Here is a 57,671-nt window from a genome sequence, read left to right as displayed (position 1 = left end):
AGACGTAAATGGTTGAGAATTTTTTGCTTTAACTCATCGCTCAGCTTAGTTTTCCGACCACATCGTGATCGCTTGTATTCGGCATCTGTTTGTGCTAATTCAGCCTGATAAGGTTGACATCGAGATAATTCATAAGAAATTGTTGACGGTGATCGGTTCAGCCGAACGCCCATTTGGATATTGGACAGCCCTAGTTCACAAAAGGTTTCGATTTTAATTCGTTCGGAATAGGTTATACTAGACAAAAGATCAGCTCCTAAAAGATGGGTTTGTGGTAAACACCATTTTAAAGGAAGCTGATCTTTTTTGCCCGAACAGCGTTCGGATTAATTTTACAATCTACCTATTAAATATACTTCTGACGAAAAATTTAGCATTACAGCTTATGATAATTTGCGATATTTAAAAAATGAGGACACGTTAGTTTTTCCTTCTTCAACACTGACCCAACGATTTACCCAAGTATGCAAATTAGCTAAAATTCCCCATAAAGCTAAGGTGGTAACCAAGCATAAATTATCGCCGGTTTTAAATGATGATAAAAGTTATTTTGACATGTTAAAGTCCAGTATTAAGGAAGCTCGTAAAGCCAATGGCAATCATTACTTTGTTGCCGATCATTATGGCACAGTTGAATTACGTAAGGCACCGTATTATCGGACTAAAATTATTTTAGGAGATAAATCCAGTGCTGAAAGCTTTACATTTGAGAAGTCGATTGATAATGCTTATAACGCCATCAAAGTGGTTAAAACTAGTAAGAAGGAAAAGGCTAAAGTAACGGCCACTAAAATTGTCCAAGCTGGTAAGCAGGGCAACACATTGCAACGTTGGGGAAAACTGCAAAAGATTGAAAAAGTAACTAAAGACAAAACTAATCTAGCTCAAATGAAAGTTCGGGCTAGTAATTTGTTGAAACTATATAATCGGCAAACCTATAAATTGAGTATTACTTGTACAGGTAATCAAGCATTAAGGGCTGGTAATTCAGTATATGTAAAACTATCCAGTTTAAAAGATATTGGTTTGGGAACCAAGCAATTGGTTATTACCAAATCAACCATCACATTTGACCCGAATTACACTGCTGATTTAGAAATCAAGGTGAGAATGTCATGACAGGTGATACATTATTAGACATGATTAATAGCCGTGGAGGAAATCCCAATGAGTATAGTGACATCGTTCCAGGAAAAGTGATTAGCATTTCACCATTAAGAATTCAATATTCATCAACGGCAATTTTAACCGAAGACTTTTTAACTTTAGGAGAACACGTGACTAAGCATACAGTTAAAATGACTTACCAAGATCGTTCAGAGAGCGGTGATATCAAACGAACAGAAACCGTTACAATTGATCAATCGTTAAAAGTTGGTGATGGCGTATTAATGTTGCGTGGTGATGGTGGTCAACGTTTTTTAGTTTTAGAAAAGTTAGGTGACACAAATTGAATGATGAATTAGATGAAGTTCAAGATTTAATAGATGATGCTAGCATTCCAGTGGTAACTGAAACGGAGGCAGACGATGATATCGATCAAAACCTTAACGATGATGGCAGTCCAACCACAGGTGAAACTGATGATGTGGAAGAAGAAACTTCCCCCACCTACACATACCAGGTTAAGGCTGGACGAATTATTCAGATGACAGATGGTAAAGACGCAATGCTACAGGCAATCGATAAATTACTACAAACGGTTCGATTTGCTTATCCAATCTATGATGAAGATTATGGTCATGATTTAGAAGATCTGTTAGGCAAAGAGTTACCGTATGCTCAAACAGAAGTCGAACGATTACTAACAGAGGCTTTAGAAGCAGATGACCGAGTTTTAGATGTGGAAGTACAAGATATTGTGCCTGACACTAAAGGTTTTCTGACTGTAACGGCATTGGTTACCACGATTTATGGAGAAATTAGTATTAGTCCGGAGGTGATGATTAATGAGTCCTAGTGAATTAGTTGCAGAAATTCGTAGTCATGATTTTGATTACTATCTAGATGAATTGATGGATAACGTTAGTGACGATGTGGATAAACGAGAGGGGTCCATTATTTATGATGCTTTGGCTCCTGCTGCAACGGTTTTGGCCGAAGAAGCAATTACTTTGGCTAACACGATTGAATTTATTTATACGCAAACTTCCACGGGTGAGTTTCTAGATTACCGTGCTGTTGAACGAGGAACCAGTCGAATCGCTGCCACCAAAACGCAAGTTAAAGCCACTGCTGTTGATCGAAATAATCTACCTGTTACAAATATTCAAATTGGTGATCGGTTCGCTTCGATTGGGGATGAACCGATTTTTTATACCGTCATTAAAGTAACCGATGATATTAAAACGCAGCTTAGTTCGTCACAGGCAATTGCTGACAAAGGCGGAGCAACTTTTTCAGCTATGGCTACTGATGTCACCGCACCCGTAATTATTTTAGAAGCAGAAGAGTTGGGCACGAGGCCCAATGGATACAAAGGCCAAATCTTACCAGTTTCCTATAACGATGCCTTAAGCTATGCCGAAATTACAGAAATAACGGTACCCGCTAGAGACAGTGAAAGTGACGATGATTTACGAACACGTTTATTGTCTCCGGACACTTACAATGCTTATGGTGGTAATATTGCAGACCACGTTGATATGTTGTCCCGAATTAAAGAAGTTGGTGCGGGACAAGTTTATCCAGCTTGGCAAGGTGGTGGAACTGTAAAACTAGTCATCGTGGATAATAATTTCTTACCTGCTTCAACTGAATTAATCGCTTCGGTTCAAAATGAAATTGACCCCGCTCCAGGAGGAAGTGGTTACGGATTAGCTCCTATTGACCACGTTGTTACGGTTACTGCACCAACTGAATTAAAAATAGATATTACCAGTACAATTACGTTTGCTACAGGCATTGATGAAACAACTGTAAAAAATAATATTAATCAAGCATTACAAACTTACTTTGGTAATTTAAGAAAAAATTGGGCAGTAATTGATGCAACCATTGGCCGTGGATACAACGTAACTGTTTATCGTTCACAGATCTTGGCGGAGGTTTTAAAAATTAATGGGGTAACCAATGCTACTTTGCCGACTTTAAATGGTCAGGACTCTGATTTGAAATTACAAGCGACTAATAAAATTTCGGAATTACCAATTTTAGGGACGGTGACATTGAATGACTAAATTAATGGATTACTTACCGGATTATTACCAAGGTGTTCGGGAAATGGACCGATTGCTGAATGGAGAGCAATTGACACTGGATGAACTAGAGACATTTGTACGTCAATTTTTAAGCAATCAATTTGTAACTACTGCAGATGAAGCTGGAATAAAGTTAATGGAGTCCGAGTTAAGTATTATTCCCAATAGTACTGATACGTTGCAACAGCGTAAGAATGTAATCTTGCTACGACTATTACCGCCCGCAGCCATTACATGGCCATACTTTAAGCAACTAATCCAGAACCTGAATATTCCGATTGATCTTCAACGAGATGTCATAAAGCAAACAGTTTCGGCGATGTTTTATAATAGGCTACCAACTTCAACAGAGATTAAACAGCTTCAATATATTTTTAATACATTGATTCCAGCAAATATGGTGACTAAATTATTTACACCAACTGAAACCCAAGTCAGCTTTAAGCAATACTATGGCATTGCTACGGTAATTCAGGTTGAAACAGTAGTAAATGCGAAAGGAGCAAATTAATGAGTGAGTATCATGATTCCCAACTAACCGCTTTCGGTGCTGATTTAGCTCAACGAGCCAGTAACGGTGATACTAAATTCACAATTACCAAAGCGACGTCTACAGCGGATGATTTAAGCCAAACGGATTTAAGCCAATTAATTACATTACCACATGAAAAGCAGACTGGTGAAATTGATCGAATTTTGCCTGATCCAAATGGTGGAACGAAAGTTAAAGGAACTAAAGTTAGTTTTGATAATTTAAACTTAACTGAAAACTATCCCATTCAGGCGATGGGATTGTATGCCAAAGAAGATGTCGATGGAGCTAAAGAGCAACTTTATGCAGTTACCACTGCGGCTGATCCAGAAACAATGCCCAAGTCTGATTCTGCCATTATGTTTACTTTTGCCGTTTCGATTTACGTTGTGGTTGGTAATGCCAAACAGGTTACGATTAACGTAAATCCTGATAGTTTTGCAACTAAGGAATATGTAGCTGATGCCATTGCTAACGTTAAGGTTGATACGTCTGATTTAGCGAAGTTAAACCAAGATAATTACTATACTGGTGATAATCAATTTAAGCATGATCCAGTCAATAAGAACGGTGATGCTTATGGATTAGCGAAAGACATTGATACTAAAGTAACTGACAATGGCGATGGATCCATCGTAGTAAACGGGAAGACCTTTGTACCGGCTGATGACAGTCAAGTTGTGCATACTTCCGGTGATGAGGAAGTCGGCGGTACCAAAACGTTTGACACCGCACCAGTCGACAAGACCACCGGTCATCCATATATCACCAAAGATGGTGTGCCAGCGGTACCATCAACTCTTGCAGATACCACTAAAATGGCCAACTTCACTGGTGGACTGCAGAAAGGAGGTATCGATGTCGCCACGGCGGCTGACTTAAAAAGCGTTGAAAATTCTGCTTGGCGTGTAAAACAAGGATCATCAGATCTTATGACGTCATACACTTGCCTTTATAGGATCAACTCCGATAAAAGGCGAATTGAGTTTGTTTTATGGGGATTATTGCCAGCCGGAGATCCAACAGGAAAAACAATTGTTGATTTTTCTGAAATCTCAAGCACCTTTAAGTCTATCGATGGGAATGCAACCCAGGGCTTAAATTCGGATTATGCTATGAAACGTATTATACAAGTTAATGGGTCTAAGATATCAATATCTGACAGTGGTACTTCCGGAAATCCAACTCGTCTTTTTATTGCTCATCATAGTCTTATTAACCCATCAGGGGATTATAGTGGAGACAATGAGCCTTGCTATTTGTACTATTAATTTTTAGTTTAATTTTTTTGCTAAAATTATGCTATAATATTTCACGTGGATAACAGCGCATTCACTGTTGTTATTCATACCCCTCAAGTGTATATTCCCCCAGAATATATACCTCTAGATATATTCATACTTTTTCATATATCCCCTAAAAGTATATGAAAATGCATCTATCTACGGATAGGTGCTTTTGTTTTGCTGAATACAGTTTTGAATCAGATAAGTTTTAGAAGCAATTGCTGCTGTAAACGAGTATTAGGTTAAATGCTTGACACAGTTTACACTTCGCAAATACACTGGGAGTACGCAATAATTCTTATATGGAAAAGGAGACTTATCAAATGGCTATTTTATCTGAAAGTATGAAAGAAATGATTGGTAAGCAATTACCATTTCTGGCAACTGCAGATGAGCATGGAGTGCCCAAGGTTGGCCCCAAGGGATCATTGCATGTACTGGACGATTCACATCTTTTGTATTTTGAGCATACCTTTCGACATGCCTATCACAACTTGCAGCAAAACAACTATGCGGCAGTAGCAGTGGCTGATAGAGAGGCTCAGAAGGGCTTTCGATTTGAAGGAACAGCTCGGATTTATGAAAATGATTCCGTATCTAAAAAGTATTTACCCCCGAAAATTTTTGACCGTTTTCCACGTGCAGCAGTGGTCATTATTGATGTGGAACACATCTTTAAGTTGGATAATACTTTAGAAGCGGGCACACAAATCAGTTAACATTATCAGCATAACAATATATACAAATTAGCTGTCTATGAAAATAGATGGCTTTTCTTTTGCACAGAAATAGAAGGGAAGTGAGACCGTTGCCATTAAGCGATGAGGATCATCAAATGTTACTGAAACATGGCAAAGAATTATCAGACCATGAAAGACGCATTACTGATCTCAACAATAAAATGACTGACACTTTAAAGAGTGTTGATGAAAGTAATAAGTATTTACGAGAACAGAATACTCGAATTTTAGAAGCTGTCATTCGTGGAAACGAAAAAAATGAAACTCATAAAAACGAGATGGAAGTTATCAATCGTCAAAACCTGTGGAAGGTGGTAACTATTGCGATTGGTTCAAGTTCCGTGATTTATTTGATTCTACAACAGTTAATGCACTTTATTCATTAGGAGGATGTTATGGATTTTATTCAACAATTAAATTTGGGAACGACTGCAGAAATGTCATTAATCTTTGCAGTCGTTTTTTGTATAACTCAGGCTTTAAAAACGACCGTGTTAAACAACAAGTGGCTGCCGTGGATATCTATGATTGTTGGTGTGTTCGCGGGATTATTGGCTGCCATCATCAATGCCGACAGTCATTATTTGTCAAGTGCTGTCCTGGGGTTGTTAATTGGTGGCTTTACCAGCGGGCTTTTTGACGGTTTTAAGGGATTCTCAACAAATAAGGAGGATAAAAACAATGGGTTATAAAATTAATCGCAATTACGCACTTTCAGCGGGACAAGGCGACAGTCGATTAGCGGCTAAAAAGTATATTATCGTCCACGATACGGGGAATGATAATAACAAGGGAGCTAATTCGGCTAAGAATGAAGCTTCTTATATGAAGCAACACTGGAATAATGCATACACCCATTTTATTGTGGATGACACAGCAATTTATCAGGTTGGTGAACCGGGTTATGTGGCTTGGGGTGCTTTGAACGCTAATCCATACAGTCCAATGCAAGTAGAATTAGCCCATGTTAATTCACAGTCACGATTCCGAGAGTCGTATACACGTTATATTTGGCTTATTCGATACTATGCAAACAAGTACAATATTCCACTCACTCTTGATGGTTCTGGTAATGGTATTAAATCACATCTGTGGGTTACTAATAATTTCGGTGGCGATCATGTGGATCCATACGGGTATTTATCTAAGTGGGGTGTTAGCAAAGCGCAGTTTGCTAAAGACTTAAAGAATGGGGTGGGGAGTACTTCTACACCAAAGAAAGCAAGTTACTTCACCTGGCGCCCACATTGGATTTATACCCAAGCAGCAGTTAAAGCCTATAAAGACATTAAAGATGTTGGAACTGGAAAAAATGTTTCCAAGACTTATCCACCAAAGACGCAGTTAAGCACTAAAGATTTAAAAAACAAGAGATTCCAATTAACAAATGGTCTGTGGGTTACCGCAAATAAAGACTTTGTAAACAATCTTTACTACACACCATCTGGCAAAGTCAAAACTGTGCAGTCTGTGCGTGGAACATACAGATACAAAGATTTAGCCTTTAAACAAAAGGTTGACGGATTTTCTAAAGGTACAAAGTTTGATGTTGTGAAAGTTGTTAAGTACGGCCACACATCACGGTTACAATTAGGAAATGGCATGTACATTTCTGGGAACAAACTTATCAATAAGTACGTAGAATAAACTTTTGCCTCACTCGATTAATTTCGGGTGGGGCTTTTTTTGTTATTTCTATATGTAAGTTGACATATATGTAGGATGTCATATAATGTATTTAAAAGGAGATGTAATATTGATAAACCAAAACATAAAGATGTTAATTGCTGATAAGTCCATTAGTGCCTACGAGATAGAAAAGAAAACTGGAGTTAGCTCATCCACAATTATAAATATTAGAAATGGTAAACGATCAATAAAAAACTTATCACAGGAAACTGGTGAAAAATTAAATCATTATTATTTGGAAATTCATAAACCGGAACAAGTATTTTGGGATGAAGAAGATAAAACCATGTTATTATCAGTCATTAATGACGATCCAAAACAGCATTGGGTAGTTTCCATACGGGAAGTAAGGACGCTAACAGATACTGGGGAAGTTGCTGATAGAGAATATCCCATTGAGATTAAGATTCCTTCATATAATTCTGTATTGAATCATTTGGTGAATAAATATTGGAATAAGTATGATACGTTGCAGAATCAAATATATGCAGACAAAAATTTTCCAATTCCAATACAACCGTTTTATGTGGATTATGCTCAAATGTCTTTTATCAATTCGGAGGAAATGCTGCCCATTATTGAAAAACTAAGAACATATTTAAAAGTACACAAAACAATTTACGGTGATAAACTTGAAGAAGATAATGAGACAGTGTTGCATCGCACGATGACAGCCTTTTTATATGCTAATACTTCTAATCCAGATTATTCAAATTGTCTTATTTTAACTCTTGAGCCAATTCCAGGCATAATGAGCCTAGCAAGCCATCAGTTATAAATAATGAAAAAGCGCCCACATTGGACGCCTTTTTATTGGTATACTTCTTAAATCTTCTATGTAAAAATCCGTCCCAGAAATCAAAATATTTTGGTATTCAGTATGGTATTCAATCAATACTTTCACTAACAAAACCTTGTCATATTAACTGATTGACAATTTAGACTCGAACCCAGCTAGCCCAATTACTAAACGTCTGTGACGAAAGGAACTCGTCGCGGGCGTTTTTTTGTATTTTCAACGATCGACCATTTTGATATTGCAAAATTTTGCATTTTCCGCTATTGTCAGTGTTAGAAGAATTGGAATAGTCCGATTGTAAATTCAGGAGGTAGCTTATGAAAATTGGTTTTATTGGCGTTGGGGCAATGGCTCAAGCGATCATTCAAGGACTGCTGAAGGCAGAATTTGTTCCTGCTCAAGACATTTTGGTACACAGTGCTCACCAAGATCATTACGAAAAATATGCGGCTCAATATGGCCTGACCCCGAAAGAATCGAACACGGCGGTTGTTGACGGCAGTGATCTGGTGGTTTTGGCAGTGGTACCAGCCGTTGTCACCGATGTGGTGGCGGAAATCCGTGGTGAACTGTCAGCCAAGAAGACGTTGATCTCAATTGTTTCAGGGGTTTCGCTGGATCGATTAGAAGAGTTGACCGATTACAACCTGCCAATTCTTCGCAGTCTGCCAAATATCAACTCTGAATTCGGTCAGGGGATGACCGCGGTTGCGGCCAACGAGAACTTAACCGGGGATCGAAAAGCTCAAGCCATCTCGCTATATCAAGCAACTGGAAGTGTGCTAGAGCTTAAAGAAAGCCAATTTTCGGTATTCAGCGCCATTTCCGGTAGTGCGGTAGCGTATGTTGACTTCTTTATCGATAGTCTCAGCCGGGCCGGGGTCAAGTATGGCTTCACCAAAGAAATGGCCACCCAAATTGCGGCCCAAACAACTCTTGGCTCTGCGCACTCATTGATGGCATCCAAGAAATCGCCAGCTGAAATGATTGATAAAGTCAGTTCGCCAGGTGGTGATACTATCGCCGGCATTCTGGCGATGGAAGAGGCTGGATTCCTACCTTCTGTCATCAAGGGAATTGACGCGACGATTGCCAAGTCAACCGGTAACCATTAGTCGACTTGTGGAGCAGATATGTCAACAGTATTAATTCATGCAAAGATCTATACAGGCAAACGAATTATCCAAGACGGCTACCTCAGATTTGGTCAAACAATTCTCAACGTTGGCCCTACAACCAGTTTTAAACCGCAGTCAAGTGATCGGATCATCGATGCTTCTCAACGCACAATTGTCCCTGGCTTCATTGATGTGCATACACATGGTGGTTATGGTGCAGATTCCATGAATTTGGATCCTCAAGTGATTAGCCGAATCGTCAACCTGATGGCTAACGAGGGGGTTACCGGCGTTTTCTTGACTACCATGACTCAAAGTGCCGATGCCATTGCTAAGAGCATGCAGACGATTAAAATGGCGGCTGAAACCAACCCGCGAATTTTAGGTATTCATCTTGAAGGACCGTTTATTTCACCCAAGTACCACGGCGCCCAGCCGACGGAAAAGATTCAAAAGCTTGACGTTGATAAAATTGCCAGGTGGAATATTCTCTCGGGTGGGCTGGTCAAAATTTTGACCTACGCTCCGGAAATGCGCGTTGACCCAAGAGCCGTCAGTTATTGTCAAGAACAAGGGATTCAAATGGCAGTTGGCCACTCTGATGCAACCTATCAGTTGCTTAATCAAGCTCGGCCACCGCACGTTACCCATTTATTTAACGCCCAGCGAGGTCTCCATCAGCGAGAAATCGGTGTGGTGGGGTATGCGATGCTTTCTCAAGCCAAAGTGGAGTTGATTTGTGATGGGTTCCATGTGGTGCCTGAAGCGGTACAAATTGCTTATCAAACGATCGGTCCGGATCGGCTGGAACTGATCACTGATTCCATGGAAGCCAAAGGGCGGCCGGATGGCATGTATCAGCTTGGCGGCCAACCGGTCAATGTTTTTCGGGGAGGGGCAACCCTGGCTAATGGGCATTTAGCAGGATCGGTTCTCAAGTATGCGGACGCTTTTAAAAATATTATTCAATTTACCGATTGTTCAATTGCTTCAGCCGTCAAAATGACCTCGACCAATCAGGCGGAGGAATTTCACCTGAAAGGCAAAGGATTCATTGAGAATGGGTATGATGCCGATCTAAATTTGTTTGACAATCACCTAGACCTTATGGCAACGTATAGTTATGGCAAATTAGTGAATAAAAACTAAGGGAGTTGGTATCAGTGGGTTTACCAATTTATATTCAAATTCATAATGAGATTAAACGAAACATTGAAGCAAATAGGTGGAAAATTGGTGATCGCATTCCCTCTGAGCGTGAGTTATCGACCGACTTTGGTGTGAGTCGGATGACGTTGCGTCAAGCCATTCAAACCCTGGTGGACGAAGGTATTTTAGAGCGTCGAGTCGGTTCGGGAACGTTTGTGTCCAATCAGAAAGTGCAGGAGAAAATGTCTGGGGTTACCGGCTTCACCGATCTGATGCTGGCTCAGGGGAAAAAGCCTTCCAGCAAAACAATTTCGTATCACACGATGGAACCATCTTTGAGCGAGATGGAAAAATTGCACATCAGTCAGGAACAAGCGGTTTTACGGATGGAACGAATCCGTTATGGCGACGACATTCCGATTTGCTTTGAAGTCGCCACGGTGCCTGAAAATATTGTCGAGGGCTTGGAAAAATCCGAAGTAACCAGTTCGCTTTATCGAACCCTGGAGCAAAAGAAGAACCTGCAAATCGGCAAGGCCCAGCAGACGGTGTCGGCGATGCTGGCATCGGAGCGGATTGCTGAATATCTGAACATCAAACGGGGCGACGCCATTTTGAGACTCAGACAGATTACTTCACTCCAAGACGGTCGCCCGTTCGAGTATGTCCGCACCCAATATGTGGGTGATCGGTTTGAATTTTATTCGGAAAAAGAGTAGTGGGCGACGAGACCCGGGAGATGCGTTTTCTAAGGGGACTGGGATTTAAATCCCGGTTTTGAGGGATTTGAATCCCAGTCCCCTTAGAAGTGAGCATCTGGGTCGTCGGAGCCGTCCTCCAAGAAATCAATCCAGCAACACAAAAACTTTTCACACAAAAAACCAGGCCATCACATTTGTTGGCCTGGTTTTATCGTCCTATGATTGTTTTTTCTGATTTTTCTTCTTTGGCTGATCATACCGCTGAGCGTAGCCGGATCGAATCCAATCGGTGACCCAGGCCATCACAGCAGACATAAACGCGAAGATAATCCAAGACGTCCAATCACGATAACCGCCAATTTGACGAAGAATCACCATCCACAGCACAAAGTAAATCACATAGAAGTTAAATCTGGGCATCCGCAGATAACTGGTGACATAAGCCAGCGCAAAGATTCCCAGCATACCGTACTGGGTGTCTTGAATGGCCGCCTGATGATGGAGCAAATTAACAATGATGCCAACGCCGACATAAATAATTAGAAAATAGGTCCAAAACTTCGGTGAAACTTTCTTCATTGAGCCCTCCCGGATTTTCGTGAATATTTTTGTTTAACGATCTGCCACAAATATTTTGGCAGCACCATCAGCCTGCCAAAGCGACTGGGTTCCTTGACGACCCGGTACAACCACTCCAAATGCATTTTCTGCCATGCTTTGGGTGCTCGTTTGACAGTTCCGGCTAAGACGTCAAATGAACCGCCAATTCCAATCCAAAGGGCGTCGGCAGCCCGGCGGTTCTTATTGATAAAGGCTTCCTGCTTGGGATAACCGGTTGCAACAAAGACCATATCCGGCTGGGTCCGTTTGATATCGTGGACAATGTTGCGATCATCGCCAAAATAGCCGTCGTGGGTGCCGGCAATCGTTAGAAACGGATAATTTTCCTGGACGACTTTTTTGAGCTTGCGAATCACTGCCGGCTGAGCGCCGACAAAGTACGCCGATTTTTGGTTGGCGTTTCCCCATTCCAGTAGATGGACAAAGAGATCATATCCGGTCACCCGTTCTTTGAGCGGCGTTTTGAGCATCTTGGCACCCATGATAATGCCAATACCGTCAGGAACGATGTAGTCAGCGGTCGTAATGAGTTTTTCGTAATCGGGATTCGCCTTGGCATACATGACGATCTCCGGATTGGCGGTGACGACAAACGTATTTTGGTGTTGATTGATGACGTTATGTAAAATTGCTTGGAAATCCTTTTCGGTGGTATTTTCAAAAGGGATGCCCAAGATATCAACTGGTTGGGTGGGACTTTGGTTATTCATAGCAGCTCCTTTAGACTTTGTTTCATGCGAATTGCAAGATTATTTTTTGTTAATAATCGGAAAAATGATAGAATATAAACTAATTATATAACAAATCTCCGGGGAGGATATTGACACAATATGTCAGAAGACGATAATTTAACGCTCCATACCGATTTTTATGAGATCAACATGATGGCCACCTACTTTGAAAAGCATATGGAAAATCGTAAGGCGGTTTTTGAAGTGTTTTTCCGCAAGCTGCCGTTTGGCAACGGCTACGCGGTATTTGCAGGCTTGGAACACATTATTTCATACATCGAAAATTTACAATTCACTGATGATGATATCGATTATTTGCGGGAAGTGACAGATTATCCGGACAGTTTTTTAGAATACTTAAGAAACTTTGAATTTAAAGGCACCATCAAATCAGCCTATGAAGGCGATATTGTTTTTGCCAATGAACCAATTCTCCAAGTTGAGGGGAGCTTGTGTGAATGTCAGCTGGTTGAGACGGCCATTTTGAATATGGTCAATTATCAAACGCTGATTGCGACCAAGGCTTCCAGAATTCGGACGGTGGTCGGTGACGATCCGTTGATGGAATTTGGCACCCGCCGAGCCCAGGAAGTTTCCGCAGCCCTTTGGGGAACCCGGGCAACCATCATTGGCGGTTTTAACGCCACTTCCAACGTCTTGGCTGGTAAGAAGTTTGGTATCCCAATCAGCGGGACTCACGCTCATTCATTGGTGGAGTCGTTTGGTAATGATTATGACGCTTTTAATGCCTACGCTCAGACCCATCACGACTGCGTGTTCCTGGTAGATACCTATGACACCTTGAAAAGTGGGGTGCCCAGTGCTATTCGGGTTGCCAATGAAATGGGTGACAAGATCAATTTTGCCGGCGTCAGACTGGATTCGGGCGACATGGCTTACCTTTCCAAACGAGTACGTGAAGTTCTCGACAATGCCGGTTATCCGAATACCAAAATCTATGCTTCCAATGACTTGGACGAGACGACAATTGCCAGCTTAAAGATGCAGCATGCCAAGATTGACGTTTGGGGTGTCGGCACCAAAGTCATCACTGCCTTTGATCAACCAGCCTTGGGCGCTGTTTACAAGATGGTTTCCGTTGAAGACGCTGACGGCAAAATGACGGATACAATTAAGATTTCCGGTAATGCTGAGAAGGTTTCGACACCCGGCAAAAAACAGGTTTGGCGCATTACTGACAGTAAGGATGGTAAGTCGGAAGGCGATTACGTCACACTGGCCGATGAAGATCCCCGCAAAGAAAAGTCGATCTTCATGTTCCATCCCAACTATACTTACATCAATAAGACTGTCGATAATTTTGATGCAATGCCACTGCTCAAACCAATTTTTCAAGATGGCAAATTAGTGTACGACCAGCCAAACTTAAAGCAGATTGTCCACTACGCCGAAAAGGAATTGGCATCATTGTGGCCTGAATACAAACGGGAGTTAAATCCCCAGAAGTATCCAGTCGATCTGTCCCAAAAGTGTTGGGATAACAAGCGTGACATCATCGAAAAGATTCGCAATTATATTCAAGATATCAACTACTAAATTTGTAATCGAGGGATGCATATGCGAGCTAAACAACAAGAAATTATTGACGCGTTAAAAGTGAAACCAACGATTGATCCCAAAGCCGAGATTCGTCGTTCTGTTGACTTTTTGAAAGACTATCTTAAAAAATTTTCTTTCCTAAAAACATTGGTCTTGGGCATCTCTGGCGGCCAAGACTCAACGCTGGCCGGCAAATTGGCTCAATTAGCCATTTCCGAGCTCCGGGATGAAACCGGCGATCCTGACTACCAGTTCATTGCGGTCCGTTTGCCATATGGCGTTCAAGCCGATGAGTCTGATGCCTTGGAAGCCATCAAGTGGATGGACGCTGATGTTGTCGCCAGAGTTGACATCAAGCCTGCTGTTGACGCCGCGGTGGCTTCAGTTGAGGCAAACGATATCGAAGTCGCTGATTTTAATAAGGGTAATATCAAAGCCCGTCAACGGATGATCGCCCAATACGCAATTGCCGGTGCCAAATCCGGTGCCGTGGTTGGGACCGATCACGCTGCCGAAGCTGTTACCGGATTTTATACCAAATTTGGTGACGGGGCAGCGGATATCACGCCACTTTGGCGTTTGGACAAAGAGCAGGGCAAGCAGCTCTTAAAATTACTCGGTGCCCCCGAGCATCTTTACCAAAAAACGCCAACTGCCGATCTGGAAGACAATCGGCCGGCATTACCCGACGAAGTTGCCCTGGGTGTGACGTATCAGGATATCGACGCTTATCTTGAAGGCCGCGAAGTTTCTGAGAAGGCTGCTGAGACCATTGAGAGCTGGTATGACAAGACGCAACACAAACGTCACACCCCGATTAACGTTTATGACACATTTTGGAAATAGATATTTAGTGACTTTTCATTAGTGGTTAGGTATAATTACCATAAATAAAGGGAGTAACCAGCAATTTCGATTGCGATTATCTCGTCAACGTGAAATACTCGTATTTCCGGGATAAATCTTAAATGGTGAGACTTATGAATTCTTTTAGCGAGGAATTTGTGGGTCTCTTTTCTTTTAGAGGAGGAAGTTTATGACACAGGAGAAGAAGATGTTCTACCAACGAACAGTCGATGATGTGATGAGTCAAATGAAGGCCCATCCCACTGGTCTGTCTGAGCAGGAGGTCAAAGACCGTCGGGAACAATTTGGTGCCAACAGATTAACGTCAAAGCGGCGGACCACGTTAATCGAGAAGTTCATTTCCCAATTTAAAGATTTGATGATCATCATCTTGATTATTGCGGCGATTATTGCCGGGTTTGCCGGTGAAACGGTGGATGCTGCGATTATTTTGGCCGTGGTTATCCTAAACGCGGTGTTTGGGGTTTTCCAGGAATCCAAGGCCGAAAATGCGATTGATTCATTAAAAGAAATGTCGGCCCCCATGGCGACCGTTCTGCGAAATAATCAACCGATGTCAATTAAGAGTGAGGACATTGTCCCAGGAGACATTGTCCTCTTAGAGGCAGGAGATGTCGTTCCAGCCGATGTTCGACTGATTGAGGCTAATTCCCTTAAGATCGAAGAAGCGGCCCTCACAGGCGAATCTGTGCCGGTTAACAAACAGGTGGACCCAATCAGGGAAGACGACCTGCCATTGGGAGATCGAAAGGATTTGGGCTTCATGAACAGTAACGTGACGTCTGGTCGGGCAACCGGCGTCGTGATTGGCACAGGGATGAATACTGAAGTCGGCAAAATTGCCCATATGTTAAACACCACTGAAGAAACGACCACGCCGCTGCAGGAGAACCTGAAATCATTAGGTAAGATGTTAACCGTTTTGATTCTGGTGATTGCTGTCATCGTGTTCGCTGTCGGGATGTGGCGGGGACAAGAGAGCTTGATTAACATGCTGCTGACGGCAATTTCCCTGGCAGTCGCAGCCATTCCGGAAGGCCTGCCAGCGATTGTGACCGTGACGTTGGCATTAGGAACCCAGCAAATGGCCCGCCACCGCGCCTTGATTCGAAAGCTGCCGGCTGTTGAAACGTTGGGAAGTACCGATGTCATTGCCTCAGATAAGACTGGAACTTTAACCCAAAACAAAATGACAGTGGAAAAAGTCTTCTTGAATGAAAAAATGCAAGATTCCGCTGACACCCATTTAACTTTAAACGATCGATTAGCGCAAATCATGGTTTTGAACAATGACACCAAATATCAAGAAAATGAGTTGGCTGGCGATCCAACCGAAACAGCTCTGGTGTCGTTTTACTTACATCAAGACCAGCCAGTCCAAAAGTTTGTCAATTCCCATCGGCGACTGGCAGAAATTCCGTTTGATTCTGAGCGGAAATTGATGTCTACCTACAACCAAATGGACAATGGCCAAATCCTAATGACCATGAAAGGGGCACCGGATCAGCTGTTGGAACGGGTCACCAAGATTCAAGATGGGGACGGTGTTCGAGACATCACTGACGATGACAAACGGTTAATTAGTGCCACCAACCATGATTTGGCGACTCAGGCGCTGCGGGTGTTGGCGTTTGCCTACCGTCTTGTAGACACGATACCAACTGAGCTCACATCAGCCGCCCAGGAGCACGATATGATCTTTGTTGGTCTCATCGGAATGATCGATCCTGAACGGCCCGAAGTTGCTCAAGCAGTTGCGGAAGCCAAATCTGCAGGAATCAAATCGATTATGATTACCGGCGATCATCAAGATACTGCCCAAGCGATCGCGAAACGGTTGGGAATCTTGGGTCGGGGTGACAATCCTGGCGGGAAAGTCATCAATGGGGCTCAGCTCGATGAGATGTCCGACGACCAATTTAACCGGGAAGTCGCTGACATTTCCGTTTACGCCCGGGTTGCACCGGAGCATAAGGTTCGAATCGTCAAAGCCTGGCAGAAACAGGGCAAGGTGGTTGCCATGACCGGCGACGGTGTCAATGACGCGCCAGCGTTAAAGACCGCCGATATCGGTGTTGGCATGGGAATTACCGGAACCGAGGTTTCCAAAGAAGCCTCTGACATGGTGTTGGCCGATGATAACTTTGCCACGATCGTAACTGCGGTTAAGGCTGGCCGCAAGGTGTTTGCCAACATTCAAAAGTCACTCCAGTATCTGCTTTCCGCCAACTTGGGGGAAGTCTTGACCTTGTTTGTGATGACGATGATGGGTTGGCAGATCTTGGCGCCGGTTCAGATTTTGTGGATCAACCTGGTAACCGATACTTTCCCGGCAATTGCCTTAGGCGTTGAGCCGGCAGAACCCGGTATTATGAAACGCAAACCCAGGGGACGAACGTCCAACTTCTTGTCCGGTGGGATCATGAGCAACATCTTGTATCAGGGATTTTTTGAGGGCTTTATTACCCTTTGTGTTTATGCATTTGCCATCACCAACCCGGTTCATGCTTCAGATGCGTTGGCTCATGCGGATGCTTTGACGATGGCCTATGCAACTCTGGGACTCATTCAATTGTTCCATGCCTTTAACTCCAAGACCATCCATGAGTCAATCTTTAGAATTGGCATGTTTAAGAATAAATTCTTTAACTGGGCACTTTTGGGATCGGCTGTGCTGTTGATCATGACGATTGTCATCCCAGGATTCAACGAGATGTTCCACGTGACTGAGTTGACTGCTTCACAATGGCTGGTCGTTGTCTTCGGTGGCTTTATGATCGTTGTTGTTTCAGAAGTAGTAAAATACATTCAGAGACACATTTCCCATAAATAAAATTGAATGGAGGCTGATATTTTGAAACCACAAGATATGCAGCGATATGCAAAAACCGTCTCGGACGTGATTGATGAGACGTCAAAAAATGGTGAGGATTTAAACGCTGATTACGAAACACTCAGAAAGGCCATTGATAACCAAACGGTTGCTGATTTGACCAGTGATCAGCTGGCGGGCATTCAAGCCCATTTTCAATCCGGAACCGATAAGTACCAAGATAACGTGAACAAGCTTGAGCAGGTGGCTGTGCCGGTTAAATTGTTAGGCAAGCACAAGTTGCTGGTTCGTCATTATGAGGACTATGCCAACGCCTGCCAGGCAATGACGGACAGTATTGACCCGCAGGCTTCAACGGTGGACGTTGATAAGTTCAACCAAGCTGAGAAGGATCAGGAAAATAGTATCGCTAAGGTTTCCAGTACGACTACGCGGATTATGGGAGAAATTTAAAGAGTGCGAAGCGGGCTGGGTGACGCGGTTTCTAAGCCAACTTTGGTTTGAACCCCGGGTTTGGGTTTAAATCAAAGCTGGCTTAGAGGTTAGCGTCAGGCCCGCGAAGCACGTTTCAACCAGAGTGCGACAAGCAACGTTTTGACACGGAGAGCTAAGGTCGCTTTGATTAAAATCCGGGGTTTGGATTTAAATCAAAGAGGCTTAGATCGTAGTGTCAGTTGCGTCGAAGCACGTTTCCCCAAACCATCTAGAAACCCACTCCACAACAGGAGTTCCCAAAATTAAAAAATTAACATTCAACATTCAGCCCAAACTGCAGACAAGTGTTCCTGCCAGCAGTTTGGGCTTTTATGTCCCTGAGAAAACCTTGTTGGAGTCCCCGGCATTTGCTTCATTCTGCTATAATTAAACGTAACACTATTGATGAGGTGGGAATACATGGACAACACATTAGCACATAAGATTCAGCAAGACTTACCCAAAATCCGGGAGAAACAGATCGTCGAAACCCTCAAGATGTTGGATGAAGGTGACACCGTTCCTTTTATTGCCCGGTATCGAAAAGAACGGACTTCCAATCTGGATGAAGTTCAAATTCGAGACATTCAAGACGCTGCTCATCGCATCCAAACTTTGGACAAGCGCAAGCAGGAAGTCATCAAAATTATTGATGAACAAAAGGCCTTAACCCCCGAACTGAAAAAGCAGATTGAGGCGGCCTCGGTTCTTCAACAAGTTGAAGATCTTTATTTGCCCTACAAACAAAAACGGCGGACGAAAGCGACAATTGCCAAAGAACATGGTTTGGAGCCCTTAGCCAAAGCCGCCATGTCGTTTGCCCCCGATTTGAAGCAACTGGCTGCGCAGTATGTTCACCCGGACAAAGAACTGCCTGATGTTGACGCAGTCTTCGCCGGAGTCCACGAAATTATCGCTGAAGACGCTGGCGACCGGGCCGATTTTCGCGAATGGGTCCGCCAAAACACCCAACGATACGGTCAGTTGGTTGTCAAAGTTAAACGCGGTGGTAAAGAGTTGGACGAAGAGGGCACCTATCAGCAGTATTACGATTTCAATCAACCCATCAAATCAATTCCTTCGTTTAGAACCTTGGCCATTAACCGGGGTGAAAAAGAGAAAGTGCTTTCGGTCAAAATTGAAGTCAATGAGGCACCAATCATGTGGCATTTAAAGGCCAACACCGTCGGCAGTCATCAAGGATTTGCTGCCGATGTGGTCACCGATGCAATCGAAGATGCCTATCACCGCTTCATCGGACCGGCAATCGAGCGTGAAATCCGCAAGCAGTTGACCGAAGTGGCCGCTGATCACGCCATCGATATCTTTGGCAAGAATTTGTACAACTTGCTGATGCAGGCGCCACTCAAGGGCAAAATTGTCATGGGATTTGACCCGGCCTATCGAACCGGCTGTAAATTAGCGGTGGTCGATCAAAATGGCAAGTATCTGGACAAAACGGTAATCTATCCCCATAAGCCTGCCAGTGAAGCCAAACGTAAGGCTGCCAAAGGGCTGTTCATTGATTTCATCAACCAAAATCACGTTGAAATGATCGCCATCGGTAACGGAACCGCTAGTCGGGAGTCTGAACAATTTGTTGCCGATGCAATTAAAGAAATCAAAACGCCCATTTATTACGTAATTGTTAATGAGGCAGGGGCGTCGGTCTATTCTGCAAGTCAAGTCGCCAGAGACGAATTTCCGGACTTTAGTGTTGAACAGCGTTCGGCTGTCAGTATTGCCCGCAGAATCCAAGATCCCCTTGCCGAATTAGTTAAAATTGATCCCCAGGCAATTGGTGTCGGTCAATATCAACACGATGTTCCGCAGAAACAACTGGGTGAACAGTTGGACACGGTGGTTGAAACCGCCGTTAACCGGGTTGGCGTTAATTTGAACACTGCCAGTCCCGATCTGTTGGTCCACATTTCCGGGTTGACCAAAACGACCAGCGGCAATATCGTCAAATTCAGAAATGAAAATGGCGAATTTAGTGCTCGCTCTGATCTCAAACAAGTTCCCCGGCTCGGCCCGAAAGCTTTTGAGCAATCGGTGGGGTTCTTGAGAATCATCGGCGGCAAAAATCCACTGGATAACACCGATATTCATCCGGAAAGTTATTCTGCGGCCAAAAGCCTCCTGAAAAAGCACGGATTGACCATTAATCAACTCGGCGAGCCGGCCGTTTCAACTGCTTTGAGTCAGCTCAATTTGGCCCAGGAAGCTGAAAGCATCGGAGTTGGGGTTGCAACCTTGAAAGATATTATCAAGGGCCTCGAAACGCCTGGCCGTGACTTGCGTGACGAAATGCCTGCACCGTTGCTTCGAAAAGACGTTTTGACAATGGAAGATTTGAAGCCGGGGATGAAACTGCAGGGAACTGTCAGAAACGTGGTTGACTTTGGTGTCTTTGTTGATATTGGCGTTAAGCAGGACGGTTTGGTCCACATTTCCAAAATGAGTCGGACATTCGTCAAGGATCCCAGCAAGGTGGCTTCGGTCGGCGACATCGTGACGGTTTGGATTGACTCAGTGGATCTGGATCGTCACCGGATTCAATTAACCATGGTGGATCCTGAAGGTTAGGTGAACAAAGAACTCATGACTGATCAAGAACTACAGCAACTCGTTGAACATATTTCGCTGCAATACTTTGCCAAACCGTTTACCCACCGGGCCTATTTTAATGCCCGTTTAAAGACGACTGGCGGCCGTTACCACCTCAATGACCACAACATCGACATTAATCCAAAAATGGACGAGGGGGCTGATCATGCGGTATTAATTGGGATTATCAAACACGAGCTGTGCCATTATCATCTCCATTTGGCAGGATACAGCGCCAAACACAATACCAAGCAGTTTAAACAGCTGTTAAAAGCGGTCGGCGGCTCCAGATACGCTCCCAGAGTCCAGAGTACCAGGGTCCAAACGCGTTATATTTATCGCTGTGAAGACTGCGGTTTGGAGTATCATAGAAGACGAAGAATCAATCTGGTGAAGTATGTCTGCGGCAGATGTCGCGGTAAGCTTCATTTAATCAGCCAAACGCGGCAAATCGGAGCGTAGAAAGGAGCCATCACATGGCAAAAATTATTATCAGAGTACCTGCAACGACCACTAACCTCGGGTCGGGTGTTGATTCGGTTGGGTTGGCACTGCAGCTGTATTACACGGTGATTGTTGAGGAAAAGACAGATGAATGGAAGGTCAACCATGCTTTGGGACACGACATTCCAACTGATGAGCACAACCTCATTGTTCAGACAATCTTAAAGGTCGATTCTGATATTCATCCGCATCAACTGACCGTTATCTCGGATGTTCCGATTGCGCACGGTTTGGGCTCCAGCACAACCGCAGTGGTTGCCGGGATTAAAATTGCCAACAAGTTAGGGGATTTGGGGCTTTCAATTGAAGATCAAATTAATTTGGGAACAAAGATTGAAGGCCACCCGGAAAGCGTTGCTGCTGCGATGCTTGGCAACTTGGTTGTTTCGACATATGACGGTGAAACCGTCACTGCTGCGACTCTTCCTGTACCAGACGTCTCGGCCTTAATGTATATTCGACCGGATGGTGTCAGCGAGGTAGAAAGTCGCAAGAAGCTGCCGAAACAAATCGATTATGACGTGGCCGTCCATGCCAGCAGCCAGGAGAATGTTTTCATCGCCTTGGTCGCCCAGGGCAAATGGGAGCAGGCGGTTAAGCTGATTGAGAATGATCATCTCCACGAGCCCTACAGAAAAGAGCTGGTCCCAGAAATTGATCAAATCCGTTCAACTGCCCACAAGTTAGACATCTTTGGTACTTACTTGAGTGGTGCCGGTCCTACGGTTGCCACACTGGGTAAGAAAGCTGCTTTAACCCAGCTAAGAATTGATTTGGAACAACAAAATCTAAATGGTAGTTTGCGGCTGCTGCAAATTGATACAGAAGGCGCGACCGTTCGCGGTGAATAATTTTCAAAAACCATTTGTCAATTGCCAAAATTTCTGCTATAATTTTTAATTGTTGATGCGGCCATGGCGGAATTGGCAGACGCGCAAGATTAAGGATCTTGTCGGGAATTATCCCGGTGGAAGTTCGAATCTTCTTGGCCGCATGGTTAAAGTTCGAATCACTATCATCTCAATAGTGATTCGGACTTTTTTATTGTGTAGCATGTGATATTTTGCTCAAATAATAAGCGATTGGAGTACAGGAATGAAATATTTTATTTTTGATGTAGACGGAACCTTGATTGATACCGAAAAGATGTATATGTTACCACTACATAAGACGCTGCTGGAAAACGGCTATGACTTCTCTTATGAAGACGTCGTTAAGCTCTTTGGGATTACCTCCATGGATACGGTTCGAATTCTTGGTGTCAAGAATCCGGTTGACATTCGGGACCAATGGTTTGCCAAAATTAAAGATTACACCCAATATGCCCACGTTTATGATGGGATTGAGGATGTGGTTAAGAAACTGCATGCTGATCCGACTATCAAAACCGCGATTGCCACTTCCAAGGTTGAAGCCGAATTTCACCGGGATGTCACAAAATTTGGACTGGATCAACACTTTGATGCCTTTGTTTTTTCCAACGAAATTAAAAAAGGCAAGCCCGCTCCTGACATGATTTTAAAGGGCATTGAGAAATTAGACGCTGATCCGGCAACCACCATTTATATTGGCGATACCAAATTTGATCTCCAAGCTGCTCACGCTGCCAACGTGCAGTTTGCCCTGGCCGGTTGGCGGACCAAGAAAACCGCGGACTTTGCGGACACGGATTACGATTTAAAGACGCCCGCAGACTTACTAACGATTCAGTAATTCCGGCAAACGAAATTGCTATTTTGTGATATATTTGGTGTAAACAGACTTTGTTAAATTTAAGAAATGGGTGAGTAGATGATTTCAATTCTGGTTGTGAGCCACGGCGATTTTGCCAAAAGCTTAGTGACGACCGCAGAAATGATTGCCGGCAAACAGGAACAGGTTGGTTGGGTAAGTCTGGCCGCAAATGATGGGGTGGATTCACTTAGTGATAAGGTCGCTTCTGCATTGGCTGACTTTCCTGAGGGTACGCCAACGTTGATTTTGGCAGACTTGTGGGGTGGGTCGCCGTTTAATGCCGCCGCCCAATTTGCAGCCAAGAATCCGCAATCGATTGCATTAGTTGCCGGAGTCAACCTTCCGATTCTGTTGGAGGCCTACATGGCCCGAAATTCAACCCTGAGTGAATTAGTTAATAAGATCAATGAGATTGCTGACGATTCGATTCGTCAGTTTGAAGTTTCTACTGATAATGATGACGATTTGGGAGATGATTTATAATGACAATGGATATTCGCCTTGCGAGAGTCGACAGCCGCCTGCTGCACGGCCAAGTGGCAACTTTTTGGACACGGGCGGTGACGCCGAACCGGATTATGGTGGTCTCTGATTCTGTTGCCAAAGATCCTTTGCGGAAAACATTGATTACCCAGGTGGCACCACCTGGTGTCAAAGCCAATGTCGTCAGCGTTAACAAGATGATCCGAGCCTATTTCGACTCCAGGTTTGATTCCTTCAACACGTTGTTGTTGACCGAAACAGTGGCTGACATGTTGAAATTAGCAGAGGGCGGCATCGATTTTTCCAAGATTGGCATCAATATCGGCAGCATTGCCTATAACGACGGAATGACGATGCTTACCGATGCCATTTCGATGAATGGAGATATTGCCAAAGAAATTCGAACATTGGCAAATGACTTTCATCTAGATGTCTATGCTCAAAAAATTCCTGCTGAGAAAAAGGAAAATTTGTTGACCCTGTTGGATAAAAAGGGCTTTTAAGGAACCGAGGGGAATTCAATGAGCTTAGTTTCAATCAGCCTGGTTTTGTTGGTTGCATTTGTGGTCGGAATGGATGGCATTCTTGACGAATGGCAGGTGTACCAGCCAATGATTGCTTGTACGCTGATCGGTTTGGCAACTGGCAACGTCGGCGTTGGCATTATGCTGGGCGCAATTTTACAGATGATCACGATTGGCTGGATCAATATTGGTGCTTCTGTTGCACCGGATATCGCGCTGCCGGCAGTCGTCTCGGCTCTTTTAGTGTGCGGTCCGGCCGCCTTAAGTATTAAACACGGGATTGCCTTAGCCGTTCCCTTTGCGGTTGTTGGCCAACTTTTGAACGTCACCATCCGTAAATCAATTGTCAAATTTATCCATACGGCCGACCAAGCTGCCGAAAATGGTCAAATCCAGCAGATTGATCGCATTCATCTGCTGAGTTTGGGAATTCAAGGGCTGAGAGTCCTGATTCCGACGGGACTCGTGATGCTGATATCTCCTCAATTCATTCATCAGTTAATGCAGCAAATTCCAGCGGGGATCACGAATGGCATTGCCATCTCAATTGGCATGGTGTCGGCCGTTGGATTTGCCAACCTGATTAACATGATGGTCAGCCGCTCTTTATGGATTTGGTTTATCGTTGGTTTTTTAATTGCCATTTTTACGAAGATGAATCTTTTTATTTTAGCAGGATTAGGCTTGGTTGCAGCCATCAGCTTTGTTTGGCTTAAGAGTAGACGGCATGGCTCAACCGGCGGCGATGGGGAAGGGAAAGACGATTTAGATGACTTTGACAAAGAACTTGATGATTTATAGGAGTTGGTGGGTATAAATGGCAAATAATCAAAACATGATTCACGATTCCCATCAACCGATTCATCTTCGTCAGATCGATTTTTTCCGGACCTTTTGGCGCTCTGGCACAGAGCAGGGATCGTGGAACTTTGAACGGATGCAAAACCTCGGATTTGCTTATATAATGGCTCCTGCGATTAAACGATTGTATCCGGATATGAACCAACGTAAAGCTGCGTTGAAGCGCCATTTGGGCTTTTTTAACACCGCACCAATTATGCAGTCCCTGATTACTGGAGTGGTTTTGTCAATGGAAGAACAGCGGGCAAATGGTGCCGATATTAGTGATGACACGATTAATGCCGTTAAGACTGCTATGATGGGGCCAATGGGTGGTTTTGGTGATCCGGTTTGGTTAGGCACGATCCGTCCGGTTCTATCGGCATTTGCTGCCAGTCTGGTTTTGAGTGGCTATGGCATGATGGGACCAATTCTATTTTTTATTGCATGGAACGTTTTACGGCTGGTCTTTCGTTATATGACTCAAATGGCCGGTTATCGTCGGGGAGCCGATATTATTAACTTGTTTAATACCGGGATTATTAAGTACGTTGGGAGTGCCACTTCAATGTTTGGCGTCTTTATGATGGGCGTGATTGTTGCTCGGTGGGTCACCGTTGATTTTGCATCAGTTCGGGGACTCTTTGGCAGTTCAACGACTTCCCGGTTTGTGGACACGATGATTAATGGCGGCCTTAACGTGATTGCTCCGGTTGCCTTGACCCTGATTTGTGTCTGGCTGATCCGCAGGCGAATTTCGCCAATCTGGATTATTCTGGGGTTGTTCGTTATCGGAGTTCTTGGCTACTATGCCGGGGTATTGGTTTAAAAAGCAAAAGTTACATAAAATTGATTGTGAAAAAATAGCGGCTCAGATAAAAGTTGGTTTGCTTTTATGGTTCTTCGTCAACTGTTGTTGGTGAACAAAATATTGGAGTTCTAATCACTTGGTGATTAGGGCTCTTTTTGTGGTTCTTCGTCAACTGTTGTTGGTGAACAAAATATTGGAGTTCTAATCACTTGGTGATTAGGGCTCTTTTTGTATGAACTCGAAAAGCGAACAGCACTCTTAGCCGGAATCTGAAGAAGTTTCGGTAACCAAATCCAGTGCGCTTAATGACTTTAATCTTGTTGTTTGAACCTTCTAATGGCCCGTTGGTGTAGTGGTGGGTGAAAGTGTTGCCAATTTCATCATGATGAGCCGCCAAGGTTTGGAGGGCTGCCAACATCTCTTCCGAGCACCCCTGCAGGTGGTGAAAGGCTTGATTATAGTTGGGCCAGTCGCGGTTTTTGATGGTTTCACGTAACCGATTCATCACGTCGTAAGTTTGCTTGAGCTCGGGATCAATGTCCAGTAAAGCATCAACCACATCCGTGGCAGTTGCCGGATAAGGGAAGTTTGTCCACTTACGGAAAGCCTCGTAGTTAAGGTGATTGGCCGGCGTTAATAATAGTTTCCAATAGCGTTTCAAGGCGTGATACTGGCGTGAGGAAGTGGCCAGGGTTTTCATGAGACGCACTCGCGTCTTATTAAAAGCCCGGTTTAAAGCGTTAACCAGGTGGAAGGGATCGATGACAACGATGGCGTTCGGGAAGATCTGCCCAACCAATTTGGGATAGGTATAGTTCATATCGGTAACGATAATTTTCACATTTTCTCGCGCGGCTTGGTCATAATGTTGGAAGTACTTTTGAAGCTGATAGATGGTTCTAAAGGGCAACAGGTCAATCAATTCGTGGGTTTCCGCGTCCATAAATTCAAAGCTCATCGCGTCGGTGGCGCTCTTAGTACTTTTAACTTCGTCCATGAGGAGAACTTTGGGTAAGTAGTGCCAGTTGGTTTGAAAGTCGTGTTCAGCGCGCAAGAGCTGCCGACCAACGAATGAATCCGAAGTGGACAATTCATTGGCAATGTGTTTGAGGCTCACTGGTTCCGTTAACTTCTCTAAACATTGTTTCCGGGTTGTATTTGAAATCGTGCAGTGCTTCGGCACTGCACTCGTCTGCGCCAGGAAGTTGGTATGACAAGCCTTACAGTGAAAGTTTCGCCGATTGAGGCATAGGATAACCGTGCTGCCCAATGTTTTAGCGAATCTAATGGTGGTCTTCCGCCAACCATAGCCAATGATCTGGTGATCATTAATAACCCCACAATTGCGGCAGGCCTTGGGAGAATAGTTCAGTGATCCATTTAATCTGATTACCCCATCATCACCTATTTTGCCATTCTCAATTTTTAAGTGTTCATCATCTATTCCTAACAACATTTTCGTAGTATCATTTGACATAGGGCATTTCCTTCTTTCTCTAAAATCTTCGTGGTTGTTGGTTTTGATGAACGGACAGGAAATGTCCGCTTTTTTTATTCTAATGAAAAACAAAAAATCTGTCATCAGTAATAGATAAAAATCTATTACCAACAACAGATATTGTAGAGCCCTTTTTGTATGAACTCGAAAAGCGAACAGCACTCTTAGCCGGAATCTGAAGAAGTTTCGGTAACCAAATCCAGTGCGCTTAATGACTTTAATCTTGTTGTTTGAACCTTCTAATGGCCCGTTGGTGTAGTGGTGGGTGAAAGTGTTGCCAATTTCATCATGATGAGCCGCCAAGGTTTGGAGGGCTGCCAACATCTCTTCCGAGCACCCCTGCAGGTGGTGAAAGGCTTGATTATAGTTGGGCCAGTCGCGGTTTTTGATGGTTTCACGTAACCGATTCATCACGTCGTAAGTTTGCTTGAGCTCGGGATCAATGTCCAGTAAAGCATCAACCACATCCGTGGCAGTTGCCGGATAAGGGAAGTTTGTCCACTTACGGAAAGCCTCGTAGTTAAGGTGATTGGCCGGCGTTAATAATAGTTTCCAATAGCGTTTCAAGGCGTGATACTGGCGTGAGGAAGTGGCCAGGGTTTTCATGAGACGCACTCGCGTCTTATTAAAAGCCCGGTTTAAAGCGTTAACCAGGTGGAAGGGATCGATGACAACGATGGCGTTCGGGAAGATCTGCCCAACCAATTTGGGATAGGTATAGTTCATATCGGTAACGATAATTTTCACATTTTCTCGCGCGGCTTGGTCATAATGTTGGAAGTACTTTTGAAGCTGATAGATGGTTCTAAAGGGCAACAGGTCAATCAATTCGTGGGTTTCCGCGTCCATAAATTCAAAGCTCATCGCGTCGGTGGCGCTCTTAGTACTTTTAACTTCGTCCATGAGGAGAACTTTGGGTAAGTAGTGCCAGTTGGTTTGAAAGTCGTGTTCAGCGCGCAAGAGCTGCCGACCAACGAATGAATCCGAAGTGGACAATTCATTGGCAATGTGTTTGAGGCTCACTGGTTCCGTTAACTTCTCTAAACATTGTTTCCGGGTTGTATTTGAAATCGTGCAGTGCTTCGGCACTGCACTCGTCTGCGCCAGGAAGTTGGTATGACAAGCCTTACAGTGAAAGTTTCGCCGATTGAGGCATAGGATAACCGTGCTGCCCAATGTTTTAGCGAATCTAATGGTGGTCTTCCGCCAACCATAGCCAATGATCTGGTGATCATTAATAACCCCACAATTGCGGCAGGCCTTGGGAGAATAGTTCAGTGATCCATTTAATCTGATTACCCCATCATCACCTATTTTGCCATTCTCAATTTTTAAGTGTTCATCATCTATTCCTAACAACATTTTCGTAGTATCATTTGACATAGGGCATTTCCTTCTTTCTCTAAAATCTTCGTGGTTGTTGGTTTTGATGAACGGACAGGAAATGTCCGCTTTTTTTATTCTAATGAAAAACAAAAAATCTGTCATCAGTAATAGATAAAAATCTATTACCAACAACAGATATTGTAGAGCCGCTTTTATCTGAGCCGCTATTTTATGGTTCATGATTATTTAATAGCCATTATATGTCGATGATGATTGGGTTGCCCCTTGACCGTCATCGGTATCTGTTTGACTGGTTTGAAGCTTGGTTGACTTAGCCAAGCCAAGGGATGTCCGAATGTCGTTGGAGACCCGCAGCAGTTCGTTTTGAGGAACCACTTGGTAGGAAAGACCATCGATCATCGCGTTTTCTCCCTGAAGGGTTTGTGACTTAATGTGATGAGTGGCGTCGCCATATTTTGCCCGGATGGCGATCATATCGTCGAAAGTCATATCCGTCTTCATGTTGCCGGACAGTGACGAGAGGATTGATTTGTAACGGGGAAGGGAGGTAATGTTAAGACCCTTCATGACTAACTTCTTGATAATCTGTCGTTGACGCGCCTGACGACCATAATCACCACGTGGATCGTCATCACGCATTCTGGAGTAGTCCAGAGCTTGGCGACCATTTAGATGGATTTTCTTGCCTTTGACGACATTTGCAGCCCCATACTGGAACGTCAGTGGTGGGGTCACGTCCACGCCACCAACCGCATTGACCATTTTTTCCAAACCGCCCATGTTGATGATCGCGTAGAAGTCGACTGGAATATCGAGCAGATTTTGAACGGTCTTAACGGCTGTTCCGGCGCCACCAATTGTATAAGCGGCATTAATCTTCTCATATGGCTGGGTATCGCCGGGGACGACCACCTTGGTGTCTCGGGCAATACTGGTCAAATGAATGGTCTTTTTCTTTGCGTTGACAGATGCGACAATCATCGTATCCGTCCGCCCAGTGTCGTGACGACCCAAGGCACCTGTATCAGTTCCCAATAGCAGGATTGATAGTGGCTTTCCTTGCTGGATCACTGACGAAACGTTTCGAGCTTTGGTAACATTGGTTGAATCGTAGGTCTTCTTGAAGGTCGACTTGGCACTCTTGTATGCGCCGTATCCCCAGACCAGGCCACCGCCCAAGGCGATCAGCAGGACGAAAAAGATACTCCAGCCGATAATTCTTCTTCGACGGTGGTTCTTTTTCTTATAGTGGGGTTTCTTGTCCGATCGACGAGAATACACTGGTTCAAAATCATTATTGTTATCTTTATCTGATGGCATATTGACTCCTCATTTACAAAAAATTCTCCCAAAAGTATATGGCAGATTTGGACTTGATTGCAGAAATCTTCGGTTATTTAAACATTATTTAATAATTGTAACATCTGTTGTGACCAACTTGTTCAATTATACCAAAAATTATAACCGGCTGTGGATTCTAATTGTGTTATAATAATTCATTGTTATTGATTTTTAGAATTGAGGAATGTTTATGGAAGTTTTTTATAATGCTGTTTCTGGGGTTTTAATTATCCTGATCATGATTGCCTTGGGGTTTGTGTTAGCCAGAAACGATTGGTTTGACGGTAAGATGACCAGCATGATTGCCCGCCTGGTAACTCAGGTTGCCTTACCGGCCTACATGATTTCAACCATTATGGAAAAATTTACTGCCAAGAAGTTGCTGACCACACTTCCTGACTTATTTTTCCCAATCGTTTCGATGCTGTCACTTTACATTGTTTCAATCTTCGTGGTCAAATTTGCCAAGATTCCCAAAATGCATTCTGGGTTGTTCATGTCCATGTTTTCCAACTCAAACACCGTTTTCGTTGGGCTGCCGGTTAACATGGCGCTGTTTGGAAAATCCAGTTTGCCGTTTGTGTTGGTCTACTATATGGCCAACACGACATTCTTTTGGACACTGGGGGTTTATTTGATCCAAAAAGATGGCAAAGGTGAGGCTTCATTTAATTGGAAGCAAACTCTCAAGAAGGTTTTTTCACCGCCTTTGCTTGGTTTCATGGTCGGTGTCGTATTGGTATTGATGCACGTCACCCTGCCTGATTTTTTGATGCAGGATTTTAATTACATAGGGAATTTAACGATTCCGCTGTCCATGATTTTTATTGGAATTTCCATCAATAGTGTTGATTTAACGAACGTTCATTTCGACCGCAGTAACTTCTTGATTTTGTTTGGGCGGTTTATGCTGGCCCCAATCATTATGTCGCTATTGGTCATTCCAACGCCGATGCCGGTGATGATGAAACAAGTTTTCATCATGCAGTCTGCAATGCCGATTATGACCAATGCGCCGGTTGTTTCCAGGTTGTATCATGCCGATTCCGAATATGCTTCCATCATGGTGGCTGAAACCACGTTGTTGAGTCTGATCATGATTCCGGTTCTAATGGTTTTGGTTGAGAAGCTTTAGGAGAAATGCTACACTGAGTCTGTTCACACAACGACTTGAGAGGTTGAGAAGATTAGAAGGTGGCTTCGGTCATCTTTTTTATGAATTTATTTGTGAACAAATTAATTTGAGTAAAGAGGATGTAAACGTGCCAACACTAGTCATCATGCGCCACGGAGAAAGCCAAGCCAACCGGGACAACATTTTTACCGGCTGGAGCGATGTACCCTTGACCGATAAAGGGGTTCGACAGGCCCACAGTGCTGGGAAAGTGATTGCCAAATCTCAAATTCAGTTTGATGACGTTCATACGTCATTTCTGAAACGGGCGATTATCACCACCAACATTGTCTTGGATGAAATTGGTCAAAACTTTATTCCGGAGCATAAATCCTGGCGCCTTAACGAACGTCACTACGGTGGCCTTCGTGGGAAAAATAAACTTAAAGTCAAAGAACGGGTAGGCGCAAAGCAGCTCAAAATTTGGCGGCGAAGTTTTACCGTTGTGCCGCCGCTTTTGGCCAAGCGGGACGAAGATCCCCGTTATGATCGTTATGGTGTCCAAATTCCGTTGGGCGAAAGTCTGGAAATGGCACAACAGAGATTGATTCCATACTGGGTTGATCAGATTGCGCCGAAGTTGTTAGACAACAAGAACCAATTGATTGTCGCTCACGGAAGTACCTTACGCGCCTTGATCAAATTTCTGGAAAATATTTCAGATGAAGAAATCCCCAACGTGGAGGTTCCTAACGGCAAACCGATTCGATACGATTTCGATGAGCAATTAAACATTATCAGTAAATCGTTCATGGAGTAGTTCGTTGCAATTTAATAGACCATAAAAAATACGACAAATCAGATAACCTGACTTGTCGTATTTATCTTTTAAGAACAAATTCTTAGGCTAAGGCACCCATTGGATCCCAAGGCTTCAAAACAATTGGCTCTTGTTTTTGAGCTTCAAGCTGTTCGTCGGTGAGGTACTTCTTGTTGATCACGAACTGGTACACGAATTCGTTCATCCAGTCGTCACTCATCACGAAGTAGCCTTTGGTGCCGACTTTTTCGCCCCAGCTGTTTTCAACCTTCCACTTGGTTGGTTGGCCGTCGACCAGATCGACTCCGGTAATCACCATGGCGTGGGTCATCAAGCTTTCGCCGTAATCCAAACGTTCAGCTTTTGACATCGACAAATCTGAATCGAATAATTCGTCGGGTGCATAAAGGCTGGTGTCCATGATTCCTTTTTTGGTGTTGGAACTTTGGCCAACGTCACTTCCGAACCAAACGGATTCGCCATTTTGCAGCTGTTTAATTGCCAACTTTTTGAGTTCAGACATTTCCAGGTTCAAATGTTTGACCGGCCGGCCATTGACAACGTTGCCCAACATTTCAATTGTGTAGGTCTTATTGAATGGCTTGTCATCAGTGGGTGAGTTGATCAGGGAAACGTAGTCTTCCAAGTTTAAGTTAACGTATTTTTTGAAGAATTCTTGTGGGGTGATGCCAGCGTCAAAGTGATAATTCTTATCCTTGTCGCGGTATTCGAAGTCAAATTTGGTGGCTGGTTCACCGAGTGCGTAGGTCAACATGCGGTATACTTCACTCATCATATTGTCCTTGGTTTCGGCAATCTTAGCCTCAGACGCCTTGTCAGCAACCAATTCACGTAAGGCAACGGCGTCATGACGAAGCTTCAGGTTCAAGAACTTGTTGAGCTGAGATGAGCGATTACTGTTGAAGGTTTCCGGCATTGCTGACTTGGGAACGATCCCATATTTTTCAATCAGGGCACAAAGCATATCCCATTGACCGCCATCTTGTTGTGGCGTTGCCATCAGCCAGGCAACTTTACGTGAATCAAGGGGCTGGTCGGCAGTTTTTAAGACGTTTTCCAAGAAATAATTGGCTTTTTCAAATTTATCCCAGAAGTTGGTGTAGTTTTGGGATAATTCGAAATCATCCGGAACCTTATAAGTGTTCATGAGGTGAATGCGCATCGTATTGAGGGCGGCAAACATCCAGCATCGACCACTTTGCTTTTGATCAGCAACTTTTCCAGTTGAAAGATCGATTGAAAATACCGGGCTCATTTTGCCTTCAGCGGTAAAGTCTTCGCTGCTTTCCAAAATGCCCTGGTGGGTAACTGCCCGTTCAATCACTTTCGAATCTTTTCGATTATCAAGATTCTTCTGGTACTTGCTGATTTGATCTAAATTAATTTCTGCTGTCAAAAATGATCACTCTCCTTAATAGAATCTTATTTTACGCTCATTTATTAAAAAGGGCTAGTGAGCAGGGTGCTTTTAAACGGCAAACAGCCGGCTGCGAATCGTTTTGATCGCATTTCCGGCTGTTGTCAGTTTTTATTCAATTAGCGGGCTTGAATGGTCTGCGGCCCATCTTCACGGCCAACAATGACAGTGTTAACCAGATCAAGGAACAGTCCATGTTCGACGATTCCGGTCATTTGGTCCAATTCAAGTGCCAAATGGTGGGGTCGTTCAATTTGACCTAAGTGCAAATCAATCACGTAATTGTTGGAGTCGGTTTTGACGTACTGATCGCCATTCATCCTAAACTTTGGGTGATAACCTTTGGCATCAAGGCGTTTAAGCAGTTGGTGGCTGCCGTAAGGGATGACTTCTAGTGGCAGTGGGAAAGAACCCAACTCATCAACCATTTTGCTGCTGTCGACAATCCACATGTTCTTATCGGAATTAATCGCTACGATCTTTTCCCAAAGATGAGCGGCACCGCCACCCTTGATTCCCTGGAAGGTCCGGTTAATCTCATCAGCACCATCGATGGTTAGATCAATGTGGTCAATCTCGTCTAATCCCTTGGTTTTGATACCGAGACTGTTGGCCTGTTCACGGGTCCGTTCTGAAGTTGGGACACCGACAATTGAGAGGTGTTCGGACTTCACTCGTTCGCCCAAAGCATCGACCATGAATTTGACGGTAGATCCAGTGCCCAAACCAACGGTCATGCCGTCTTCGATGAACTTAACAGCGGCCTTCCCCACAGACTGCTTCAACTCGTCTTGATGTTTCATATTTGTTCCCTCATTTCAAAGTTGTTTAAAGGTTTGACTACACCATTATACTGCGATACTTTACCATCTTTGTCAATCTGTGCAAACAGCTTCACATAGTTTATACTACAATAATAGAATATATTGACAGAAGGAGCCAGACATATGAAACGTGGATTTGAAATTGTCTCAAAATATGCAGACGAAAACTTAAGCCTGCCTTACCGAACGACGGAGAACGCAGCAGGATATGACTTTGAAAGTGCTGCCGATATGGTGATTCCATCGATCTGGAAATTGAATTTTTTGAAAGTCCTTTGGGCACTTAAACATGAGAAAACGGTTCGGGAAGACAGCATTGCCGAGGCCAAAAAAGTGCTTAAGCCATTCCTAATTCCAACGGGGATTAAGTCCTATATGCAGCCTGATGAAGTGCTCGTGATTGCCAATCGATCCAGCAACCCATTAAAACGTGGATTGGTGATTCCAAACGGTATTGGCGTGATCGATTCTGATTATTATAATAATCAAAGTAATGAGGGCGAAATCTTTGTTCAGATCCTCAACTTTGGGATCACTGACATTAAGATCAAGAAGGGCGAACGGATTGCCCAAGGTATTTTCCTGCCATATCTGTTGGCGGACCAGGACGACCAACGCAAAAAACAGACCCGAAGCGGTGGTTTTGGTTCGTCAGGTCAATAATTTATAAGATGATGTAAAGTCCGCCGGCATTTCGTCAACCTTGATTCATAAAGTGCTAAAATATTGATAGTGTAAGTATAAGAGGAGAATTTAGTTGGCAAAAGTTAAAACCCAATTTGTATGTCAAAACTGCGGCTACATTTCCCCAAGATATTTGGGACGTTGCCCGAACTGTAATGAATGGAACACCTTGGTTGAAGAAACCATCACCCCCAAAAATAGCACAATGGCAACCCAAAGCCTTCGCAGAAACGGTATCCATGACAATGAGCCGGAATCAATTAATAAAGTTGAGTTTCATAAGGATATCCGCTTTAAAACCGACATGGAAGAACTTAACCGGGTCCTCGGCGGGGGCGTGGTTCCAGGATCGCTGATCTTAATTGGCGGAGACCCCGGCATTGGTAAATCAACTTTGATGCTGCAAGTTTCCGGTCAGCTCAGTAAATCCGGTAAGATTTTGTACGTTTCAGGTGAAGAGAGTGCCTCCCAAATCAAAATGCGGGCTGATCGGCTTGGTGTCAATGGGGAAAATCTTTATGTCTACCCCGAAACCGATATGGATGTCATCAAAGATACCATTAACGAGATGAAGCCAGATGCAGTGGTCATCGACTCCGTTCAAACCATGCAGATTCCAGAGCTGCAGTCAGCAACTGGATCGGTGGCACAGATTCGAGAAGTGACCGCTGATTTAATGAACATTGCCAAAGGTCAGGGAATCACTGTATTCGTTGTTGGCCACGTGACAAAAGGCGGTGCGATTGCCGGGCCGAAGATTTTGGAGCACATGGTCGACACCGTGTTGTATTTCGAAGGTGACCTGCACCATTCTTACCGGATTTTGCGGACTGTCAAAAACCGTTTTGGCTCGACGAATGAACTGGGCGTTTTTGAAATGCGGACTGACGGTCTGAGGGAGGTTAAGAATCCTTCAGAAATCTTCTTGGAAGAACGGCTGAAAGACGCTACCGGATCGGCCATTGTTGTTTCCATGGAGGGAACCAGACCAATCCTGGTTGAAATTCAGGCTCTGGTAACGGCCTCGGTTTTCGGTAATGCGCAACGAACTGCCACTGGGCTGGACCGCAATCGGGTGTCGTTGATTATGGCCGTTTTGGAAAAGCGGGCGGGATTGATGCTGCAGAATCAGGATGCCTACTTAAAGGCTGCCGGGGGCGTTAAACTGGATGAGCCGGCCATTGATTTGGCAATTGCGGTCAGCATCGCTTCATCTTACAAAAACCGCGGCACCAGCCCGACGGAGTGTTATGTCGGCGAACTTGGGCTAACCGGTGAAGTTCGCCGCGTTACCCGAATTGAGCAGCGGGTTGCTGAGGCCCAAAAACTCGGTTTCAAACGGGTCTTGGTTCCAGCCAACAATCTTCAGGGCTGGAATCCACCGACTGGCATTTCGGTAGTTGGGGTTTCAACCCTTGCTCAAGCTTTAAAGCTTGCACTTGGTTAAAGGAAAATTGAGAGAAGGCGATATTTTTGAAAAGAAAGAGAATTGTTAGAATTGTATTTACATTAGCCGGCGCCGCAATTGGAGCCAGTTATTTTCCGATGATCTGGCTGATATTCCAAGTCCGCTATGGGACGCTGTTTAACAACACTGCGACAAACGCAGTTGTGGGTGCAATTATTTTTTATTTTATTTCGTTGTTAACCGGCAATTATATTCTCAAAGCGGTCGATCGGGTGGAAGTCAGATTGACAAAGCAAAGTCCGTTGTCGTTATTTTTTGGGACCTTGGGCCTGATTATCGGGCTGGTGGTTGCCATCCTGATTTCGATTGTATTCTTCAGAACCCGCACGTTCTTCTTGAATACCATGATTCCAACGATCTTAATGTTGGTACTGGGCTATTTTGGCTTCCGAATTGGCAATACGCAGAGTGATCGCTGGCGAAAAATGTTTCAATCCCGGCGGAAGTCAGAAACTGCCAAGGCCGGCGACGAAAAGATTATCGATAAACCAGTCGATAAGAACTATCATCACTACAAAATTCTGGATACCAACATTTTGATTGATGGCCGAATTTATGACGTTGTCAAAACCGGGTTTATTGAAGGCACCTTGTTAGTTCCCAAGTTTGTGTTGTATGAATTGCAGTACATTGCCGACTCCAGTGACAGCGTCAAACGCGTTCGTGGTCGCCGCGGCCTGGATATTTTAAACAAGCTGCAGAACGAAGATCTGATTCCGATCGAAATTTACGAGAAGGATTACGAGGACATTCCAGAAGTTGACAGTAAGTTGATCCAGCTTGCTAAAGACGTTGATGGTGTAATTATCACCAATGATTTCAACTTGAACAAAGTGATTCAATTCCAAAACGTCCAGGTATTTAACATTAATGCGCTTGCCAACTCGCTGCGGCAGAAGATTCTGCCCGGCCAGAAGTTGAACGTGATGGTTGTTAAAAACGGAACCGAACGCCAACAGGGGGTCGCTTATTTGGATGACGGGACGATGGTCGTTGTCGAAGACGGTCGATACTTCTTGAATGATCACATTGATGTTGTCGTAACCAGTGCTATTCAAACAGATGCAGGTAAAATGGTCTTCGCCCGTCCGGAACATTCGACCAAGAACATTACCGATAAGCCTGATCAGAATAAAGGGAATGGCAAGAATGGGTCAAATAACAAGAAGTAGCCGCCTTCCCTTTATTTTTGGCGAAGTTCATTGTACACTTTAAACACTGACAAAATTTTGATTATTTTTAAGAAAGAGGCGTTATACATTGGCAAACAATGCAATTCGAGTTCGTTATGCTCCAAGTCCAACCGGCCACTTGCATATCGGCAATGCACGTACAGCCATTTTTAACTATTTATTTGCCCGTCATAACAAGGGTAAATTCATCATTCGGATCGAGGATACTGATACCAAACGAAATGTTGCCGACGGCGAGAAGAGTCAACTGGATAATCTAAAGTGGCTCGGTCTTGACTGGGATGAAGGTCCCGATGTTGGTGGCGATTATGGTCCTTATCGTCAATCAGAACGAAAAGATATTTACACACCATTGATCCAACAGTTGATCGATGAGGGTAAAGCTTATGAATCATACCGGACTGAGGAGCAGCTTACTGCCGACCGTGATGCCCAAAAAGCACGCGGCGAAATGCCTCATTATGAATATGAATATGAAGGAATGACCGAAGACCAGAAGGCCCAAGCGATTGCTGACGCCAAGGCAAAAGGTTTAAAACCGGTTATTCGATTCCGAGTTCCCAAGAACCATGAATATGCTTGGGATGATATCGTAAAAGGTAAAGTTTCCTTTAATTCAGATACCATTGGTGGCGATTTTGTCATCCGGAAACGTGATGGCATGCCAACATACAACTTTGCCGTTGTCTGCGATGATCATTTAATGAAGATTAGCCACGTTTTTCGTGGAGATGATCATGTTGCCAATACGCCAAAGCAATTGATGATTTACGAAGCTTTTGGCTGGCAGGCACCAAGATTTGGGCATATGAGTTTGATCATCAGTGCTGATACCGGTAAAAAGTTAAGTAAGCGTGACGAATCAGTCCTCCAGTTTATTGAACAGTATCGCAAATTGGGTTATCTGCCTGATGCAATGTTTAACTTCATTCTGCTCTTGGGCTGGTCGCCGGTAGGTGAAGATGAAATCTTTACCAAGAAAGAATTCATCAAGATGTATGACGAGACTCGTTTGAGTAAGTCACCTGCCAAATTTGATTCCAAGAAGTTGGAATGGATTAACAACCAGTACGTTAAGGAAGCCGATAACAGTACGATCATGGATTTGGCGCTGCGCCAGTTGATTGCCGGTGGGAATATTCCTGAAAATCCCGACAACAAAACAATCGAGTGGGCTCGTCAGTTGATTATGCTCTATAAGCGTGAAATGAGTTATATGGCTCAGATTAACGACATGGCCTCGGTCTTCTTTCAAGAGCCGGAACAAATTGACGGTGATGCATTGGCAGAGATTTCCAATGAAACGGCTCCGGTGGTCTTAAAAGAATTTCTTGAGCGAATTCAAAAACTCGACATTTTTGACTCCGTTGAAATCTTTAAAGTCATCAAAGCCATCCAGAAGGACACTAAGATCAAGGGACGTCAATTATGGATGCCAATCCGAATTGCCGTGACCCACGAAATGCACGGTCCGGAACTACCAGAGTCCGTTGAACTGGTCGGAAAGCAAAAAGCCATCGCGCATATCAAAGAAACACTGGCTCAAATCGATAAAGCGTAATTTATAAAAAATATTATTGATTCGATTGGTCTCGTTGCATTTACAGCGAGACCTTTTATTATGGGTTATAGTTAAAGTAATAAAACAATGTGAATTATGATATTATTTGAATATAAAAGATAAAGAGAGGAATTCGAAATGTTGCAGATATTTAATACCCTCACGCGAAAAAAAGAAAAATTTGAACCCATCACCCCAGGTGTTGTTAAAATGTATGTCTGTGGCCCAACCGTGTACAACTACATTCATATTGGAAATGCCAGAAGCGCGATTGCCTTTGATACTGTTCGCAGATACTTGGAGTATCGGGGGTATCAAGTCAAGTACGTTTCGAATTTTACTGATGTCGACGACAAGATGATTAATGCTGCTCGACAGAACCATACGACAGTTGGCGCCATTGCCGACAAGTATATCAACGCATTTATGCAGGACACGGCTGCGCTGAACATTTCAAGCAACGTGATTCACCCCCGGGCCACTGAGAACATTCCTGAAATTATCGACTTCGTTAAAACCTTGGTCGATAAAGGCTATGCCTACGATGTTGACGGTGACGTTTATTTCCGGGCTCGAAAATTCAAAAGTTATGGTGCCTTGCCACACATCAACGTTGATCAATTGGAAATCGGTGCCAGCCAGCATGTTAATCCTGAAGAAATGGCTAAAAAGGAAGACCCAATTGATTTTGCCTTGTGGAAAAAGTCCAAAGGCGATGAGATTTCGTGGGATTCTCCTTGGGGAAAGGGAAGGCCGGGATGGCATATTGAATGCTCGGTCATGTCCACCAAGTACTTGGGAAAAACGATTGATATTCACGGTGGCGGAGAAGATTTAATTTTCCCGCATCACGAGAATGAACGTGCTCAAAGCGAAGCCAACACAGGCCAGACGTTTGTTAAATACTGGATGCACAACGGTTTCGTGACAATTGGTGACGATAACGAGAAAATGAGTAAGTCACTGGGAAACTTCATCACGGTTCATGATCTGCTTAAGAATTTGGATGGCCAAGTGATTCGGCTATTGATGTCGACCACCCATTATCGCCGTCCAATCCAGTACAGTGATGCCAGTGTCAAAGAAGCCAGCAGCAACTTGAAAAAGCTGCAGACGGCCTTCAACAACCTCGAATATCGGCTTCATAATGCTGACGAGGGTGATGATCCCAAAACCGACCAGGAAGTCCGCCAGATTGTCGCTGACTTTACTGACGCGATGGACGATGATTTTAACGTCCAAAACGGGATTGCCGCCGTTTATGAACTCGCAAAATTTGCCAACACCTATAGTGAACGCGAGACTGTCTTCAAATTGAGCTTGCAGTTCATTATCAACACCCTGCGTCAATTATCTGGTGTCTTTGGCATTAAGCTTGAGCAAAGTGAACTAAAGGATGATGAGATTTGGTCACTGATCCACGAACGGGAACAGGCTCGCCATGACAAAGACTTTATTCGCAGTGATGAAATCAGAGAAGAACTTAAAGCCCGGGGAATTGTGCTGGAAGATACCCCACAGGGGACCCGGTTTAGAAAGGAATAACAACTTTAATGATTGATAATTTTTCCCAGTTAAACGGGATTGCCTTGGCGTACATGGGGGATGCCGCGTATGAAGTTTTCATTCGTCGGCATTTGATTGCCCAGGGGTTGACCAAGCCTAAGCGCCTGCAGCATGTTGCTACCAACTATGTATCCGCAAAGGCGCAGGCAGCTTTAATTGATTTAATGAAAACAGATGGTCTGCTTAATGAAACTGAGTGGGACTACTTCAAACGCGGCCGAAATGCCAACAGTCACACGCACGCCAAGAATACCGACGTGATTACCTACCGCATTTCAACCGGGTTTGAAGCAGTCTTTGGCTACCTATCACTGAGTGACCAGACGGATCGAATGAAAGAAATCGCAAATTGGTGTATTGAACAAGTAGAAAGTGGGAACCTCAAACATGAAGAATGATAATCGAAGTCAAGATCATCGCAGCGATGACAGTCAGGATCAGCCTGAAGAGTTTGTGATTGGCAGACACCCCGTGGTTGCGGCGTTAAAGAGTGAAAATCCGGTTAACAAACTGTTTATCCAGTCAGGAATCAAAGATGACGACAATATTATCTCTGAAATCATGAAATTGGCGCATAAAAAGCGGCTGGTGATTTCAAAGGTTCCAAAGCAAAAGCTGGACAAGCTTTCCAATAACCAAAATCATCAAGGGGTGGTATTATCAATTGCAGCCTTTAAGTATGCAACGATTGACGATCTATTTACCAATGCCAAGAAGCAAGCGGTTGAACCGTTCTTTGTGATTCTGGACAATATCGAAGATCCCCATAATTTAGGCTCGATTATTCGGACTGCCGATGCTGCCGGGGTGTCTGGCATTATCATTCCTAAGCACCGAGCAGTCGGATTAACGGCCACGGTTTCCAAAACTTCAGCCGGAGCCATTGAACGGGTTCCAGTTGCCCGCGTGACCAATTTGTCGGCAACCATCAAAGAATTAAAGCAACGCGGAATGTGGGTCTTTGGGACTGATGTTTCCGGAACTGATTACCGTCGTTGGGATGCCAAAGGCTCAATCGCCGTTATTATCGGCAACGAGGGTAAGGGAATTTCGCCGCTGTTGAAGAAACAAGTCGACGAAATGTTGACCATTCCAATGGTGGGAGATATTCAAAGCCTGAATGCCAGCGTTGCAGCTAGCATTTTGATTTATCAGGGCTTTAATTCCCGCCACCCATTATCAAAATAAAGTCGGTGAGAAATAATGAAAGAAGACCTGTTAATTGTTGATGCCTATAATATGATCGGCAATTGGCCGCACCTCAACAAGCTCAAGCAGGCCAACCGTTTAGAAGATGCCCGCGATCAACTGCTGGCTGAATTGTCGGAATATAAAAAGTACCGGGACATCAATATGATCGTCGTTTTTGACGCGATGTACGTTCCCGGTAATTCAAAAAGCTTCCGTAAGTTTGATATGGAGATTGTCTGGACCAGTAAGGATCAGACTGCCGATAGTTACATTGAGGCCTTGGCCCATCGCAAGCAAAATCGATTTACCCAGGTGATCGTTGCTACCAGCGATCAAGCCGAGCAATGGACGATTTTTGCTGCCGGCGCATTGCGGATCCCAGCCAGAGAATTGCTCAGAGATGTTCAGCGTGCCAAACAGGAAGTTGATACTGAAGCGCGCAAGATGACTGATCAAGGCCAAGTGTTTCGCCACACGCCATTTGACGCCAAACAGCTCCTTGAATTAGAGAAGCTGCGGGACAAAATGATGCATGATGGTCAATAAAAATATTAGTATGCTGATATTTTAAAATTGGTATAGGTGGGATATTCACTGAATGAACGCTGGTTCGTCTTGCCGGAAGTTGAATCCTCCGTTAATGTTTTTCGTAATCGAATCTGATTAATAAAAACATTTGAGGGGGATAACAATATGTTACCTAACAATCGACTTGAACTGATTCGTCAAACAGCTAAACGAAATGAAGAGGCCTTTGCGCAGTTATTTCACCAATATTATCCAATCGTCCGCAAGTACAAACGCCAGTATTATATCAACGGCTACGATAAAGACGACCTGGACCAGGAAGCCCGAATGGTTCTGTTTCGCTCGGCGTGCCGGTTTGAAGCTGCAAGAAAAGTCAGTTTTGGAACCTTTTTCAGTCATAATCTGCGAAATCGCTTGTTTGACCTGATTCGCACCAACAATGCCCAAAAACGGGTGCCGGTAGAACCATTGACATCATTTGAAGCCAACGAGTATTTTTACGCCGCCAAAATCGCCGATAACTCAGCTAGTAGTCCAATTGATGCGGTGATCGTCGATGATGCACTCCGCAAACTATACAGCAGCTGTTCACCATTGGAAAAGCGGGCGTTTAACCTGATGCTCAGTGAAAATGGTTATGCGGATTTGGATCCCAAAGCGCAAAGAGGAATTATCAACGCTTTTGAACGCTGTCGGCGCAAATTTGACGGTGAGATAAATTGACGGAATTGTTTTTGAATGCTATTATTACTATGCTTGTAAGGAGGTGCCGCTATGGCACAAAGAAAAGTTGCTCTGGCTTGTTCAGTTTGCGGTTCACGGAATTATACGATTCCCGCCAACCCCAATCGAACCAAACGCTTGGAGCTCAATAAGTTTTGCAAGTATTGCGGTAAGTATACTTTGCATAAAGAAACTCGTTAATCATGATATAAGGGGATAAAATTTTGCGATTAATTAATTTTTTCAAAAAAGTTGCTCAGGAAATGAAAGTGGTCACTTGGCCCAACGCATCTCAGACGCGGACTGATACCAGTACCGTTATCGGGACTTCAATCATCATGGCCATCTTTTTAGGCTTGGTTGACTGGATCGTTCAATGGGCACTCCAATTTCTGGCATAGCCTTTTGAGTCAATGTTTGATATAGTTAAGTTGTTGAAACCTGCGAAAAGTGTCAGGTTTTTTTATTTGAACTCATTTACTGGAATTACGAAGGAGCAGAAAAACATGGTCGAGTCAGCAGAAAAGCAATGGTATGTTTTGCATACTTATTCTGGATACGAAAACAAAGTTAAGATGAATTTGGACAGTCGAAAAGAATCTATGGGGATGCAGGATTACATCTTCAGAACGGTTGTCCCTGAACAAGAAGAACATGAAGTAAAGAACGGTAAGGACAAAGTTAAGATGGACAAGACTTTCCCCGGCTACGTGCTGGTGGAAATGATCATGACCGACCAAGCTTGGTACATTGTCAGAAACACTCCCGGAGTGACCGGATTCGTCGGCTCTCATGGACAGGGAAGTAAGCCAACGCCATTGCTGCCGGATGAGGTTGATTTGGTACTCAAACGGATTGGCATGAGTTCTCGCCATGAAGATTTGGATGTCAACATTGGCGATACGGTTAAAATTGTTGATGGTGCCTTCACCGGCCTTGATGGCAAGGTAACCGAAGTTGATAACGAAAAGCAACGGCTTAAGGTTAATATCGAAATGTTTGGCCGTGAGACCAGTACAGATCTTGACTTCAATCAAATTGATACAACCCTTTAACCAAAAGTAGGTGGTCACGATGGTATGGATGGCTGGTTTGATAATTGTTTTGCTGATTGCGATGGTGGTTGTCGGCCGGCTGATTCGGCTTGGAACGCCCAACCAGGTTGGTATTGACTCCGATCCGGCAAATGGGATTGAGGCCATTCCCACACTTTTTATTCCGGGCTACTTTGGTAATCGATTGTCATTTGGCAGACTCATCAATCGATTAACTCGACAGTACGGTGCTAACAAATCGATGGTCATCAAAGTCGACCGCCACGGTAAAATCCATGTTTCAGGCCATCTGGCGAAGTCAAAGGTCCTGATCCAAGTTCTTTTTGCCGACAAGTCTTCCCGCCCAAGGCAGCAGGCAGTGTGGCTCTCTGAAGTTTTGGAGGTGCTCAATACCCGCTATGGTGTTGAAGAGATCAATCTGGTTGGCCATTCCATGGGCTGTATTACCATTTTTGGTTTCTGACCCACCAGAGCAAAATGACGCCTGTCAGCGTGAAGCATGTTGTGGCGATCGCCGGACCATTCAATGATTCAGAGATTGCCAGAAGTACCGATAAAGTTGACGCTTATCCGTTGAACGCCAAGGGGCCAACCAAACGAATGCCGATTTATCGGGCGCTGTCACAACGCGTTTTTGCAATTCCAAGGGACATTAAGGTTCTCAATATTGCCGGCCGGATCAGCAACACCCAGCAAAATGACGGAGAAGTCTCGGTGAACAGTGCTTTTTCATTGCGCTATTTACTGCAGGATCCGGCCGCGCAATACCATGAATTGGTGATTCGAGGCAAACGGGCAACCCATCGGCTGCTTCATGAAAATGTCATTGTCGACCAAGAAATTGCCAAGTTTCTTTGGAACCAATAATTTAGGTTGTTGAATGAAAATGTTTATGTTATATTAGTATGGTATGTTTAAGCATACCAACGTGGGAGGAGAAATTTTGATCTCCATTTACCACACACGGACTTAAGGAGGTTATGTCTCGTGGCTAAAAAAGTAGCGAATATTGTTAAGTTGCAAATTCCAGCGGGCAAAGCAACACCTGCCCCTCCAGTTGGTCCTGCATTAGGTCAAGCAGGTATCAACATCATGGGATTCACTAAGGAATTTAACGCACGTACTGCCGATCAGGCAGGGATGATTATTCCTGTAGTTATCACTGTGTATGAAGATCGTTCATTCGACTTCATCACCAAGACTCCACCTGCTGCTGTGTTACTCAAGAAAGCTGCTGGTGTTCAAAAGGGTTCCGGCGAACCAAATACTAACAAGGTTGCAACTGTTACCAAAGACCAAGTTAAAGAAATTGCCGAAACTAAGATGAAAGACCTAAACGCAGCTGATGTTGAAGCAGCAATGCGCATGGTTGAAGGTACTGCACGCAGCATGGGCTTTACTGTCGAAGGATAGTCAACCCGGTTACGTCGTTACTTTAACGATGACACACTGTTTCACATCGCGTGGGAGGTTAATCCGTTATAACCACAAGCAAGGAGGAAAACACACATGGCTCGTAAAAGAGGTAAAAACTACAAGGCAGCCCTTGAAAAGGTTGATGCTGAAAAAGCATACCCAATCAAAGATGCTGTTGAATTGATTAAAGATATTGATTTTGCTAAATTCGACTCAACTGTCGAAATTGTGTTCAAATTAAACGTTGATACTAAGCAGGCCGATCAACAATTACGTGGTGCCGTTGTCTTACCTAATGGAACTGGTAAGGAACAGACCGTTGTTGTATTCGCCAAGGGTGACAACGCTAAGGCAGCTCAAGATGCCGGTGCAGATTTTGTCGGTGACGCTGACTTAGTTCAAAAGATCCAAGATGGTTGGCTTGACTTCGATGTTGCCATTGCAACACCTGATATGATGGCTCAAGTTGGTCGTTTAGGTCGAGTTCTTGGACCTAAAGGTTTGATGCCAAACCCTAAGACTGGAACTGTTACCATGGATGTTGCCAAAGCGGTTAAAGAATCAAAAGCTGGTAAGGTTACTTACCGGACTGACCGTGACGGTAACGTTGCCGTTCCAGTTGGTAAAGCTTCATTTGATACCGACAAGCTTGTTGGTAACCTGAAGACAATTGAGGATGTTATTGTGAAGGCACGTCCAGCTTCTGTACGTGGTGTTTACGTTAACAACGTTTCAATCTCAACTACATTTGGCCCTGGCGTCAAAGTTGACCTTGACTCATTCTCAAGCGTTGAAGCTTAATTAGTTTCGATTTAAATAAAAAATCCCTAATTGACGGGTTATTACTTTGTGTGATAGACTGTTAGTTGCTGATATATTCGCCTAAGACTCAGGTGGCTTCTATGCCTTAATATCCTGCCGAGGAAAGTAAGTTTACTTTTTTCCTATGTCTGGGTGGGCATAGGGATTTTTTATTAAGTCCCAACAAATTTTTGGGAGGTGAAATTCGTGAGTGAACAAACTGTTGCGATTAAAGCAAAAAAGGTTGCATCTGTTACTGAAGAATTGAAGAATGCTTCATCTGTCGTTATCATTAACTACCGTGGTTTAACTGTTGCCGAGGTAACTGATTTACGTCAGCAATTACGTGATGAAGGCGTTAAGATGGAAGTTATCAAGAACAAGGTAATGGACCGTGCTGCTGCTGAAGCCGGTTTTGATGATTTGAAACCAACTTTCAACGGCCCAACTGCTGTTGTCTTCTCGTCAGAAGATCCTGTTGCCGGACCTAAGATTGTCCACAACTTTGCAAAGACTAACGACAAACTTAAGCTTAAGGGTGGCGTTATCGATGGTGAAGTTGCCAGTCTTGAAGAAATTACTGCTTATGCTGCATTGCCTAGCCGTGAAGAATTGTTATCTACTCTTGCTAACATTCTTCAAGCACCTGTACGTAACTTTGCATATGGGGTTAAAGCAATTGCTGATAAGAAACAATCTGACGATGGCGACGCTGCCTAATCAGAACTAAATAAATTCCAATTAATGGAGGAAAATAAAATGGCTTTTGATAAAGATAATATTATTGACCAATTAAAAGATGCTTCAATCTCTGACCTTAACGACTTGGTTAAGTCAATTGAAGACGAATTCGGCGTTTCTGCTGCTGCACCAGTTGCTGCTGCAGGTGCTGCTGGTGGCGACAGTGCTACCAAAGATTCATACGATGTTGAATTAACTGAATCAGGTGACCAAAAGGTTAAAGCCATCAAGGCTATCCGTGACATCACCGGTCTTGGTTTGAAAGACGCTAAAGGACTTGTTGATAAGGTTCCATCAATCATCAAGGAAGGCGCTTCAGAAGACGAAGCCAACAAGATCAAGGAACAACTTGAAGCCGTTGGTGGAACTGTTACCCTTAAGTAATTCATTGCTTAATCATAATTGTTCTCAGAACTGTGTATCGACATTGTCGATGCACAGTTTTTTTGTGCACCTTTGTTGTGTGAAATTCAATTAATTGGCATAATAGACGAAGAGTACATATTCAAAATGAAATGATGGTGGAACAATAATGACACGTGTCAAAGAATTCATCGACAAACGGATGACCATGATCAAGCTGATTTTTGTCTTCTCCGTTTTGATTTTTGTTATTCGACAGTTGGCTAAGATTATCCGTGAAGTCAACGGTGAACAGTTCAAAACCGTTCTGGCCAGTCAAAGTCGCGGCGCTCTTTTGATAATGCTGGTGGCAGGCTTTATTTCAATTCTGCCGATGCTGGTGTACGACTATTCAATTGTTCAGTTTTTACCAACTAAATTTTCACCCGGCTACATCGTTAAAAGTGGCTGGGTGGTGAATACCTTTACGAATTTACTGGGGTTTGGCGGATTGTTGGGCGGCAGTTTACGCGCGCATTTCTATGGCAAAGGGGCCACCCGCAAACAGATCCTCTATGCAATTTCTAAAGTTGCTTTGTTTCTGATATCAGGGCTTTCTTTACTTTGCTTGGTTTCACTGATCATGATCTTTGGCTTTGGGATCGGGACAGAATTTGCCCACTATTGGATTTGGCTATTGGGCGGTGCCGTATATTTTCCCGGGGTGATGATTTTTACCCAAGTGACTAATTCACAGTTTTTCAGTGACCTGTCAACCAAACAGGAACTGGTCATGACCGCCGGCTCGTTCCTTGAATGGGGGAGTGCCCTGGGGTTCTTTATTTTGATTGGTTATCTCATGAATCTACCCGTTGACCTCCGATTGGTTGTGCCCATTTTTGTGGTTGCCAACGTTGCCGGGGTCGTCTCGATGATCCCAGGTGGATTAGGGTCCTTTGATATCTTTGTCATCATTGGACTGGGATTCATTGGCGTTGCCCGAAGTGATGCACTGGTCTGGATTCTGCTTTACCGTCTGTTTTATTACTTGTTACCATTCATTGTGGGCACTGGTCTGTTCATTCACGATACCGGGTCCAAACTCAACACCTTTCTCGATGACCTACCACGACTTCTGTTTCAACGGATTGCCCAAGTCTTCTTAACTGGCTTTATGTATTTTTCCGGAATTATGATGTTGTTGTTTGCCACGGTTCCCAATGTAGTGGTTGTTAATAAACTGTATGTCAAACTATTGCCATATTCGATTTTTTTCGTCAGTCATATGATGAATATTATTGTTGCATTCCTCTTAATCGGTTTGGCGAGTGGTATCTGGACTCGAACTAAGAAAGCGTATGCCCCTACGGTATTTGTGCTGATCATTTCGATATTTAACACATGGTTTAACGAGGCGTTTACCTGGCGGATGGTCTTGCTGTTCGTGATCATCCTAATCACTCTGCGGCTCTCCAAGGCGGTGTTATACCGGGACCGGATGGCTAATTCCTGGGGTGTGTTCCTGTTTAATGGGTCAATTTTTATCATCACATTTGCAATTTATACCCTCATCGGGATTGCTGCCAATCGAAATCTTCATCTCCATTTTGATAAAGCTTATCTTTTTCCATCTGCGGGTGCCTGGCTGGTCGGTTTTGTTGGCTTATTGATCGCCCTGGCGGTTCTGGTTGGGATGAATGCCTACTTGACCGCCGGCCATCCAGAATGGCTGACACAGCGATTTGATGCCGATCGGGTGAAGGCTGTGATTGATAAATTCGGTGGCAATGAGGATAGTCATCTGGCATTCTTGCGCGATAAGCAGATTTACTTTTACAGCAAAGACGGCGAAGATCAGGTTTTCTTCATGTTCAAGAAAATTGCTGACAAACTGTTAATTATGGGCGAGCCGGTCGGCAATCGTGCCCAATTTGCCGACGCGATTGATGATTTTGTCAAGGAAGCTGATAAATCAGATCTGAAACTGGTATTCTACGAAATTGATGAAGAATTAACCATGAGCCTTCACGAAACCGGGTTTGACTTTATCAAGACCGGTGAGGATGGATTAGTTGACTTGGATCAGTTCACTCTTAGTGGTAAACGACATCGCGGCGAACGGGCATTAATGCACAAATTCGATCGCGAAGGCTACCAGTTTGAAATTCTACAGCCACCGTTTTCAGATGAGTTGCTGGCCACTCTGCGGAAGATTTCTGACGAGTGGTTGGATAATAAAGCAGAAAAGGGTTTCTCACTCGGCTTTTTTGACGAATACTACCTTCAGCAGGCACCGATTGCTGTGATGAAAGACCATGCCGGCAAAATTGTTGCGTTTGCCAATCTGATGCCGGATGGTAATAAAGTGGTCACCTCGATTGATCTCATGCGTTCCTCCGCCGATGCCCCATCAGGCATCATGGATGGCATTTTGATTAATCTTTATGAAATATCCCACGATAAAGGATACAAGTACTTTGACTTGGGGATGTCACCGTTCTCAAATGTGGGAACTTCCCGCTTCAGTTTCACTCAGGAGCGGATTGTTCATCTCATCTATCAATACGGTTATAAGCTTTATAGTTTTGAGGGACTCCGGTCTTATAAGGACAAGTACGTTGATAAGTGGGAGTCAAAATATATTGCGTATTATCGTCGAAGCGGGCTGGTTTACGCGGTTCTGCAGATTATCCTGGTTGTTAATCAACCGCGCAATAAAAAGCCGGCAGGCCTCTCCAAGGCTCTCTGTTACATTATGGACGCCAATCAGCCCAAATAAGGCGGACTGAGTCGAAAATTAATTGATTGTCGGTTAAGTAACCTGGCAGACAATCAATTAAACAGCAGCCGGAAGGTATTTAACAGATATCTGCTGGCTTTTTTGTGCGGTTAAATGTAAAAATACCAACAATTTTTCATCAAAATAATGTTTACTGAAATTTACCTTGATATAAAAGGCTTTGTTTGGAAACTGATGAAGCGTTTTCATAAAATTTATCCACATTCACGAAGTCTTCACCAACATCCAAGTGGTTCAATCATATCAAGGATTCTCAATTGTATTTTACAAGTGAGGGAATTGTGAAGTTAAGGTTGACAACGCTGCCAAAATGAGTTAAATTTTGGTTAGTAAAGTTTACTAAAATATATGTAGAGGGATGAAATTTATGATTTCTGATGACGTACAAAAGCTATTTAATGACAAGTTCGGTTATGACTCAAGCAAAGTATTTTTCTCACCAGGTCGAATTAACCTCATCGGTGAACACACTGATTATAACGGGGGCCACGTATTTCCTTGTGCAATCAGCATGGGCATCTACGCAGCTTATGGAGAACGCCAAGACAACAAGATCCGCATGTTCTCCGGCAACGTTTCCGATGCTGGAATTGTTGAAGTATCGTTGGACAATTTGGCATATAACAAAGAAGATGGCTGGACAAACTATCCAAAAGGCATGCTCGTTCAGATTCTCGAACACGGCTATAAGATTGGCCATGGCTTTGATCTCGCTGTTTATGGTAACCTTCCAGATGGTGCCGGACTATCCTCATCAGCATCTATTGAGCTGTTGACTGCAGAGATTGTTAATGATGTCTTTTCACTGGGGATCGACGAACTTGACCTGGTTAAATATGGTCAACTGGTTGAAAATAAATATATCGGTGTTAATTCCGGTATCATGGACCAATTTGCCATTGGGATGGGGAAGAAGGATCAAGCAATTCTTCTGGACACGAATACCCTCAAATATGATTACGTTCCCGCCAAATTGGGAGATCGGGTTATTGTGATTATGAATACCAAGAAACATCGTGAGCTTCAAGATTCTAAATATAACGAACGCCGTGCTGAATGTGAAGAGGCTTTGAAGCGTCTCCAAGTGGGATTGCCAATTAAATCTCTTGGTGATTTGAGTGAAAGTGAATTCGATGAAAATAGTTACCTGATCAATGATGATGTTTTGATTCGTCGTGCCCGTCACGCGGTATTCGAAAATCAACGAACCCTTCAGGCAAAGGATGCGCTGGTCAATAATGACTTGGAAACCTTTGGTAAATTAGTCAATGCATCTCACGTTTCACTGCATTATGATTACGAAGTAACCGGTAAGGAACTGGATACATTAGCTGAAACTGCTTGGAAACAACCAGGCGTTGTCGGTGCGCGAATGACCGGTGCCGGATTTGGTGGTTGTGCAATTGCGATTGTTGACCGTGATCAAGTCGATGCCTTTACCAAAAATGTTGGCGAAGTCTATGAGAAAGAGATTGGCCATCCGGCAGAATTCTACATTGCAGAAATTTCAGATGGTCCTAAAGAGATTAAGTAACGAATTGATTAGAAGGAGGATATTTAAATGGCAATTTTAGTACTAGGTGGAGCAGGATATATCGGTTCGCACACGGTTGATCGATTAATTGAAAATGGCTATGACGTTGCGGTGGTTGATAATTTGGTTACCGGCCATAAAGCAGCCATCAATCCCAAGGCCCGTTTCTATGAAGGTGATGTCCGTGACAAAGACTTTATGAATCAAGTCTTTGATAAAGAAGAGATTGAAGGGGTCATTCACTTCGCAGCATTCTCAGTTGTTCCTGAATCCATGGAAAAGCCATTGAAGTACTTTGACAATAATACTGGTGGCATGATTAGTTTACTTGAAGTGATGAACGCCCATAACGTTAAGAAGATTGTCTTCTCGTCAACGGCCGCTACCTATGGGGAACCCAAGCAGATTCCAATTAAAGAAACTGATCCGCAGGTCCCAACCAACCCATACGGTGAAAGCAAGTTGGCAATGGAAAAGATCATGCACTGGAGTGATGTGGCTTACGGCATTAAGTTTGTCGCCCTTCGCTACTTTAACGTTGCAGGTGCCAAGCCTGATGGCTCAATTGGTGAAGACCACCACCCTGAAACCCATTTGGTCCCCATCATTTTACAAGTTGCTGCCGGCGAACGTGATGAGTTGACGATTTTTGGTGACGATTATGATACGCCTGATGGCACGAACGTCAGAGACTACGTCCACGTGCTTGATTTGGCCGACGCGCATATCTTGGCACTGAAGTATCTCCAAGCTGGTCATGATAGTGATGCCTTTAACTTGGGCTCATCAACCGGCTTTTCCAACAAACAAATGTTGGATGCTGCCCGTGATGTGACTGGCAAGCCGATTCCTGCCAAAATGGGCCCCCGTCGTGCAGGTGATCCAAGCACGCTGATCGCAGCGAGTGACAAAGCCCGCAAGATTCTTGGCTGGAAGCCTCAATTTGATGACGTTCACGAAATTATAAAGACCGCCTGGAATTGGAAAGAAACCCACCCAAAGGGTTATGACGATCGGAAAGGAAATCAGTAATCATGAGCCAATCAGCAGTTGAAAAGTTTGTCGATTTAATTATCAAATATGATTCACCATATTCAGATGTTGACCGGATTTATGTCACCAACCTGATTTTTAGACTGATCGGCGATGGTTTTGGAGAGTCGACCGAGGATTCGTCGGCTGTCGACTTAGCCAACGATCTGGTGGATCTCGCCATTGAACATGGTAAGGTCGAAGATTCGATTACCAACAGGGAGATTCTTGAAGATCAACTGATGGACCTGTTAACACCAATTCCATCAACTTTGAATCAGATCTTTTGGAACAAGTATCAACAATCTCCTGATGCCGCCACCGACTACTTCTATCATATGAGCCAAGACAATGATTATATTAAGACTCGGGCGATTGCCAAAAATATTTCATATGAAACCAAAACCGATTATGGCAATCTGGAAATTACCATTAACCTGTCAAAGCCTGAGAAGGATCCTAAGGCGATTGCTGCCGCTGGCCGGGCAAAGTCAACCAGTTATCCGGTTGGCCCGTTAGCCATTGAAAATGAAGGCTATCTCGGCCGCCTAGGCTATCCAGCCCGAAGCAATCACCGGGTTATTCGGATGATGATCAACGGCGAACCGTGGGGATTCCAATACTCACCTTATGCATACTTTGGTGAGCATGCGATTTTCCTTAACCAAAAGCACGTGCCAATGTCAATCGATCAACGGACGTTTGTCAATTTGGTTGACATCATCAAGCAGTTCCCACATTACTTTGTCGGCAGCAACGCCGATTTACCAATCGTTGGTGGTTCCTTATTGGCTCAAGATCACTATCAAGGTGGTCGCCACACGTTCCCGATGATGAAAGCCAAGATTGATCGACCGGTTGATTTGGGGATTGATGGCTTGTCGGCAGGAATTGTCAAATGGCCAATGGCAACCATTCGCCTGGTCAGCAAAGATGCCAATAAAGTTGTGAATGCTGCCAATCGGATTGCCGAAACTTGGAAGAACTACTCAGATGAGTCAGTTGATATTCGGGCCTACACGGATGGAACCAGACATCATACGGTAACCCCGATTGCCCGAATGAATGATGACCAGTTTGAGATGGATATTGTCTTGCGGGACAATCAAACTTCTGACAAGTATCCTGATGGTATTTTCCATCCTCATCAAGATGTTCAACACATCAAGAAGGAAAATATTGGCTTGATTGAAGTCATGGGCCGGGCAATTTTGCCTGCTCGTCTGAAGACCGAAATGAAAGAAGTCGAAAAGTATGTCTTGGGTGAAGATAATCAAATTGCTGATTATCATAAGCCTTGGGCAGATGAATTGATGAAACGTGACCATTTTACCAAGGACAATGTTGAAGAGGTAGTCGACGAAGAAGTTGGCAAAGTCTTTGGCAGGGTTCTGGAAGATGCCGGCGTTTACAAATGGGACGACAAAGGTCAAGCAGCCTTTGATCGTTTCATTGATCAACTAAAATAATTTGAAATAGGGTTGGAAATAAGTGTCCTTGATTTCCAGCTCTATTTTTATTGTCAACAGGGATTCACTCAACTTTGGCCTCTGCAGGTGGACTTGGATTTTGTTTCAACAATTATTTTTGGTAAAATGGAAGCGGAACCAAATTTAAGCTGAAATCACTAGGAGGCAACTATGAAATTTATTGTATACAATGTCCGAGATGATGAAATACCGTTTATTGAGAAGTGGGGGAAGTATCACGGAATTGAAGTGAAATACACCACCACAACTTTGAATCAGGAGACGGTTGAAGAAGCAGCCGGCTTTGACGGTATTTCCTGCCTTCAAACGATTCAATATTCAGCTGAATTATTTGAGTCATTTAAACGCTTAGGAATCAAATACTTATCGCTCAGAAATGTCGGGGTTGATAACATTGATTTACCAGCCGCTAAAGCCAATGGCGTTAAAATTACCAATGTGCCGGCGTACAGTCCAGAAAGTATTGCTGAATTTGCTGTGATGATGTCACTGTACCTCTCTAGAAAAGTGGGCTATATGCGTCAGCAGTTGGATCAAAAGCATGAATTTCATTTTTCGCCCAACTTCATGGGCCGTCTGATCAGCGAACAGACCGTCGGGGTGATTGGAACCGGACGGATTGGCCAGGCAGCTATCAAGCTGTTCAAAGGCTTGGGGGCAAAGGTAATTGCCTATGACAAGTATCCGCTGAAAAATACCGACAACTCGTTTGTATATGCCAAAAGCTTGGAACAAATTTATCAGGAGAGCGATATTATCTCAATTCATATGCCGGCAACTGATGATAATTATCATCAATTTAACCATGAGGTGTTTGAGCAAATGAAGGATACAGCAATCCTCATCAATACTGCTCGCGGCTCAATTGTCGATACCGATGATTTGATTTTTGCCCTCCAGAGCGGTGAAATCGCTGGTGCCGGGATCGATACAATTGAAAATGAATCTGCTGATCTCCAAGACTCCAGGTCAACCAAAAAAGTCAATGATCCGGATGTATTGAAGATGGCGTTGATGCCAAACGTCTTGGTCACGCCACATTCCGCATTCCATACCAGTGAAGCTGTGAAAAATATGATTGATATCTCACTGGGGAATCTTGAGACGATGGTCAACGGGAAGACTCCAAAGGATTTAGTAGATTAGTGATTGTTAGACAAAAATAAGGCTGATGCATCCCAGCGGGGATGCATCAGCCTTATTGAGTTACTGTGAGGTATTTATTTAAATATCGTAATCTGAGTCTTTCATCGACTCCACGTTCCCCAAGAGGTAGCCATTACCAACTTGTGAGAAGAAATCGTGGTTGGCAGTCGATGTTGAGATTCCGTTCATGACCACTGGATTAACATCTTCTGCTGTGTCTGGGAAGAGCGGATCCTGACCCAAATTCATCAACGCTTTATTGGCATTGTAACGAATGAAGGTGAGAACATCTTCTGTCCAGCCGGTTTGATCGTACAGAATATGGGTGTACTTTTCTTCGTTACCATACAGTTTGTACAGGAAGTCGTAGATCCAGTTCTTCATGTCTTCTTGTTTTTCCTTTGGCAATTGATTGTAGCCAATTTGGAATTTATATCCAATGTAGGTGCCGTGGACTGATTCGTCACGGAGAATCAATTTAATGATTTCCGCCACATTTGGAATCTTGTTGTGACCAAGGTACCAAAGTGGGGTATAGAAGCCAGAGTAGAACAGGAAAGTCTCTAAGAAGACACTGGCAACCTTTTTCTTGAGTGGGTCTGGTTCATTGGCATAAATGTCGCGAATTTTGAGTGCTTTGTTCTGTAGGAATTCCTCACTGTCACTCCAGTCAAAAATCTCATCAATTTGATCAGGGGTGTTGAGGGTTGAAAAAATCGAGGAATAACTCTTGGCATGAACCGATTCCATAAATTGAATATTGTTCAAAACGGCGGTTTCGTGTTGAGTCTGAACATCTTTCCGCAACGATGCCATTCCTTCTTGGGACTGCAGCGTATCCAGTAAAGTTAAGCCCCCGAAGACGTGACCGACAACCCACTGATGATCTTGATCCAGCGTCCGCCAGTCCGATAGGTCGTTTGACAGGGGAATTCGGGTATCCAGCCAGAATTGCTCGGTTAATTTTTCCCAAGTGGCCTTGTCGATTTGGTCATCGATGGCGTTCCAATTAATTGCTTTATAATTCTCAGTCATGAATTTCTCCTTTAAATAACGCAGCTTTCACATTCGTTGGAACCAACTTCTTGTTGATCGTCAGTGAAAGTTCGAATATAGTAAATTGATTTGACGCCCTTTTTGTATGCGTAGTTTCTCAAGATATTGAGATCCCGGGTCGTCATCTTGTCTGTCCGGCCGTTTTTCCATTCATACAGGCCTTCTGGGATGGTTGAACGCATAAAGAGGGTTAATGCCATTCCCTGGTCAATATGCTGCTGTGCGGCAGCATAGATGTCAATCACCTTACGCATATCCATGTCATAGGCTGAAGTATAGTAAGGCATTGTGTCATTTGAAAGGTATGGGGCTGGATAATAAATCTTACCAATCTTGGATTCCTGACGTTCTTCAATTCGGTTGATAATCGGGTGAAGGCTGGCAGTCGTATCGTTAATGTAAGAAATAGAACCGTTTGGCGCAACTGCTAACCGATTTTGGTGGTATAAGCCGTCTTTCATGACTGATTCCTTGAGGTTTTCCCAATCTTCCTTAGTTGGAATCCAATCGTCTTTGAACAAAGCTTTTACTTCGGCAGATTTTGGTGCAAATGATCCGTCCAGATATTTGTCAAAATAGCTGCCGTCAGCGTACTTGCTGTTTTCGAAGTTGACGAAAGTTTCTTTGCGTTCCTTGGCGATCTTGTTAGATGCAACTAAGCTCCAGTAGTTTAATAGCATGAAGTAGACACTGGTAAATTCAATCGATTCAGGCGAGCCGTAGTACATATGGTGCTTGGCTAAGAAACTGTGTAGTCCCATGCCGCCAAGGCCGATTGAATGTGATTCTTTATTGCCTTTTTGAATTGAAGGAACCACGTCGATGTTGGAGTGGTCGGTGACAAATGTTAATGCGCGGACCATGCTTTCAACTGAATGACCAAAGTCATCGCCAGCCATCATATTATTAATGTTGGTTGATCCCAGATTGCAGGAAATATCCTTGCCCATTTTGATGTAATGCTGCTGGTTATCAACAGTGGATGGGGTTTGAACCTGGAGGATTTCTGAACATAAGTTACTCATCACAATTCGACCGGCAATCGGATTGGAGCGGTTGGCAGTGTCAATATTAATGATGTATGGGTAACCTGATTCTTGTTGCAGCTTACTGATTTCAGTTTCCAAATCACGAGCCTTGATCTTCTTTTTGGAGA

The 57,671-nt window shown here is 43.9% G+C and carries 60 protein-coding genes, 1 tRNA gene, 1 pseudogene and 1 other annotated feature (2 of these 63 only partly in view); of the genes and pseudogenes, 52 read left to right on the top strand and 10 right to left on the bottom strand.

The window, feature by feature from the left end:
- A protein-coding gene (locus KE627_RS01525) for an IS30-like element ISLpl1 family transposase (protein WP_146971951.1) crosses the window boundary here: on the bottom strand, window positions 1-245 show its 5' end (the start). It extends 685 nt beyond the left edge of the window; the window shows 245 of its 930 coding nt (coding positions 1-245); it begins with the start codon at window positions 243-245; its stop codon lies beyond the left edge, outside the window.
- 100 nt (window positions 246-345) lie between these two features.
- Between KE627_RS01525 and KE627_RS01520 the strand changes: the two genes are divergently transcribed.
- The 14 genes from KE627_RS01520 (at window position 346) to KE627_RS01455 (ending at window position 11,232) form a co-directional block, all read left to right on the top strand.
- A complete protein-coding gene (locus KE627_RS01520) occupies window positions 346-1,119 on the top strand; it encodes an XkdQ/YqbQ family protein (protein ID WP_420919709.1) in 774 nt (257 codons plus the stop codon).
- Window positions 1,116-1,454 (top strand): DUF2577 domain-containing protein, encoded by a 339-nt coding sequence (locus tag KE627_RS01515; RefSeq protein ID WP_056939295.1) that lies wholly within the window; start codon window positions 1,116-1,118, stop codon window positions 1,452-1,454. The genes KE627_RS01520 and KE627_RS01515 overlap by 4 nt, the downstream gene beginning before the upstream one ends.
- The gene (locus tag KE627_RS01510; RefSeq protein ID WP_153152552.1) at window positions 1,451-1,960 is read left to right on the top strand and encodes a DUF2634 domain-containing protein; all 510 of its coding nucleotides are present in this window, start codon (window positions 1,451-1,453) and stop codon (window positions 1,958-1,960) included. Before KE627_RS01515 ends, KE627_RS01510 begins: the two co-directional genes overlap by 4 nt.
- Complete coding sequence (locus KE627_RS01505; protein ID WP_056939294.1) at window positions 1,950-3,179, top strand: baseplate J/gp47 family protein; 1,230 nt, start codon at window positions 1,950-1,952, stop codon at window positions 3,177-3,179. The genes KE627_RS01510 and KE627_RS01505 overlap by 11 nt, the downstream gene beginning before the upstream one ends.
- Window positions 3,172-3,711 (top strand): putative phage tail protein, encoded by a 540-nt coding sequence (locus KE627_RS01500; RefSeq protein ID WP_056939293.1) that lies wholly within the window; start codon window positions 3,172-3,174, stop codon window positions 3,709-3,711. Before KE627_RS01505 ends, KE627_RS01500 begins: the two co-directional genes overlap by 8 nt.
- The gene (locus KE627_RS12240) at window positions 3,711-5,003 is read left to right on the top strand and encodes a hypothetical protein (RefSeq protein ID WP_056939292.1); all 1,293 of its coding nucleotides are present in this window, start codon (window positions 3,711-3,713) and stop codon (window positions 5,001-5,003) included. The genes KE627_RS01500 and KE627_RS12240 overlap by 1 nt, the downstream gene beginning before the upstream one ends.
- 338 nt (window positions 5,004-5,341) lie before the next feature.
- Window positions 5,342-5,737, top strand: a complete 396-nt coding sequence (locus KE627_RS01490) for a pyridoxamine 5'-phosphate oxidase family protein (RefSeq protein WP_056939291.1) — start codon at window positions 5,342-5,344, stop codon at window positions 5,735-5,737.
- An 89-nt stretch (window positions 5,738-5,826) separates the two neighbouring features.
- Window positions 5,827-6,144 (top strand): hypothetical protein, encoded by a 318-nt coding sequence (locus tag KE627_RS01485; protein WP_225425910.1) that lies wholly within the window; start codon window positions 5,827-5,829, stop codon window positions 6,142-6,144.
- A gap of 9 nt (window positions 6,145-6,153) precedes the next feature.
- The gene (locus KE627_RS01480) at window positions 6,154-6,450 is read left to right on the top strand and encodes a holin (protein WP_056939233.1); all 297 of its coding nucleotides are present in this window, start codon (window positions 6,154-6,156) and stop codon (window positions 6,448-6,450) included.
- Window positions 6,440-7,405, top strand: coding sequence for a DUF5776 domain-containing protein (locus tag KE627_RS01475; protein ID WP_056939232.1), 966 nt, complete (start codon window positions 6,440-6,442; stop codon window positions 7,403-7,405). Before KE627_RS01480 ends, KE627_RS01475 begins: the two co-directional genes overlap by 11 nt.
- 85 nt (window positions 7,406-7,490) lie before the next feature.
- Window positions 7,491-8,225, top strand: coding sequence for a helix-turn-helix domain-containing protein (locus tag KE627_RS01470; RefSeq protein ID WP_056939231.1), 735 nt, complete (start codon window positions 7,491-7,493; stop codon window positions 8,223-8,225).
- Window positions 8,226-8,563: 338 nt separating this feature from the next.
- Window positions 8,564-9,361 (top strand): pyrroline-5-carboxylate reductase, encoded by a 798-nt coding sequence (gene proC, locus KE627_RS01465; RefSeq protein WP_013728293.1) that lies wholly within the window; start codon window positions 8,564-8,566, stop codon window positions 9,359-9,361.
- 18 nt (window positions 9,362-9,379) lie between these two features.
- A complete protein-coding gene (gene nagA / locus KE627_RS01460; protein WP_056939230.1) occupies window positions 9,380-10,513 on the top strand; it encodes an N-acetylglucosamine-6-phosphate deacetylase in 1,134 nt (377 codons plus the stop codon).
- A gap of 14 nt (window positions 10,514-10,527) precedes the next feature.
- Window positions 10,528-11,232 carry a GntR family transcriptional regulator gene (locus tag KE627_RS01455; RefSeq protein WP_056939229.1) on the top strand — a complete coding sequence of 235 codons (705 nt, stop codon included), beginning with the start codon at window positions 10,528-10,530 and terminating at the stop codon, window positions 11,230-11,232.
- 198 nt (window positions 11,233-11,430) lie between these two features.
- Here KE627_RS01455 and KE627_RS01450 read toward each other — a convergent pair whose 3' ends face one another.
- The gene (locus KE627_RS01450) at window positions 11,431-11,793 is read right to left on the bottom strand and encodes a hypothetical protein (RefSeq protein ID WP_013728291.1); all 363 of its coding nucleotides are present in this window, start codon (window positions 11,791-11,793) and stop codon (window positions 11,431-11,433) included.
- Window positions 11,790-12,545 carry a WecB/TagA/CpsF family glycosyltransferase gene (locus KE627_RS01445; RefSeq protein WP_013728290.1) on the bottom strand — a complete coding sequence of 252 codons (756 nt, stop codon included), beginning with the start codon at window positions 12,543-12,545 and terminating at the stop codon, window positions 11,790-11,792. The genes KE627_RS01450 and KE627_RS01445 overlap by 4 nt, the downstream gene beginning before the upstream one ends.
- 120 nt (window positions 12,546-12,665) lie before the next feature.
- On the opposite strand from KE627_RS01445, the gene KE627_RS01440 reads away from it, so the two are divergent.
- The 13 genes from KE627_RS01440 to KE627_RS01380 all read left to right on the top strand — a co-directional run bounded on the left by KE627_RS01440 (window position 12,666) and on the right by KE627_RS01380 (window position 25,824).
- Window positions 12,666-14,123, top strand: coding sequence for a nicotinate phosphoribosyltransferase (locus KE627_RS01440; RefSeq protein WP_013728289.1), 1,458 nt, complete (start codon window positions 12,666-12,668; stop codon window positions 14,121-14,123).
- A 21-nt stretch (window positions 14,124-14,144) separates the two neighbouring features.
- Window positions 14,145-14,972 (top strand): NAD(+) synthase, encoded by an 828-nt coding sequence (gene nadE, locus KE627_RS01435; RefSeq protein ID WP_013728288.1) that lies wholly within the window; start codon window positions 14,145-14,147, stop codon window positions 14,970-14,972.
- Window positions 14,973-15,162: 190 nt separating this feature from the next.
- Window positions 15,163-17,826 carry a calcium-translocating P-type ATPase, PMCA-type gene (locus KE627_RS01430; protein WP_056939227.1) on the top strand — a complete coding sequence of 888 codons (2,664 nt, stop codon included), beginning with the start codon at window positions 15,163-15,165 and terminating at the stop codon, window positions 17,824-17,826.
- 21 nt (window positions 17,827-17,847) lie between these two features.
- The gene (locus KE627_RS01425; protein ID WP_013728286.1) at window positions 17,848-18,279 is read left to right on the top strand and encodes a hypothetical protein; all 432 of its coding nucleotides are present in this window, start codon (window positions 17,848-17,850) and stop codon (window positions 18,277-18,279) included.
- A 441-nt stretch (window positions 18,280-18,720) separates the two neighbouring features.
- The gene (locus KE627_RS01420; protein WP_013728285.1) at window positions 18,721-20,889 is read left to right on the top strand and encodes a Tex family protein; all 2,169 of its coding nucleotides are present in this window, start codon (window positions 18,721-18,723) and stop codon (window positions 20,887-20,889) included.
- A gap of 15 nt (window positions 20,890-20,904) precedes the next feature.
- On the top strand, window positions 20,905-21,372 hold the full coding sequence (locus KE627_RS01415) for a SprT family protein (protein WP_013728284.1): 468 nt from the start codon (window positions 20,905-20,907) through the stop codon (window positions 21,370-21,372).
- Window positions 21,373-21,386: 14 nt separating this feature from the next.
- A complete protein-coding gene (gene thrB / locus KE627_RS01410) occupies window positions 21,387-22,265 on the top strand; it encodes a homoserine kinase (protein WP_013728283.1) in 879 nt (292 codons plus the stop codon).
- 57 nt (window positions 22,266-22,322) lie between these two features.
- Window positions 22,323-22,408: transfer RNA gene (locus KE627_RS01405), tRNA-Leu, on the top strand.
- Between the two features lie 101 nt (window positions 22,409-22,509).
- Entirely contained in the window at window positions 22,510-23,127 is a 618-nt protein-coding gene (locus KE627_RS01400) for an HAD family hydrolase (protein WP_056939225.1), read from the top strand.
- Between the two features lie 78 nt (window positions 23,128-23,205).
- On the top strand, window positions 23,206-23,631 hold the full coding sequence (locus KE627_RS01395) for a PTS sugar transporter subunit IIA (RefSeq protein ID WP_056939224.1): 426 nt from the start codon (window positions 23,206-23,208) through the stop codon (window positions 23,629-23,631).
- Window positions 23,631-24,134 carry a PTS sugar transporter subunit IIB gene (locus tag KE627_RS01390; protein ID WP_056939223.1) on the top strand — a complete coding sequence of 168 codons (504 nt, stop codon included), beginning with the start codon at window positions 23,631-23,633 and terminating at the stop codon, window positions 24,132-24,134. Before KE627_RS01395 ends, KE627_RS01390 begins: the two co-directional genes overlap by 1 nt.
- Before the next feature lie 18 nt (window positions 24,135-24,152).
- Window positions 24,153-24,956 (top strand): PTS sugar transporter subunit IIC, encoded by an 804-nt coding sequence (locus KE627_RS01385; protein ID WP_013728279.1) that lies wholly within the window; start codon window positions 24,153-24,155, stop codon window positions 24,954-24,956.
- 16 nt (window positions 24,957-24,972) lie between these two features.
- Window positions 24,973-25,824 (top strand): PTS system mannose/fructose/sorbose family transporter subunit IID, encoded by an 852-nt coding sequence (locus tag KE627_RS01380; RefSeq protein ID WP_013728278.1) that lies wholly within the window; start codon window positions 24,973-24,975, stop codon window positions 25,822-25,824.
- A 187-nt stretch (window positions 25,825-26,011) separates the two neighbouring features.
- On the opposite strand, the gene KE627_RS12500 is transcribed toward KE627_RS01380, so the two are convergent.
- The 3 genes and pseudogenes from KE627_RS12500 to KE627_RS01365 form a co-directional block, all read right to left on the bottom strand.
- Window positions 26,012-27,283, bottom strand: a complete 1,272-nt coding sequence (locus tag KE627_RS12500; RefSeq protein WP_013727284.1) for an ISL3 family transposase — start codon at window positions 27,281-27,283, stop codon at window positions 26,012-26,014.
- A 144-nt stretch (window positions 27,284-27,427) separates the two neighbouring features.
- Window positions 27,428-28,687, bottom strand: a pseudogene (locus KE627_RS12495) (ISL3 family transposase); the annotation flags it as partial.
- Window positions 28,688-28,876: 189 nt separating this feature from the next.
- Entirely contained in the window at window positions 28,877-29,971 is a 1,095-nt protein-coding gene (locus KE627_RS01365) for an LCP family glycopolymer transferase (RefSeq protein WP_013728277.1), read from the bottom strand.
- A gap of 211 nt (window positions 29,972-30,182) precedes the next feature.
- On the opposite strand from KE627_RS01365, the gene KE627_RS01360 reads away from it, so the two are divergent.
- Window positions 30,183-31,127 (top strand): AEC family transporter, encoded by a 945-nt coding sequence (locus KE627_RS01360; RefSeq protein WP_014940175.1) that lies wholly within the window; start codon window positions 30,183-30,185, stop codon window positions 31,125-31,127.
- 127 nt (window positions 31,128-31,254) lie between these two features.
- Entirely contained in the window at window positions 31,255-31,926 is a 672-nt protein-coding gene (locus KE627_RS01355; protein WP_013728275.1) for a 2,3-bisphosphoglycerate-dependent phosphoglycerate mutase, read from the top strand.
- 82 nt (window positions 31,927-32,008) lie between these two features.
- On the opposite strand, the gene KE627_RS01350 is transcribed toward KE627_RS01355, so the two are convergent.
- Together KE627_RS01350 and rpiA are read right to left on the bottom strand one after the other, a co-directional pair.
- The gene (locus KE627_RS01350) at window positions 32,009-33,343 is read right to left on the bottom strand and encodes a C1 family peptidase (protein ID WP_013728274.1); all 1,335 of its coding nucleotides are present in this window, start codon (window positions 33,341-33,343) and stop codon (window positions 32,009-32,011) included.
- A 140-nt stretch (window positions 33,344-33,483) separates the two neighbouring features.
- The gene (gene rpiA / locus KE627_RS01345) at window positions 33,484-34,167 is read right to left on the bottom strand and encodes a ribose-5-phosphate isomerase RpiA (protein WP_013728273.1); all 684 of its coding nucleotides are present in this window, start codon (window positions 34,165-34,167) and stop codon (window positions 33,484-33,486) included.
- A gap of 144 nt (window positions 34,168-34,311) precedes the next feature.
- Between rpiA and KE627_RS01340 the strand changes: the two genes are divergently transcribed.
- The 23 genes from KE627_RS01340 to KE627_RS01235 all read left to right on the top strand — a co-directional run bounded on the left by KE627_RS01340 (window position 34,312) and on the right by KE627_RS01235 (window position 55,459).
- On the top strand, window positions 34,312-34,851 hold the full coding sequence (locus KE627_RS01340; RefSeq protein WP_013728272.1) for a dCTP deaminase/dUTPase family protein: 540 nt from the start codon (window positions 34,312-34,314) through the stop codon (window positions 34,849-34,851).
- 94 nt (window positions 34,852-34,945) lie between these two features.
- Window positions 34,946-36,319, top strand: a complete 1,374-nt coding sequence (gene radA, locus KE627_RS01335; RefSeq protein ID WP_056939118.1) for a DNA repair protein RadA — start codon at window positions 34,946-34,948, stop codon at window positions 36,317-36,319.
- Window positions 36,320-36,345: 26 nt separating this feature from the next.
- Window positions 36,346-37,512: a PIN/TRAM domain-containing protein gene (locus tag KE627_RS01330; RefSeq protein WP_013728270.1), complete on the top strand. Its 1,167-nt coding sequence runs from the start codon at window positions 36,346-36,348 to the stop codon at window positions 37,510-37,512.
- Between the two features lie 88 nt (window positions 37,513-37,600).
- Complete coding sequence (gene gltX / locus KE627_RS01325; RefSeq protein WP_013728269.1) at window positions 37,601-39,094, top strand: glutamate--tRNA ligase; 1,494 nt, start codon at window positions 37,601-37,603, stop codon at window positions 39,092-39,094.
- Window positions 39,095-39,232: 138 nt separating this feature from the next.
- Entirely contained in the window at window positions 39,233-40,639 is a 1,407-nt protein-coding gene (cysS, locus tag KE627_RS01320; protein ID WP_013728268.1) for a cysteine--tRNA ligase, read from the top strand.
- 8 nt (window positions 40,640-40,647) lie between these two features.
- Window positions 40,648-41,058 (top strand): Mini-ribonuclease 3, encoded by a 411-nt coding sequence (locus KE627_RS01315; RefSeq protein ID WP_013728267.1) that lies wholly within the window; start codon window positions 40,648-40,650, stop codon window positions 41,056-41,058.
- On the top strand, window positions 41,048-41,848 hold the full coding sequence (gene rlmB / locus KE627_RS01310) for a 23S rRNA (guanosine(2251)-2'-O)-methyltransferase RlmB (protein ID WP_013728266.1): 801 nt from the start codon (window positions 41,048-41,050) through the stop codon (window positions 41,846-41,848). Before KE627_RS01315 ends, rlmB begins: the two co-directional genes overlap by 11 nt.
- A 15-nt stretch (window positions 41,849-41,863) precedes the next feature.
- Window positions 41,864-42,397 carry an NYN domain-containing protein gene (locus KE627_RS01305; protein ID WP_013728265.1) on the top strand — a complete coding sequence of 178 codons (534 nt, stop codon included), beginning with the start codon at window positions 41,864-41,866 and terminating at the stop codon, window positions 42,395-42,397.
- 147 nt (window positions 42,398-42,544) lie between these two features.
- Window positions 42,545-43,102: a sigma-70 family RNA polymerase sigma factor gene (locus KE627_RS01300; RefSeq protein WP_014940166.1), complete on the top strand. Its 558-nt coding sequence runs from the start codon at window positions 42,545-42,547 to the stop codon at window positions 43,100-43,102.
- Between the two features lie 51 nt (window positions 43,103-43,153).
- On the top strand, window positions 43,154-43,303 hold the full coding sequence (rpmG, locus tag KE627_RS01295; protein ID WP_008858258.1) for a 50S ribosomal protein L33: 150 nt from the start codon (window positions 43,154-43,156) through the stop codon (window positions 43,301-43,303).
- Between the two features lie 23 nt (window positions 43,304-43,326).
- A complete protein-coding gene (gene secE / locus KE627_RS01290; RefSeq protein ID WP_013728263.1) occupies window positions 43,327-43,503 on the top strand; it encodes a preprotein translocase subunit SecE in 177 nt (58 codons plus the stop codon).
- A 105-nt stretch (window positions 43,504-43,608) separates the two neighbouring features.
- On the top strand, window positions 43,609-44,157 hold the full coding sequence (gene nusG / locus KE627_RS01285) for a transcription termination/antitermination protein NusG (RefSeq protein ID WP_013728262.1): 549 nt from the start codon (window positions 43,609-43,611) through the stop codon (window positions 44,155-44,157).
- Window positions 44,158-44,185: 28 nt separating this feature from the next.
- Window positions 44,186-44,620 carry an alpha/beta hydrolase gene (locus KE627_RS12435; protein ID WP_263862224.1) on the top strand — a complete coding sequence of 145 codons (435 nt, stop codon included), beginning with the start codon at window positions 44,186-44,188 and terminating at the stop codon, window positions 44,618-44,620.
- Window positions 44,621-44,634: 14 nt separating this feature from the next.
- On the top strand, window positions 44,635-45,024 hold the full coding sequence (locus tag KE627_RS12430) for an alpha/beta hydrolase (RefSeq protein WP_283244066.1): 390 nt from the start codon (window positions 44,635-44,637) through the stop codon (window positions 45,022-45,024).
- Between the two features lie 120 nt (window positions 45,025-45,144).
- Window positions 45,145-45,570 (top strand): 50S ribosomal protein L11, encoded by a 426-nt coding sequence (gene rplK / locus KE627_RS01275; protein ID WP_013728260.1) that lies wholly within the window; start codon window positions 45,145-45,147, stop codon window positions 45,568-45,570.
- Window positions 45,571-45,666: 96 nt separating this feature from the next.
- The gene (gene rplA, locus KE627_RS01270) at window positions 45,667-46,374 is read left to right on the top strand and encodes a 50S ribosomal protein L1 (RefSeq protein WP_014940164.1); all 708 of its coding nucleotides are present in this window, start codon (window positions 45,667-45,669) and stop codon (window positions 46,372-46,374) included.
- A gap of 62 nt (window positions 46,375-46,436) precedes the next feature.
- Window positions 46,437-46,555, top strand: a sequence feature (ribosomal protein L10 leader region).
- 26 nt (window positions 46,556-46,581) lie between these two features.
- Window positions 46,582-47,094, top strand: a complete 513-nt coding sequence (gene rplJ / locus KE627_RS01265) for a 50S ribosomal protein L10 (RefSeq protein ID WP_013728258.1) — start codon at window positions 46,582-46,584, stop codon at window positions 47,092-47,094.
- Window positions 47,095-47,133: 39 nt separating this feature from the next.
- Window positions 47,134-47,499: a 50S ribosomal protein L7/L12 gene (gene rplL / locus KE627_RS01260; RefSeq protein WP_013728257.1), complete on the top strand. Its 366-nt coding sequence runs from the start codon at window positions 47,134-47,136 to the stop codon at window positions 47,497-47,499.
- Between the two features lie 148 nt (window positions 47,500-47,647).
- Window positions 47,648-50,236: a bifunctional lysylphosphatidylglycerol flippase/synthetase MprF gene (gene mprF / locus KE627_RS01255; protein ID WP_056939119.1), complete on the top strand. Its 2,589-nt coding sequence runs from the start codon at window positions 47,648-47,650 to the stop codon at window positions 50,234-50,236.
- Between the two features lie 388 nt (window positions 50,237-50,624).
- Window positions 50,625-51,791 carry a galactokinase gene (locus KE627_RS01250; protein ID WP_013728182.1) on the top strand — a complete coding sequence of 389 codons (1,167 nt, stop codon included), beginning with the start codon at window positions 50,625-50,627 and terminating at the stop codon, window positions 51,789-51,791.
- Between the two features lie 27 nt (window positions 51,792-51,818).
- Window positions 51,819-52,823, top strand: a complete 1,005-nt coding sequence (galE, locus tag KE627_RS01245; protein ID WP_013728181.1) for a UDP-glucose 4-epimerase GalE — start codon at window positions 51,819-51,821, stop codon at window positions 52,821-52,823.
- Window positions 52,824-52,825: 2 nt separating this feature from the next.
- Window positions 52,826-54,292, top strand: coding sequence for a UDP-glucose--hexose-1-phosphate uridylyltransferase (locus KE627_RS01240; protein WP_056939120.1), 1,467 nt, complete (start codon window positions 52,826-52,828; stop codon window positions 54,290-54,292).
- A 171-nt stretch (window positions 54,293-54,463) separates the two neighbouring features.
- On the top strand, window positions 54,464-55,459 hold the full coding sequence (locus KE627_RS01235) for a D-2-hydroxyacid dehydrogenase (RefSeq protein WP_013728179.1): 996 nt from the start codon (window positions 54,464-54,466) through the stop codon (window positions 55,457-55,459).
- Window positions 55,460-55,537: 78 nt separating this feature from the next.
- Here the strand turns inward: KE627_RS01235 and nrdF are convergent, their stop codons facing one another.
- Entirely contained in the window at window positions 55,538-56,494 is a 957-nt protein-coding gene (nrdF, locus tag KE627_RS01230; protein WP_013728178.1) for a class 1b ribonucleoside-diphosphate reductase subunit beta, read from the bottom strand.
- Window positions 56,495-56,505: 11 nt separating this feature from the next.
- Window positions 56,506-57,671, bottom strand: the 3' portion of a protein-coding gene (gene nrdE, locus KE627_RS01225; protein ID WP_056939122.1) for a class 1b ribonucleoside-diphosphate reductase subunit alpha. The gene runs 1,000 nt beyond the window's last position; only the last 1,166 of its 2,166 coding nucleotides appear in the window; its start codon lies off the right edge, out of view; its stop codon occupies window positions 56,506-56,508.

It is taken from the genome of Lentilactobacillus buchneri (assembly GCF_018314255.1).
Taxonomy (GTDB): Bacteria; Bacillota; Bacilli; order Lactobacillales; family Lactobacillaceae; genus Lentilactobacillus; species Lentilactobacillus buchneri.
The sequence above is the reverse complement of the archived record's forward strand: the minus strand, read 5'-3'. Positions and strand labels throughout refer to the sequence as shown.

Bases quoted from the DNA above. Each gene is read 5' to 3' on its own strand.
- KE627_RS01515 (WP_056939295.1), top strand. From the start codon at position 1,116: ATGACAGGTGATACATTATTAGACATGATTAATAGCCGTGGAGGAAAT.
- KE627_RS01505 (WP_056939294.1), top strand. From the start codon at position 1,950: ATGAGTCCTAGTGAATTAGTTGCAGAAATTCGTAGTCATGATTTTGAT.
- KE627_RS01500 (WP_056939293.1), top strand. From the start codon at position 3,172: ATGACTAAATTAATGGATTACTTACCGGATTATTACCAAGGTGTTCGG.
- KE627_RS12240 (WP_056939292.1), top strand. From the start codon at position 3,711: ATGAGTGAGTATCATGATTCCCAACTAACCGCTTTCGGTGCTGATTTA.
- KE627_RS01490 (WP_056939291.1), top strand. From the start codon at position 5,342: ATGGCTATTTTATCTGAAAGTATGAAAGAAATGATTGGTAAGCAATTA.
- KE627_RS01480 (WP_056939233.1), top strand. From the start codon at position 6,154: ATGGATTTTATTCAACAATTAAATTTGGGAACGACTGCAGAAATGTCA.
- KE627_RS01475 (WP_056939232.1), top strand. From the start codon at position 6,440: ATGGGTTATAAAATTAATCGCAATTACGCACTTTCAGCGGGACAAGGC.
- KE627_RS01470 (WP_056939231.1), top strand. From the start codon at position 7,491: ATGTATTTAAAAGGAGATGTAATATTGATAAACCAAAACATAAAGATG.
- proC (WP_013728293.1), top strand. From the start codon at position 8,564: ATGAAAATTGGTTTTATTGGCGTTGGGGCAATGGCTCAAGCGATCATT.
- nagA (WP_056939230.1), top strand. From the start codon at position 9,380: ATGTCAACAGTATTAATTCATGCAAAGATCTATACAGGCAAACGAATT.
- KE627_RS01450 (WP_013728291.1), bottom strand. From the start codon at position 11,793: ATGAAGAAAGTTTCACCGAAGTTTTGGACCTATTTTCTAATTATTTAT.
- KE627_RS01445 (WP_013728290.1), bottom strand. From the start codon at position 12,545: ATGAATAACCAAAGTCCCACCCAACCAGTTGATATCTTGGGCATCCCT.
- KE627_RS01440 (WP_013728289.1), top strand. From the start codon at position 12,666: ATGTCAGAAGACGATAATTTAACGCTCCATACCGATTTTTATGAGATC.
- nadE (WP_013728288.1), top strand. From the start codon at position 14,145: ATGCGAGCTAAACAACAAGAAATTATTGACGCGTTAAAAGTGAAACCA.
- KE627_RS01430 (WP_056939227.1), top strand. From the start codon at position 15,163: ATGACACAGGAGAAGAAGATGTTCTACCAACGAACAGTCGATGATGTG.
- KE627_RS01420 (WP_013728285.1), top strand. From the start codon at position 18,721: ATGGACAACACATTAGCACATAAGATTCAGCAAGACTTACCCAAAATC.
- KE627_RS01415 (WP_013728284.1), top strand. From the start codon at position 20,905: ATGACTGATCAAGAACTACAGCAACTCGTTGAACATATTTCGCTGCAA.
- thrB (WP_013728283.1), top strand. From the start codon at position 21,387: ATGGCAAAAATTATTATCAGAGTACCTGCAACGACCACTAACCTCGGG.
- KE627_RS01400 (WP_056939225.1), top strand. From the start codon at position 22,510: ATGAAATATTTTATTTTTGATGTAGACGGAACCTTGATTGATACCGAA.
- KE627_RS01395 (WP_056939224.1), top strand. From the start codon at position 23,206: ATGATTTCAATTCTGGTTGTGAGCCACGGCGATTTTGCCAAAAGCTTA.
- KE627_RS01390 (WP_056939223.1), top strand. From the start codon at position 23,631: ATGACAATGGATATTCGCCTTGCGAGAGTCGACAGCCGCCTGCTGCAC.
- KE627_RS01385 (WP_013728279.1), top strand. From the start codon at position 24,153: ATGAGCTTAGTTTCAATCAGCCTGGTTTTGTTGGTTGCATTTGTGGTC.
- KE627_RS01380 (WP_013728278.1), top strand. From the start codon at position 24,973: ATGGCAAATAATCAAAACATGATTCACGATTCCCATCAACCGATTCAT.
- KE627_RS12500 (WP_013727284.1), bottom strand. From the start codon at position 27,283: ATGTCAAATGATACTACGAAAATGTTGTTAGGAATAGATGATGAACAC.
- KE627_RS01365 (WP_013728277.1), bottom strand. From the start codon at position 29,971: ATGCCATCAGATAAAGATAACAATAATGATTTTGAACCAGTGTATTCT.
- KE627_RS01360 (WP_014940175.1), top strand. From the start codon at position 30,183: ATGGAAGTTTTTTATAATGCTGTTTCTGGGGTTTTAATTATCCTGATC.
- rpiA (WP_013728273.1), bottom strand. From the start codon at position 34,167: ATGAAACATCAAGACGAGTTGAAGCAGTCTGTGGGGAAGGCCGCTGTT.
- KE627_RS01340 (WP_013728272.1), top strand. From the start codon at position 34,312: ATGAAACGTGGATTTGAAATTGTCTCAAAATATGCAGACGAAAACTTA.
- cysS (WP_013728268.1), top strand. From the start codon at position 39,233: ATGTTGCAGATATTTAATACCCTCACGCGAAAAAAAGAAAAATTTGAA.
- KE627_RS01315 (WP_013728267.1), top strand. From the start codon at position 40,648: ATGATTGATAATTTTTCCCAGTTAAACGGGATTGCCTTGGCGTACATG.
- rlmB (WP_013728266.1), top strand. From the start codon at position 41,048: ATGAAGAATGATAATCGAAGTCAAGATCATCGCAGCGATGACAGTCAG.
- KE627_RS01305 (WP_013728265.1), top strand. From the start codon at position 41,864: ATGAAAGAAGACCTGTTAATTGTTGATGCCTATAATATGATCGGCAAT.
- KE627_RS01300 (WP_014940166.1), top strand. From the start codon at position 42,545: ATGTTACCTAACAATCGACTTGAACTGATTCGTCAAACAGCTAAACGA.
- rpmG (WP_008858258.1), top strand. From the start codon at position 43,154: ATGGCACAAAGAAAAGTTGCTCTGGCTTGTTCAGTTTGCGGTTCACGG.
- nusG (WP_013728262.1), top strand. From the start codon at position 43,609: ATGGTCGAGTCAGCAGAAAAGCAATGGTATGTTTTGCATACTTATTCT.
- KE627_RS12435 (WP_263862224.1), top strand. From the start codon at position 44,186: ATGGCTGGTTTGATAATTGTTTTGCTGATTGCGATGGTGGTTGTCGGC.
- KE627_RS12430 (WP_283244066.1), top strand. From the start codon at position 44,635: ATGACGCCTGTCAGCGTGAAGCATGTTGTGGCGATCGCCGGACCATTC.
- rplA (WP_014940164.1), top strand. From the start codon at position 45,667: ATGGCTCGTAAAAGAGGTAAAAACTACAAGGCAGCCCTTGAAAAGGTT.
- rplL (WP_013728257.1), top strand. From the start codon at position 47,134: ATGGCTTTTGATAAAGATAATATTATTGACCAATTAAAAGATGCTTCA.
- mprF (WP_056939119.1), top strand. From the start codon at position 47,648: ATGACACGTGTCAAAGAATTCATCGACAAACGGATGACCATGATCAAG.
- KE627_RS01250 (WP_013728182.1), top strand. From the start codon at position 50,625: ATGATTTCTGATGACGTACAAAAGCTATTTAATGACAAGTTCGGTTAT.
- galE (WP_013728181.1), top strand. From the start codon at position 51,819: ATGGCAATTTTAGTACTAGGTGGAGCAGGATATATCGGTTCGCACACG.
- KE627_RS01240 (WP_056939120.1), top strand. From the start codon at position 52,826: ATGAGCCAATCAGCAGTTGAAAAGTTTGTCGATTTAATTATCAAATAT.
- KE627_RS01235 (WP_013728179.1), top strand. From the start codon at position 54,464: ATGAAATTTATTGTATACAATGTCCGAGATGATGAAATACCGTTTATT.
- nrdF (WP_013728178.1), bottom strand. From the start codon at position 56,494: ATGACTGAGAATTATAAAGCAATTAATTGGAACGCCATCGATGACCAA.